Origin of the sequence: Nonomuraea composti (assembly GCF_012034275.1) — a bacterium.
Taxonomy (GTDB): domain Bacteria; phylum Actinomycetota; class Actinomycetes; order Streptosporangiales; family Streptosporangiaceae; genus Nonomuraea; species Nonomuraea composti.
The window spans coordinates 1-56,879 of the sequence record NZ_JAATEP010000051.1; the positions used below are offsets into that span (position 1 = coordinate 1).

54 protein-coding genes (1 of these 54 running past the window's edge) are annotated in these 56,879 nt (G+C 70.7%); 29 read left to right on the forward strand and 25 right to left on the reverse strand.

The features are described from left to right. The 4 genes from HCN51_RS45155 to HCN51_RS45170 form a co-directional block, all read left to right on the forward strand. Positions 1–423 (forward strand): YcaO-like family protein (locus tag HCN51_RS45155; RefSeq protein WP_168018093.1); only part of this gene is annotated, 423 nt, incomplete at its 5' end. Positions 424–537: 114 nt separating this feature from the next. Beyond that, positions 538–2,676, forward strand: a complete 2,139-nt coding sequence (locus HCN51_RS45160) for an NACHT domain-containing protein (RefSeq protein ID WP_168018094.1) — start codon at positions 538–540, stop codon at positions 2,674–2,676. A 98-nt stretch (positions 2,677–2,774) separates the two neighbouring features. Continuing rightward, positions 2,775–3,992: a S8 family peptidase gene (locus HCN51_RS45165; RefSeq protein ID WP_168018095.1), complete on the forward strand. Its 1,218-nt coding sequence runs from the start codon at positions 2,775–2,777 to the stop codon at positions 3,990–3,992. A 99-nt stretch (positions 3,993–4,091) separates the two neighbouring features. Continuing rightward, positions 4,092–4,772 (forward strand): copper homeostasis protein CutC, encoded by a 681-nt coding sequence (locus HCN51_RS45170; RefSeq protein ID WP_080042113.1) that lies wholly within the window; start codon positions 4,092–4,094, stop codon positions 4,770–4,772. A gap of 7 nt (positions 4,773–4,779) precedes the next feature. Here HCN51_RS45170 and HCN51_RS45175 read toward each other — a convergent pair whose 3' ends face one another. The 6 genes from HCN51_RS45175 to HCN51_RS45200 are packed head-to-tail and all read right to left on the reverse strand — an operon-like array spanning position 4,780 to position 12,115. Then, positions 4,780–5,922, reverse strand: coding sequence for a DUF6986 family protein (locus HCN51_RS45175; protein WP_168018096.1), 1,143 nt, complete (start codon positions 5,920–5,922; stop codon positions 4,780–4,782). Beyond that, positions 5,906–7,207, reverse strand: coding sequence for an FAD-dependent oxidoreductase (locus HCN51_RS45180; RefSeq protein ID WP_346434019.1), 1,302 nt, complete (start codon positions 7,205–7,207; stop codon positions 5,906–5,908). Before HCN51_RS45180 ends, HCN51_RS45175 begins: the two co-directional genes overlap by 17 nt. A 9-nt stretch (positions 7,208–7,216) precedes the next feature. Next, complete coding sequence (locus HCN51_RS45185) at positions 7,217–8,398, reverse strand: class I adenylate-forming enzyme family protein (RefSeq protein ID WP_168018097.1); 1,182 nt, start codon at positions 8,396–8,398, stop codon at positions 7,217–7,219. Positions 8,399–8,431: 33 nt separating this feature from the next. Then, the gene (locus tag HCN51_RS45190; protein WP_168018098.1) at positions 8,432–9,970 is read right to left on the reverse strand and encodes an AMP-binding protein; all 1,539 of its coding nucleotides are present in this window, start codon (positions 9,968–9,970) and stop codon (positions 8,432–8,434) included. Positions 9,971–9,983: 13 nt separating this feature from the next. Then, entirely contained in the window at positions 9,984–11,045 is a 1,062-nt protein-coding gene (locus tag HCN51_RS45195; RefSeq protein ID WP_168018099.1) for a phenylacetate--CoA ligase family protein, read from the reverse strand. Then, positions 11,045–12,115 carry an LLM class flavin-dependent oxidoreductase gene (locus HCN51_RS45200; RefSeq protein WP_168018100.1) on the reverse strand — a complete coding sequence of 357 codons (1,071 nt, stop codon included), beginning with the start codon at positions 12,113–12,115 and terminating at the stop codon, positions 11,045–11,047. The genes HCN51_RS45195 and HCN51_RS45200 overlap by 1 nt, the downstream gene beginning before the upstream one ends. Before the next feature lie 94 nt (positions 12,116–12,209). Here HCN51_RS45200 and HCN51_RS45205 point away from each other — a divergent pair, with 94 nt between their 5' ends. Then, positions 12,210–12,695: a hypothetical protein gene (locus HCN51_RS45205; RefSeq protein ID WP_168018101.1), complete on the forward strand. Its 486-nt coding sequence runs from the start codon at positions 12,210–12,212 to the stop codon at positions 12,693–12,695. 45 nt (positions 12,696–12,740) lie between these two features. On the opposite strand, the gene HCN51_RS45210 is transcribed toward HCN51_RS45205, so the two are convergent. Then, positions 12,741–13,691 carry an acyl-CoA dehydrogenase family protein gene (locus HCN51_RS45210; RefSeq protein WP_346434020.1) on the reverse strand — a complete coding sequence of 317 codons (951 nt, stop codon included), beginning with the start codon at positions 13,689–13,691 and terminating at the stop codon, positions 12,741–12,743. A gap of 135 nt (positions 13,692–13,826) precedes the next feature. Between HCN51_RS45210 and HCN51_RS45215 the strand changes: the two genes are divergently transcribed. Further along, positions 13,827–14,498, forward strand: a complete 672-nt coding sequence (locus HCN51_RS45215; RefSeq protein WP_168018103.1) for a hypothetical protein — start codon at positions 13,827–13,829, stop codon at positions 14,496–14,498. 187 nt (positions 14,499–14,685) lie between these two features. Further along, a complete protein-coding gene (locus HCN51_RS45220) occupies positions 14,686–16,431 on the forward strand; it encodes a proline--tRNA ligase (protein ID WP_346434021.1) in 1,746 nt (581 codons plus the stop codon). A gap of 562 nt (positions 16,432–16,993) precedes the next feature. Here HCN51_RS45220 and HCN51_RS45225 read toward each other — a convergent pair. Continuing rightward, positions 16,994–17,488 (reverse strand): ferritin-like domain-containing protein, encoded by a 495-nt coding sequence (locus HCN51_RS45225; RefSeq protein ID WP_346434022.1) that lies wholly within the window; start codon positions 17,486–17,488, stop codon positions 16,994–16,996. Between the two features lie 7 nt (positions 17,489–17,495). After that, the gene (locus tag HCN51_RS45230; RefSeq protein ID WP_168018104.1) at positions 17,496–17,957 is read right to left on the reverse strand and encodes a hypothetical protein; all 462 of its coding nucleotides are present in this window, start codon (positions 17,955–17,957) and stop codon (positions 17,496–17,498) included. Between the two features lie 234 nt (positions 17,958–18,191). Here HCN51_RS45230 and rimP point away from each other — a divergent pair, with 234 nt between their 5' ends. The 8 genes from rimP to truB all read left to right on the forward strand — a co-directional run bounded on the left by rimP (position 18,192) and on the right by truB (position 26,098). Continuing rightward, positions 18,192–18,677: a ribosome maturation factor RimP gene (rimP, locus tag HCN51_RS45235; RefSeq protein ID WP_080042101.1), complete on the forward strand. Its 486-nt coding sequence runs from the start codon at positions 18,192–18,194 to the stop codon at positions 18,675–18,677. A gap of 12 nt (positions 18,678–18,689) precedes the next feature. Next, positions 18,690–19,694 (forward strand): transcription termination factor NusA, encoded by a 1,005-nt coding sequence (nusA, locus tag HCN51_RS45240; protein ID WP_080042100.1) that lies wholly within the window; start codon positions 18,690–18,692, stop codon positions 19,692–19,694. Then, the gene (locus HCN51_RS45245) at positions 19,678–19,977 is read left to right on the forward strand and encodes a YlxR family protein (RefSeq protein WP_080042099.1); all 300 of its coding nucleotides are present in this window, start codon (positions 19,678–19,680) and stop codon (positions 19,975–19,977) included. The genes nusA and HCN51_RS45245 overlap by 17 nt, the downstream gene beginning before the upstream one ends. Before the next feature lie 125 nt (positions 19,978–20,102). Continuing rightward, positions 20,103–23,276, forward strand: a complete 3,174-nt coding sequence (gene infB / locus HCN51_RS45250; protein WP_168018105.1) for a translation initiation factor IF-2 — start codon at positions 20,103–20,105, stop codon at positions 23,274–23,276. A 117-nt stretch (positions 23,277–23,393) separates the two neighbouring features. Beyond that, positions 23,394–23,690, forward strand: coding sequence for a DUF503 domain-containing protein (locus HCN51_RS45255; RefSeq protein ID WP_080042097.1), 297 nt, complete (start codon positions 23,394–23,396; stop codon positions 23,688–23,690). A gap of 39 nt (positions 23,691–23,729) precedes the next feature. Beyond that, complete coding sequence (gene rbfA / locus HCN51_RS45260; RefSeq protein WP_080042096.1) at positions 23,730–24,188, forward strand: 30S ribosome-binding factor RbfA; 459 nt, start codon at positions 23,730–23,732, stop codon at positions 24,186–24,188. After that, entirely contained in the window at positions 24,185–25,225 is a 1,041-nt protein-coding gene (locus HCN51_RS45265; protein ID WP_346434023.1) for a DHH family phosphoesterase, read from the forward strand. Before rbfA ends, HCN51_RS45265 begins: the two co-directional genes overlap by 4 nt. After that, positions 25,226–26,098, forward strand: coding sequence for a tRNA pseudouridine(55) synthase TruB (truB, locus tag HCN51_RS45270; protein ID WP_168018106.1), 873 nt, complete (start codon positions 25,226–25,228; stop codon positions 26,096–26,098). On the opposite strand, the gene HCN51_RS45275 is transcribed toward truB, so the two are convergent. The 3 genes from HCN51_RS45275 to HCN51_RS45285 all read right to left on the reverse strand — a co-directional run bounded on the left by HCN51_RS45275 (position 26,095) and on the right by HCN51_RS45285 (position 27,934). Further along, complete coding sequence (locus HCN51_RS45275) at positions 26,095–26,487, reverse strand: DUF6223 family protein (protein ID WP_168018107.1); 393 nt, start codon at positions 26,485–26,487, stop codon at positions 26,095–26,097. The genes truB and HCN51_RS45275 overlap by 4 nt on opposite strands. A gap of 277 nt (positions 26,488–26,764) precedes the next feature. Beyond that, positions 26,765–26,911 (reverse strand): hypothetical protein, encoded by a 147-nt coding sequence (locus HCN51_RS45280; RefSeq protein ID WP_168018108.1) that lies wholly within the window; start codon positions 26,909–26,911, stop codon positions 26,765–26,767. A 3-nt stretch (positions 26,912–26,914) separates the two neighbouring features. Next, the gene (locus HCN51_RS45285) at positions 26,915–27,934 is read right to left on the reverse strand and encodes a TRM11 family SAM-dependent methyltransferase (RefSeq protein WP_168018109.1); all 1,020 of its coding nucleotides are present in this window, start codon (positions 27,932–27,934) and stop codon (positions 26,915–26,917) included. Between the two features lie 94 nt (positions 27,935–28,028). Here HCN51_RS45285 and HCN51_RS45290 point away from each other — a divergent pair, with 94 nt between their 5' ends. Beyond that, a complete protein-coding gene (locus HCN51_RS45290; RefSeq protein ID WP_168018110.1) occupies positions 28,029–28,955 on the forward strand; it encodes a bifunctional riboflavin kinase/FAD synthetase in 927 nt (308 codons plus the stop codon). A gap of 33 nt (positions 28,956–28,988) precedes the next feature. On the opposite strand, the gene HCN51_RS45295 is transcribed toward HCN51_RS45290, so the two are convergent. Then, a complete protein-coding gene (locus tag HCN51_RS45295) occupies positions 28,989–29,603 on the reverse strand; it encodes a TetR/AcrR family transcriptional regulator (protein WP_168018111.1) in 615 nt (204 codons plus the stop codon). 83 nt (positions 29,604–29,686) lie between these two features. On the opposite strand from HCN51_RS45295, the gene HCN51_RS45300 reads away from it, so the two are divergent. From HCN51_RS45300 to HCN51_RS45325, 6 genes are all read left to right on the forward strand, one after another. Beyond that, a complete protein-coding gene (locus HCN51_RS45300; RefSeq protein WP_168018112.1) occupies positions 29,687–30,094 on the forward strand; it encodes a VOC family protein in 408 nt (135 codons plus the stop codon). A gap of 157 nt (positions 30,095–30,251) precedes the next feature. Next, a complete protein-coding gene (rpsO, locus tag HCN51_RS45305) occupies positions 30,252–30,521 on the forward strand; it encodes a 30S ribosomal protein S15 (protein WP_020545762.1) in 270 nt (89 codons plus the stop codon). A 298-nt stretch (positions 30,522–30,819) separates the two neighbouring features. Next, positions 30,820–33,153 (forward strand): polyribonucleotide nucleotidyltransferase, encoded by a 2,334-nt coding sequence (locus tag HCN51_RS45310; protein WP_168018113.1) that lies wholly within the window; start codon positions 30,820–30,822, stop codon positions 33,151–33,153. Then, on the forward strand, positions 33,150–34,460 hold the full coding sequence (locus tag HCN51_RS45315) for an insulinase family protein (RefSeq protein ID WP_168018114.1): 1,311 nt from the start codon (positions 33,150–33,152) through the stop codon (positions 34,458–34,460). The genes HCN51_RS45310 and HCN51_RS45315 overlap by 4 nt, the downstream gene beginning before the upstream one ends. A gap of 10 nt (positions 34,461–34,470) precedes the next feature. After that, positions 34,471–35,208: a 4-hydroxy-tetrahydrodipicolinate reductase gene (gene dapB, locus HCN51_RS45320; RefSeq protein ID WP_080042086.1), complete on the forward strand. Its 738-nt coding sequence runs from the start codon at positions 34,471–34,473 to the stop codon at positions 35,206–35,208. A 153-nt stretch (positions 35,209–35,361) separates the two neighbouring features. Then, the gene (locus HCN51_RS45325; RefSeq protein WP_168018115.1) at positions 35,362–35,853 is read left to right on the forward strand and encodes a GNAT family N-acetyltransferase; all 492 of its coding nucleotides are present in this window, start codon (positions 35,362–35,364) and stop codon (positions 35,851–35,853) included. Positions 35,854–35,882: 29 nt separating this feature from the next. On the opposite strand, the gene HCN51_RS58530 is transcribed toward HCN51_RS45325, so the two are convergent. The 6 genes from HCN51_RS58530 to HCN51_RS45355 all read right to left on the reverse strand — a co-directional run bounded on the left by HCN51_RS58530 (position 35,883) and on the right by HCN51_RS45355 (position 41,193). Continuing rightward, on the reverse strand, positions 35,883–36,602 hold the full coding sequence (locus tag HCN51_RS58530) for an ANTAR domain-containing protein (protein ID WP_206068633.1): 720 nt from the start codon (positions 36,600–36,602) through the stop codon (positions 35,883–35,885). A gap of 55 nt (positions 36,603–36,657) precedes the next feature. Then, a complete protein-coding gene (locus HCN51_RS45335) occupies positions 36,658–37,656 on the reverse strand; it encodes an adenosine deaminase (RefSeq protein WP_168018116.1) in 999 nt (332 codons plus the stop codon). A gap of 67 nt (positions 37,657–37,723) precedes the next feature. Then, positions 37,724–38,599 (reverse strand): 1,4-dihydroxy-2-naphthoate polyprenyltransferase, encoded by an 876-nt coding sequence (locus HCN51_RS45340; RefSeq protein WP_168018117.1) that lies wholly within the window; start codon positions 38,597–38,599, stop codon positions 37,724–37,726. A 15-nt stretch (positions 38,600–38,614) separates the two neighbouring features. Next, positions 38,615–39,103: a GNAT family N-acetyltransferase gene (locus HCN51_RS45345; RefSeq protein ID WP_080042081.1), complete on the reverse strand. Its 489-nt coding sequence runs from the start codon at positions 39,101–39,103 to the stop codon at positions 38,615–38,617. 164 nt (positions 39,104–39,267) lie between these two features. Then, the gene (locus tag HCN51_RS45350) at positions 39,268–39,780 is read right to left on the reverse strand and encodes a CGNR zinc finger domain-containing protein (protein WP_168018119.1); all 513 of its coding nucleotides are present in this window, start codon (positions 39,778–39,780) and stop codon (positions 39,268–39,270) included. A 9-nt stretch (positions 39,781–39,789) separates the two neighbouring features. Further along, on the reverse strand, positions 39,790–41,193 hold the full coding sequence (locus tag HCN51_RS45355; RefSeq protein WP_168018120.1) for an aminotransferase-like domain-containing protein: 1,404 nt from the start codon (positions 41,191–41,193) through the stop codon (positions 39,790–39,792). On the opposite strand from HCN51_RS45355, the gene HCN51_RS45360 reads away from it, so the two are divergent. The 3 genes from HCN51_RS45360 (at position 41,192) to HCN51_RS45370 (ending at position 43,885) form a co-directional block, all read left to right on the forward strand. Beyond that, positions 41,192–42,109 carry a DMT family transporter gene (locus HCN51_RS45360; protein ID WP_168018121.1) on the forward strand — a complete coding sequence of 306 codons (918 nt, stop codon included), beginning with the start codon at positions 41,192–41,194 and terminating at the stop codon, positions 42,107–42,109. The genes HCN51_RS45355 and HCN51_RS45360 overlap by 2 nt on opposite strands. 325 nt (positions 42,110–42,434) lie before the next feature. Next, complete coding sequence (locus tag HCN51_RS45365) at positions 42,435–43,457, forward strand: hypothetical protein (protein ID WP_168018122.1); 1,023 nt, start codon at positions 42,435–42,437, stop codon at positions 43,455–43,457. 14 nt (positions 43,458–43,471) lie between these two features. Next, entirely contained in the window at positions 43,472–43,885 is a 414-nt protein-coding gene (locus HCN51_RS45370; protein WP_168018123.1) for an ASCH domain-containing protein, read from the forward strand. Between the two features lie 318 nt (positions 43,886–44,203). Here the strand turns inward: HCN51_RS45370 and HCN51_RS45375 are convergent, their stop codons facing one another. The 3 genes from HCN51_RS45375 to HCN51_RS45385 all read right to left on the reverse strand — a co-directional run bounded on the left by HCN51_RS45375 (position 44,204) and on the right by HCN51_RS45385 (position 48,109). After that, entirely contained in the window at positions 44,204–44,680 is a 477-nt protein-coding gene (locus HCN51_RS45375) for a GntR family transcriptional regulator (protein ID WP_168018124.1), read from the reverse strand. A gap of 25 nt (positions 44,681–44,705) precedes the next feature. Continuing rightward, complete coding sequence (locus HCN51_RS45380; RefSeq protein WP_168018149.1) at positions 44,706–45,236, reverse strand: GntR family transcriptional regulator; 531 nt, start codon at positions 45,234–45,236, stop codon at positions 44,706–44,708. Positions 45,237–47,452: 2,216 nt separating this feature from the next. Next, complete coding sequence (locus HCN51_RS45385; RefSeq protein ID WP_168018125.1) at positions 47,453–48,109, reverse strand: JAB domain-containing protein; 657 nt, start codon at positions 48,107–48,109, stop codon at positions 47,453–47,455. A gap of 398 nt (positions 48,110–48,507) precedes the next feature. Here HCN51_RS45385 and HCN51_RS45390 point away from each other — a divergent pair, with 398 nt between their 5' ends. Then, positions 48,508–48,846, forward strand: coding sequence for an MDR/zinc-dependent alcohol dehydrogenase-like family protein (locus HCN51_RS45390; RefSeq protein ID WP_168018126.1), 339 nt, complete (start codon positions 48,508–48,510; stop codon positions 48,844–48,846). Positions 48,847–49,474: 628 nt separating this feature from the next. On the opposite strand, the gene HCN51_RS45395 is transcribed toward HCN51_RS45390, so the two are convergent. Beyond that, on the reverse strand, positions 49,475–50,191 hold the full coding sequence (locus HCN51_RS45395; RefSeq protein WP_168018127.1) for a GntR family transcriptional regulator: 717 nt from the start codon (positions 50,189–50,191) through the stop codon (positions 49,475–49,477). A gap of 1,347 nt (positions 50,192–51,538) precedes the next feature. Here HCN51_RS45395 and HCN51_RS45400 point away from each other — a divergent pair. The 3 genes from HCN51_RS45400 (at position 51,539) to HCN51_RS45410 (ending at position 54,987) form a co-directional block, all read left to right on the forward strand. After that, positions 51,539–51,982 carry a GNAT family N-acetyltransferase gene (locus HCN51_RS45400; protein ID WP_168018128.1) on the forward strand — a complete coding sequence of 148 codons (444 nt, stop codon included), beginning with the start codon at positions 51,539–51,541 and terminating at the stop codon, positions 51,980–51,982. Between the two features lie 347 nt (positions 51,983–52,329). Continuing rightward, entirely contained in the window at positions 52,330–53,247 is a 918-nt protein-coding gene (dapA, locus tag HCN51_RS45405) for a 4-hydroxy-tetrahydrodipicolinate synthase (protein WP_168018129.1), read from the forward strand. Positions 53,248–53,301: 54 nt separating this feature from the next. Further along, the gene (locus tag HCN51_RS45410) at positions 53,302–54,987 is read left to right on the forward strand and encodes a ribonuclease J (protein ID WP_168018130.1); all 1,686 of its coding nucleotides are present in this window, start codon (positions 53,302–53,304) and stop codon (positions 54,985–54,987) included. A gap of 508 nt (positions 54,988–55,495) precedes the next feature. On the opposite strand, the gene HCN51_RS45415 is transcribed toward HCN51_RS45410, so the two are convergent. Together HCN51_RS45415 and HCN51_RS45420 are read right to left on the reverse strand one after the other, a co-directional pair. Continuing rightward, positions 55,496–56,272, reverse strand: a complete 777-nt coding sequence (locus HCN51_RS45415; RefSeq protein ID WP_168018131.1) for an ABC transporter permease — start codon at positions 56,270–56,272, stop codon at positions 55,496–55,498. A gap of 342 nt (positions 56,273–56,614) precedes the next feature. Further along, positions 56,615–56,879, reverse strand: partial view of an ABC-2 transporter permease gene (locus tag HCN51_RS45420; protein WP_168018132.1) — the final stretch only. It continues 500 nt past the right edge of the window; the window shows 265 of its 765 coding nt (coding positions 501–765); its start codon lies beyond the right edge, outside the window — the gene reads right to left on this strand; the stop codon is at positions 56,615–56,617.

A 56,879-nucleotide genomic window follows, 5' to 3' on the forward strand; every position in this document is an offset into this window, starting at 1 on the left:
CGGCGCGGCACCGGCACCTCCCTGAGCCCCGCCCATGCCGCCTGGCGCGCCCTCACCGAGCTTGTCCAGACCACCCTGGGTGAGGAGCTGGGAGGGGGCTCCCGCGGCGATCAGGCGGCGCCGGCCGCCCACCCCGCCCTGGCGGCCTGCGGGCGGTTCGAGCTCACCGAGGTGCTGCGCCGGGGGCGCGTGGTGCCCCTCCCCGACGGCGGGCCGGTGGCGGGGGCGCCCGGGGCGCAGCTGCGGGCGGTGTGCGCGATGCTGGCGGCGCGGGGGTTCCGGGTCTACGCGCGGGCGGTGCGGGCCGTGCCGGGGTGCGTGGTCGCCGTGCACGTCATGGTGCCGGGCCTGGAGCGATTCATGCTCATTACCGACGGAAATCTCGTCGTTCCGGGGCCGAGGGCGTCCCGGGCGGTCCGGTGAGTTTCCGGATCGCTGTCGCACGCTTGGCGTCCCACTGGATGACGGGGACCGGTTTTGCCGCAGGCGTGCATGTGCTCACCCTTTCTGGGAGGCCATTCTTCACATACTGGAATTATGTCTGGACAATATGCGCACCGGAAGTCGCGCGCGGTCGGGGTGCTCATCTGGGGTCTCCTGCTTCTCGCCGTGGCCGTCGGGCTTCTCTCCGTCTCGGGACGCTCGCCCGCCCCGAACGGGATAGTGGTGGGATTCGCCACGTTCGTGGCGACGGTCACCAGCGTGATCACGCTCGGCAGCGGCGTGCGCCAGCTCCTGTCCTGGTGGCGCGAGCACCGAGCGCCGGCCCGCGCTCCCACCTCCGCCGACATCGACACCGCGAAGGACATTCTCGCCGGCCTGGTGTCCGAGCAGTGGCGCGAGGAGACGGTCCTGCGCTCGCTGGGCGACCCGGAGCCGATGCCGCTGCCCTGGCGGTCCACGGAACGGCGCGAGCTCGTCGACCACCCCGGGATCATCGCCAAGGGCGCCGTCGCCTTCCCCGGCCTGCCGATGCACATCAAGGACATGGCGTGCGGGTTCCGGGCGCTGCCCTGCCGGCGGCTGGTCATCCTGGGCGGGCCGGGCACCGGGAAGACGACCCTGGCCGTGCAACTGCTCCTCGAACTGCTGCGCACCCGGGAGCCGGGCGAGCGCGTCCCGGTGCTCGTCTCGGCGGCCCGCTGGGACGAGCGGGTCCACCCGCGGCTGCAGGACTGGCTGGCCGCGTTCCTGGCGATGGACTATCCCGCGTTGCGCGCGGAGGCGCTCGGCCCCGGCATCCCCGAGGCGCTGGCGGCCCGCGGCGAGCTGCTGCCCGTCATCGACGGCCTGGACGAGCTGCCCGACCACGCCCGTACCGACATGCTGCGCGCGCTGAACCGCTCCCTGTGCGAGAACGACGAGCTCATCCTCACCTGCCGCACGGAACAGTTCGCCGAGTCGGTCGACGAGCTCGGCGACGTCCTGACGGCGTCGGCGGTCATCGAGCCGCAACCCATGGACGCCGTCGCCGCGGCCGACTACCTGGAGGCGTGCCTGCCCCCGGTGCCGCGTCCCGCCTGGTCGCAGGTGCTGCACGCGCTGCGCACGGGCGCCGCCCCCGCCCTGGCCCAGGTGACCTCGACGTCCCTGGGGCTGTGGCTGGTCCGCGTGACCTACATCGCCACCCGCGCCGATCCGGCGCCGCTGCTGGAGTACGGCAAGGGCAGCGCCGCCGAGCTGCACGACCACCTGTGCGACGAGCTCATCCCCGCCCTGGTCAGCGCCCGCCCACCGGCCGACGGCCCCGCGCAGCCCTTCCGCCCGCAGCACGCGTGGACGCCGGAGCAGGTGGACCGCTGGCTGACGTACCTGTGCCGCGAGCTGTCCGCGAGCGAGGTGGACACGCGGGACCTGGCGTGGTGGCACCTGGCCCGCCACATCTCCACCTGGCCGGTGCGGTGGGGCAGCGGCATCGCGGTCGGCGCCGTGGTGGCCCTGGTCTGCGCCGTCCTGGGCGGCGTCCCGGTCGTCGGCGCGGGGCTCGGCGTGCTGTCGATGCTGCTGATCGTGCTCACGACCGGCTCCTGGTTCAGGGAAGCGCCGGGGCACGCGGACTTCCATCTGCGTGGGATGATCCTCGGCCTGGTCAAGGCGCTGCCCGCGGGGATCCTCGTCGGCGTCCTGGGCGCGGTCATCGGATGGCTGACGGGCAGGCTGCGGGACCCGCACGCGGGCATGACGGCCGCGACGCAGGTCGGGCTGTTGTCGGGCATCGGGTTCATCGTCGTGCTCAGCCTGGTCCAGTGGGTCGAGCGGCCGGCCACGGACGCCAGCGCGCGCTCTCCGCTCTCGACCTGGCAGGCCGACCGCAACCTGACGGCCATCAGGATCGCCGGCGGGCTCGCGGTCGGGGTCATCGGGGCGTTCGTCGTGTGGGGGACGGGGCTCAGCTTCCCCGCGGGCCTCGCGTGCGGGCTGGTGGGCCTGCTGATCGGGCTGCTGGTGGGCCGCCACCACGCCTGGCTGGCCTACAACCTCACCGTGCCGCGCCTGGCCACCAGGGGCAGCCTGCCGCTGCGGGCCATGAACTTCCTGGACGACGCGCACCGCCTCGGCCTGCTGCGTACGGAGGGGCCGTACTACCAGTTCCGGCACGTCGAGCTGCAGGAGCACCTGGCCCGCCAGCTCGCGGAGAAGAAGCATCGGCACCGGGAGCCGGTACCGCTCGCCTGAGCCCTGTTGGGGGGCATTTCACCGGGGCTTGGCCGCCGGTGGAATCGGCGAGGGCACTGTTCCCGAGGGGGCCGGAGGACCGAGGGGAGCAGAAGGCCATGGGTGAGAGATACAGCGTGCTGCGCGACATGAGCGGCGTACGCACGGCGAGCCCGCTGGAGTCGGCGCGGGCGGGCGGCCCCGTGCCGCCGCAGGCGCCGGCCGCCGGCAGCGAGCCGCACGTGGAGGTGGCCGAGCTCAGCAAGCACGAGCTGCGCGACGTCTCACGCGATCCGGAGGTACGGGCGGTGGCGCCGGTCATGCCGACCGCGCTCATCCAGCCGATCGAGGACGCGGCCGACGGGCGGGCGGAGGCCGAGGCGGCCGCCGCCGCGGCGACGTGGGGTGTCAAGGCCGTGGGCGCCGACGTCACGACGAGGACGGGAGCGGACACGATCGTGGCCGTCCTCGACACCGGCATCGACTCCGCCCACCCCGCCTTCACCGGGGTGACCCTCATCCAGGAGGACTTCAGCGGCTCGGGCGTGGGCGACAAGCAGGGGCACGGCACGCACTGCGCCGGCACGATCTTCGGCCGGGCGGTCGAGGGCACGCGCATCGGCGTCGCCCCCGGCGTGACCCGGGCGCTGATCGGCAAGGTGCTCGCCGACGACGGGAGCGGTGACACCGAAGCGCTGCTGCGCGGCCTGGAGTGGGCGCTGCACCAGGGCGCCCAAGTGATCTCGATGTCCCTGGGGTTCGACTTCCCCGGCATGGTGCAGCGGCTGACCGACATGGGGCGGCAGCCCCGGTTCGCCACGTCGCTGGCGCTGGAGGCGTACCGGGCGAACCTGCGGCTCTTCGACGCGCTCATGCGGATGGTGGCGGCGCGCTCGGCGGTCGGCCCCGGCACCGTGGTCGTGGCGGCCGCCGGGAACGAGAGCGAGCGCCAGAACGGGCCGGACTTCGAGATCGCCGTGTCGCTGCCCGCCGCCGCGGAGGGCGTCATCGCGGTCGGCGCGCTGGCACAGTCGCCCACGGGCAACGGGCTGGTCGTCGCGCCGTTCTCCAACACCTTCCCGCAGATCAGCGCCCCCGGCGTGGGCGTGGTCTCGGCGCGGAACGGGGGCGGCCTGCGCTCCCTGAGCGGCACCAGCATGGCCACACCGCACGTCGCCGGCGTGGCGGCGCTGTGGTGGGAGGAGGTGATGAGGTCGCCGCTGCCGGCGAGCGCGTCCACCGTCGTCGCGCGCCTGCTGGCCGGTGCGGTGGTCAGCCCCCTGGCCTCCGGCGTGGACGTGGCCGATCGGGGCGTCGGGCTGGTGCGCGCCCCGTGATCGCCGGGCGTCCCGCGGGCCGGTCGTTCCCCGTCCGGGGTGGGTGCTGAGGTCAACTCTCTGGCACATGTGCGCAAAGCGCCATATAACCTCTCCTGCATGACCGGATCCCTGCTCGAGGTGATCGCGCTCGACGTGCGCGACGCCGTGGCCGCCGAACAGGGCGGAGCCGACCGCCTGGAGATCGTGGCAGACATGGCGGCCGACGGGCTGACGCCCGCACCGGAGACGGTCGCCGCGATCGCCGCCGAGTGCCCGCTGCCCCAGATGGTGATGCTGCGCTGCGACGCCGGCTTCGCCGCCGACCCCGACGTCGTCGAGCGGCTCAGCCGCGACGCCAAGGAGCTGAAGCAGGCGGGGGCGGCCGGGTTCGTCTTCGGCTTCCTCGACGGCGCGGGGGCCGTGGACCTGACCGCCACGGAGGCGCTCATCCACGCGGTCTCGCCGCTGCCGTGGACGTTCCACCGCGCCGTGGACCACGCCGCCGACGTGCAGGCCGCCTGGCGGGCCGTGCGGCTGCTGCCGAACCTGGCCACCGTGCTCACCTCCGGCGCGCCCACCGGCGTCGGGGACGGCCTGCCCGTGCTGAAGGCGCGCGCCGACGCCGGCGACGGCTCCATCGTGCTCGCCGGCGGCGGCCTGCGGCCCGCGCACGTGCCGGCCCTGCTCGACTACGGCATCCGCGCCTTCCACGTCGGCTCGGCGGTGCGGGCGAGCTGGTCGGACCCGGTCGAGTGGCGCCTGGTCCGCCAGTGGCGCGCCCTCGTCGAACGCGACTGAGCGCGCGTCACGGCAGGGCGGCGTCCGCCCGGCGCAGGGCGGCGGCCAGGGTGCGGATCGTGGCCGGCTCGTCCAGCACGCCGCCCCCGGCCGAGCGCCGCTCCTCCCAGGCCAGCACCCGCTCCCGGTAGGAGTCGTAGCGCGCCAGGTGGAAGGCGTATACGGTGGCGAACCGGCTCACCAGGTGCGACGGATGCATGTCCCAGCCCTGGTAGAAGCCGTGTCGCAACGAGTGGCGGACCAGCTCGGCGTGCCGCCGCCACAGCCCGTGCACGTCGCCCGCGCGATCGGAGGCGGGCGCGGCGGCCAGCGACCCGTCCGACAGCTCCACCCCCGTGCCCGCGAACGCCGTCTGCATGACGTGCCGCGCGTGGTCGCAGGCCGGATGGTCGAGCCGCTGCTCGTGCGGCGGCAGCCCCAGCGCGGCCGTGTAGTCGAAGACGCCGAAGTGCGCCGCCGCCAGCCGCCCGCCCAGCGACTCGTTCAGGTCGCCGCGCAGGAACGGCAGCGTCTGCGGCGCCTCCACCTGCATCTCGAACCGCAGCCGCACCCCGAGCTCCGCCTCCAGCTCGCCCAGCACCTCCGCGAACTGCCCGAGATAGCTCTCCATGAGCACCTTGGGAAAGGTTGTGATGAACCCGCCGGGCAGCTCGCCCACCCGCTCCACCACCCCCGCCAGGAACAGGTGGAGCGTGCGCACCGACCGCGCCGGGTCCCCGTCGGCGAACGACTTCACCCGCGGCCCCCAGCGGCGCGGCAGCGCCCCGGCGGCGTGCAGCGCGGCGACCGCCTCGACGGCCTGCGCCACGTGGCCGTCCTCGACGGGGCCGGGCCGCACGCCGTAGCCGTCCTCGAAGTCGACGCGCAGGTCCTCCACCGGCTCGGTGGACAGCTTGCGCAGGACCATCTCGTGCACCACGCCGGCCAGCCCGGACGGCACGTCGAACACCTCGGCCACCTCGTCGGGGCCCGCCAGGTGCGCCTTGAGCAGCGACAGCGCCCGCTCGCCCCACTCGGCGACGGTGCGGGCGGAGAAGCGGTCGGCCGGCACGTACACGGTGTGGACCGGCTGCCAGCCCGGCCCCGGCTCGGGGTAGCGGGCCTGCTGCAGCCGGTACGTCTCCGCGAAGCCCTCAGGGACGGAAGGCACGGAGCATGGCCTCCAGACCGACGAGCTTGACGCGTTCGCCACGGTCGAGCGAGCGGGCGAGCTCCGCCTCGGCCGCCTCGATCGCCAGCCAGTCGTCGTAACCGACCGGCCGGACCCCGCGCTCGGCCAGCAGCGTGTCGAGGCCGCCCGAGCCGACCCGCGCGCCGCCGGCGAGATCGGCGAGCAGGGTGCGGACGGTCTCCGCCGCGTCGGACTTGTTGGTGCCGATCACCCCGGTCGGCCCGCGCTTGAGCCAGCCCGCGACGTATTCGCGGTCGCGCACGCGCCCGGCCTCGTTCGGCACCGTCATCGTCTTCTCGGAGAAGGGCACGCCGGGCAGCGGGACGCTCTGGTAGCCGACCGAGCGCAGCACCATGCCGACCGGCAGCGTCTCGAACTGGCCGGTGCCGACCACGCGGCCGTCCTCCGCCAGGCGGGTGCGTTCGAGCTTCAGCCCCTCGACCCGCTCCGTGCCGAGGATCTCGACGGGCCGCAGCCAGAAGCGCACGTCGAGGCGGCGCGGCCGGCCGACCGGCTCGCGGGCCGCCCACTCGCGCACGACGTTGATGTTGCCCTGCACCTGGCGCGGGAAGTCGCCGCCGAGGACGGCGGCCTCGTCGGGGCGCACGCACACGTCGGCGTTGGCCAGCTCGCCCAGCTCGCGCAGCTCCTTGAGGGTGAACTTGGCGTGCTCGGGCCCGCGCCGCCCCACCATGTGGATGGCCTTCACCTCGCTCTCGCCGAGCCGCTGCAGCGCCTCGTGCGGCACGTCGGTGGGGCGCAGCTCGTCGGCGGCCTTGGCCAGCATGCGGACGACGTCCACGGCGACGTTCCCGACCCCGATCACGGCCACCTCGGAGGTGTCGAGCGTGAACCGGCCAGGATCGACGTCGGGGTGGCCGCAGTACCAGTTGACGAAGTCGGTCGCGGCCACGCTGCCCGGAAGGTCCTCCCCGGGGATGCCGAGCCTCCTGTCGACCATCGCGCCCGTGCAGTAGACGACCGCGTCGTAGAGGCCGAGCAGGTCTTCGACCGACACGTCCCGGCCGAGGGTGACGCCGCCGAGGAAGCGCACCTCCGGCAGCTCCAGCACCTTGCGCAGATAGTTCGCGATCGACTTGATCGAGGTGTGGTCGGGTGCCACGCCGTACCGGACCAGCCCGTACGGGGTCGGCAGCCGCTCGATCACATCGACCGCGACCGGCTCCGACGACTGCTTGACCAGTGCCTCGGCCGTGTAGATCCCGGCAGGGCCCGACCCGATGACCGCCACGTGCAACGTCACGCCGCCTCCCTACGCCGGTTTACGTGTGACCCGTCCCACCAGATGTAACCGGCCAGTGTGATCGATGTATCCCCGGTCGCCGGTGCGGATGAACCCGTCCTTGGCGAACACCGCATGATCGGTGCTCCTGCCAACGTAACCGCTCATGACCGCTTCCGAGCGGAGCAGCACCTCACCGTGATCCCCGATGGGCAGGGGGCGGCCCTCGGCGTCCCTGATCGAGACGTTCACGCTGCCGCGCGGCCTGCCCACGCTGAACTCCGCGTCCTCGTCCGGGTCGTCGGGCCGCGTGCCGAGCCCCAGACCGGCTTCCGTGCAGATGTAGCGGTTGCAGACAGGCACGCCGTACCTGGTGCGCAACGTCCTGATCAGCGCCGGCGTGGCGGGGGCGCCGCTGGACAGGATGAGCGACAGCTCGGGCAGCTCCTCGCGCAGGTCGAGGATGCGGGAGAGCTGGTGCGGGGTGCCCTGCAGCACCCCGATCTTGTGCTCGCGCAGCACCCGCAGCACCGCGTCGGGCGTCCACTCGGCCAGGACGTGGCAGGTACGCCCCGTCTGCAGGATCACCGGCAGCCGGGTGGCGAACCCGAGCTGCCCCAGCGGATGCGGCACCAGCCTGGCGTCGCCCGTGGCCCACCGCAGCCCCGCGCCATGGGCACGGATCGCCTCCAGTTGCCGGTTGCCGAACACCACGCCCTTCGGCGGCCCCGTCCTGCCCGACGTGAACGTGATCACGACCGGCCGGGCGGGATCCGGCGGGAACGGCGGCGGGGGCGGCTCGGGCCGGCGCAGGCCCGTGAGCCGGACCGGGTCGTACAGGTGCGGCGAGCGGCGGCCCCGGTCGATGGGCAGCGTCACCACGTCCAGCCCCGACAGCGGCGGCAGCACGCTCGGCGCGGTGATCACGATCGCCGGGTCGAGGCCGGTCAGCAGGCCCAGCCGCTCGACGCCGATGCCCGCCGTGACCGCGCCGATCTTCGCCGCCGCCAGGTAGCAGATCACGAACTCGGGCCCGTCGGGCAGCGCCAGCACCACGACGTCGCCGATGCGGGTGCCGCGATGGGCGAGCCCGGCGGCGACCTGGTCGGAGAAGCGGTCGAGGTCGGCGAAGGACAGCGAGGCGGAGCCGGTGACGACGGCCGCGCGCCCCCCGAACCTGCGTGCGGCCTCACCGGCGAGCAGGCGCAGCATGGCGGCTCCCGGGCGAAGGGCCTGCCTCCCACGCTACGCCTGGTGCTGCCGCAGGGCGACCTTGTCCACCTTGCCATTGGCGTTGGTCGGCAGCGCGTCCAGCACGACGATCCGCCGGGGCACCTTGTAGCCGGACATGTTGGCGCGCGCCCACGCCAGCAACGCCTCCGGGTCGGCCGCCGCCCCCGGCCGGGGCACGACGTAGGCCAGGCCCGACTCGCCGGACGACGGGTCCGGCACGCCCACGACCGCGGCCTGCGCCAGCGAGCCCTCCCGCAGCAGCAGCGACTCGACCTCGGCGGGGGAGACGTTGAATCCGTTGACGATGTAGAGGTCCTTCTTGCGGTCCACGATGGCCAGGTTGCCCGCCTCGTCCAGCACGCCGACGTCGCCGGTGTGCAGCCAGCCGTCGCCGTCGACCACCTCGGCCGTGCGCTCGGGCTCGCCCCAGTAGCCGCGCATCACGCCGTAGCCGCGCTGCAGGATCTCGCCGCGCTCGCCGGGCGCGACCTCCTTGCCGTCGTCGTCCACGATCTTCACCTCGATGCCCGGTACGGGCCGGCCGGTGGTGTTCGCGATCACCTCGATGGGGTCGCCCGCCCTGGTCATGGAGACGACCGTGCCCTCCATGAGCCCGTACGCGTTGATCATGCGCTCCAGCCCGACCCGCTCGACCAGCCGCGTGATCATGGCGGCAGGGACGGCGGCGGCCCCGCAGATGGCCACCCGCAGCGACGACACGTCCCAGGAGCGCCCGGGATCGCGGTCCAGCTCGTCCAGCAGCCGGTGGAACAGCGTGGGCGGCCCGGCCAGCACCGTGACCCGCTCCTCGGAGAGGAGCGACATCAGCGCGTCGGGGGTGAAGACCGGGACCGGGATCATCGTGGCCCGGCGCAGCACGCAGGCCACCAGCCCCGCGTTCAGCCCGAACCCGTGGCTGAACGGCGCGATCACCGGGTAGCGGTCGCGCTCGTCCAGGGTGACGATCTCCGACCAGTCCCAGTAGCCGCGCAGCACCTGCGAGTGGTCGATCATCACGCCCTTGGGGGTGCCGGTGGTGCCGGAGGTTGACATGATCTCGCACAGGTCGTCCGGCCGGACGGCGAGCGCCCGCTCCTCGGCCTCGCCGGAAGGGACCCGCGCGCCGAGCGTGGCCAGCCCGGGGCCGTCCGGCGTGACGACGTGCCGCAGCTCGGGCAGCGGCCCGGGAAGGGGCGCCGGTGCCGGGCCCGGGCCGGTGATCAGCACCTTCGCGCCGGTCTTCGCGAGGAGCTGCGCCGCCTCGATCCCCTTGAAGCGCGGCGACAGCGGCACGATCACCGCGCCCGCGTCCCAGATCCCGAACGCGTGCCCCACCCAGTACGGCGAGTTCACCCCCCACAGGGCCACCCGGTCACCGGGCTCCACCCCGAGCGCCATGAGACCGCGGGCGACCCCGGCCGCGTAGGCGCGCAGCCCGGCCGACGTGAGCCGCGGGCCCGCGGGATCGGCCACCACGACGTCGCCGGGATGGCGTTCGGCCTGGTCACGCAGCATGCGGGGGAGCGTCCCCCAGTCCGGCATCGATCCCATCGGCAGCCCCTTCTCAGGTGATGAGCGCCCGGTCCCTTCCGAGGTGGTGGCCGCGCAGGTCGTTCACGACGCCGGGGGAGGGGGTCTCGGCGACGTCCTGGGCGATCTCCACCGCGACCGACACGGGGGTCAGCGCCCGCACGGCCTGCTCGATGCGCGCCTTCCACATGGGGCTGCCGATCAGGCTGCGCCGCGCGAAGGCCACCGTGAGCACCGCCGTGTCCAGCGTCCCCTGCCGGCTGATCGCCAGCTCCCACCCGGCCACGCCGTCGATGCGGGCCAGCGCCCTGTCGATGCGCGGCAGCGCCAGCCACACGCCCCTGACGAGCACGTGCTCGCCGACCGTGTGCGCGGGCGCCGGGATCGCTCCGGCCGCCGCCGGCGCGGCCACCAGGCCCGTCCTGAGCACGGCGGCGCCGAGCGTCGAGTGCCCGGACGGGGTGACGACCAGCTCGGCCGGCCCGTCGCCCGTCGCCGGGACGTCCTTGTCCAGCGCCGCCAGCCCCAGCAGGCCGTCCGCGAGCGGGCGCAGCGGCTCCTCCTCGGCCCTTCGCCAGGCCAGCGCGCCGCCGCTGAACGGGCTGGCCAGCACCTCCGTCACCGTGGCCCCGAACTCGGCCGCCAGGTGCCCCAGCGTGCGCTTGGAGGCGATCTCGCCGGTCAGCACGATGGTCCTGAGCCCGAGGTCCAGCGGGTCCAGCAGGAACTCCAGGTGCAGGCGGGACAGCAGGTCCATCGCGCCCGTCGGGGTCGCGACCAGCGTCGTGGCCTTGAGCGTGCTCAGCGCGTGGTGCAGCCGCATCCGCCCGCGCGGCCCCACCCGGGCCGCCGCCCCCGCCACGTCCGCAGCCGCGGCCGCCCACAACGCGCCGGCCGGCTCGGCCAGGGCCACCACGACCCGATCGTCCTCGCCGACGCCCGCCTCCCGCAGCGCCGCCCCCGTCAGCCCCACCACGTCCGAACGGTCGGCGGGGGACAGCGGGAAGACGCTGGACACGTCGGGGGAGACCAGCAGCAGCCCGGTCGCGGTGCCCGCGGCGGCCCCGAGGTCGTCCCGGGTCAGCCAGCGGGCCATCAGCGCATCACGTCCTTCATGAACAGCGAGATCGACGCGCACACCCGCTCGTGCGCCAGGCCGCCCACCTGCGCCTGGATGATCAGGTCCGTCGCGCCCGCCTCGGCGATCCTGGCCAGGGCCTTGCGCGAGCCCTCCACGTCGTCCACGACGACCATCAGGTGCTCGCGGAGCGTGGCCATCGCCTCCTCGGGCGGCAGCCCGGCGGCGAGCTGCCCGAGCACGCGGTGGGTGGCGTGGCGGGCGTCGTAGTAGTCGGGCGGGGTGACGAGGTTGACCTGGCGGCGGATGTACCACAGGACGGGGTCGGCGGCCGTGGCGGCAGCCTCCTCGCGGGTGGGGGCCACGTACCAGGGGATCATGAGCGCGACCCGCCGGCTGGCCGGGTCGAAGCCGTGCTCGGCCAGACACTCCCGATATTTCGCGATGTCGGCGGCCACGTCGTCGATGCCCTTGAGCATCGTCATGCCGAGCAGGTTGTACCCGTGCCGGGCGGCGGCCAGATAGCCCTCCAGCGAGGTCGAGGCCACCCAGACCGGAGGATGGGGCCGCTGCGCCGGGCGCGGGTAGACGGCCACGTCGGGGATCTCGAAGAACTCGTTCGAGCGGCTGACCGGCTCCCCGTCGGCCTGCCAGATGGCCAGCGTGGCCTCCAGCGAGTCCTCCCAGATCTGCCGCGACTTCTCGAACGGACGCTGGAACGCCTGGTACTCCAGCGGGGAGGCGCCCCGGCCCGTGCCGAACTCGACCCGGCCGCCGCTCAGGATGTCGAGCGTGGCGACGCGCTCGGCCGTACGGATCGGGGACTGGAACGGCAGCAGCACCACCCCGAGCCCCAGGCGGATGCGCTCGGTGCGCTGCGAGATGGCGGCCAGGACCAGATCGGGGGCCGAGGAGTGGGAGAAACCCCTGGTGAAGTGGTGCTCCACGAACCAGGCGGCCTCGCAGCCGAGCCGGTCGCCGAGGACGACCTGGTCGATCACGTTCTGGAACGCCTGCTGCTCGACCTCGCGGGTGCGACCGCGGACCTCCAGCTCATACCCCAGGCTGATCCGTAGGGACGACGTCATCGCGCCTCCGGCGAAGTAGGAAACCAAGCGCTCGCTTGGTAGAGCGTATCAGCGGCAAAGACTTGCGGGAAGGGCGCGGCGGCGATCAGAGTGGATGCTCGTGAAGCGAAAGCACGCGTTGCGGCGGCCGAAGAACGGCCCGTCGTCCCCCGACCCCGGCGACGAGCTCTCGCTCACCAGCGCACGCCGCTACGAAGCCTTCGGCCGCGTCATGGCCGCACTCGCCTCCGAGGCCGACTTCATCGAGTCCTGCCGCGACCTGACGTGGTGGCGCGGCTCCGACCACAGCTGGCACATCGAATGGCGCGACGGACCGTACGCCTCGGAAGTGGCCGCCCTCCTGGCCGACCAGGTCCGCGACCCCGACTACGACGGCCCCCTCGTCACCCAGGCCGGGCCCGGCAGCGACGGCTCGGCCGTGCTCGACGTCATGGGCGTCCGCTTCGAGCTGCGCGCCATCGACCCGATGGGCCGCGCCGGCGTCCGCGCCCGCCCGGGCTTCTGGCGCCTGGCCGAAGCCCTCGACACCACCCGCCGCACCAACACCCGCCACCCCTGGGAAGAACTCCTCGGCGGCTGACCCCGCCTCCCCTCGCGCCCGCGCACCGGCGTCCCCCAAAGGACTTCAGCCGGAGTGCGGTCCGGGGGCGAGGACGTGGGGGGCGAGGCGGGCGCGATGGGCGTGCGGGGGGCCGAAGAGCTGGGCGTCCGAGGTGGCCCGTTTGAAGTACCGGTGCGCAGGGTGCTCCCACGTGATCCCGATCCCCCCGTGCACCTGGATGTTCTCCCCGGCCACCACCAGGTACGCCTCCGTGCAGTACGACCCGGCGACGGCCGCCGCCACCGCGTCCTGTGCGGCGGCCCCCGCCGCGGACCGGGCGGATTCGACGAGCAGCAGCAGGTCGGCCAGCTTGTGTTTGATCGCCTGGAAGGCCCCGATCGGCCGGCCGAACTGGTGCCGGCTCTTGGCGTGCGAGACGGCCATGTCCAGGCACCGCTGGGCCCCGCCCACCTGCTCGGCCGCCAGCGCCGCGATCCCGAGGTCCCGTACGCGCTCCCAGGCCGCCCCGTCGCCCAGCCGCCGCACCGGGACGTGGTCGAAGCGGAGCCGTTGCAGGGGCCGGCTCTCGTCCATCGTCACGTACGGCGCCCGCGCGCTGGGCACGGCCTGCACGAGCGCCCCGCCGGCGTAGGCGAGCACCAGCTCCCCGTCCATCGCGTACGGCACCACCCCGGTGAGCACGTCACCGTCGAGCCGGAGTGACCCGTCGCCGGGCAGCACCACGGTGGCGCTCGTCCCGGCGGCCAGCGCCTCCAGCAGCTCGTCGGCCCCGCACGCGGAGGCCGCCGAGGTGGCCATGACCGCCGACTGGAGGAACGGGTGGGGTGACAGGACGCGGCCCAGCTCCTCGGCGACGGCCGCCATCTCGGCGGCCCCGCACCCGGCGCCCCCGTGCTTCTCGGGCACGAGCAGCCCGGCGATCCCGACGTCCCGCGCGAACGCCTGCCAGGACGCGTCCGGACGTCCGGCGAGATAGGCGCGGACGGCGGCGCGGAGTTCATCGGCGAGTGCCACGCGACAGATCATAACCAAGCGATTGCTTGTTTTAGCACGGACATGACCGAAATTTGCCTTTTTTGTATGGTCACATAATCTGGATGTGGTCATCCCCAAACGATTCCGGGGGAGGGGTTGACCAGGGAAATGGACATGAACAACACCACCATCGACTACGCCGACTTCGCCGAATACGACCGGCGTCAGCGCGCCATCGAATGCCATTTGATCACGGCCTTCCTGGGCGGGCTGGCCGTCGGCTTGATCGGCATGCTCATTTCCGGAAACGGCCCCGCCTGGCTCGGCCAGATCTACGACCCGTACGCCTATCTCGCCCTCTCCCTGACCGTCGGCGCGACCGCGTCGGGGTTCGGCTGGGCGCTGCTGACGACGTTCCTCGCGGCGGTCTCCACGCTCGTCGCCGCGATGGGCGCGGGCGCGCTGCGCGGCGACGACGCCTTCGACGTGATCGGCGGCAGCGCCGCCGGGCTCAACTGGACGCTCGCCCTGCTCGTGGGGCTCGGCCTGCTCGCGTACACCACCCGCAGGGACGACGGCTGGGGCGACGTCGCGGCGGGCGCCGTCGGCGCCGCGCTGATCGCGGACGTGGTGGACCGGGCGACACCCGGGTTCATCGACAGCGAGCAGTCGTTCTGGCCGGGGCCCGCGATGGCGGTCGGGCTGGCGGCCGTGGCGCTGGTGCTGGCTCTGCGCAGGAACGCCCGCGCCCGGGTGCGCGCGCTGGCGATGTCGGCGGTGTTCTCGGGCGTGTTCACCGTCTGCCTGGCCGCGTTCGTGGCGGGCTGGATCCCCCTGGCCGTCTGAGGCCCGCCCGGGGATCGCCCGGACAAGCCTGGCCGTGTGCGGCCCGCCCGGGGATCGCCCGGATAAGCCTGAGCGCGACGCGCCTCCGACTCGATAGCCTGTAGACCTCTGGAGAGCTTCGCAGACCTCTGTAGACCTCTGTGGACCTCTGCAGTCCTCCACATCCGGGTTCGAGCAAGGAGTAGCCGTGTTGCTGCGCATGTCGTCGTTGTTTCTTCGCACCCTGCGGGACGACCCGGCAGACGCGGAAGTGCCGAGCCACAAGCTCCTCGTCCGCGCCGGCTACGTCCGCCGTGTCGCGCCCGGAATCTACTCCTGGCTGCCCCTCGGCAAAATGGTCCTGGAGAACGTCGCGAAGATCGTTCGCGAGGAAATGAACCGCATGGGCGGCCAGGAAGTGCTCTTCCCCGCCCTGCTGCCCCGCGAATACTACGAGGCCACCGGCCGCTGGACCGAATACGGCGACACCCTCTTCCGCCTCCAAGACCGTAAGGGCGCTGACTATCTTCTCGGCCCCACGCACGAGGAGCTCTTCACCGACATGGTCAAGAGCGAATACTCCTCGTACAAGGACTATCCGGTCACCCTCTACCAGATCCAGACCAAATACCGCGACGAGGCGCGGCCCAGGGCCGGCATCCTGCGCGGCCGCGAGTTCCTGATGAAGGACTCCTACTCCTTCGACCTCGACGACGACGGGCTCAAGCGCTCCTACGAGCAGCACCGCGAGACCTACATCCGCACGTTCGACCGTCTCGGCATCACCTACAAGATCGTGTTCGCCACGTCGGGCGCCATGGGCGGCTCGGCGTCCGAGGAGTTCCTCGCGCCCACCCCCACCGGTGAAGACACGTTCGTGGCCTGCCACTCATGCGGCTACGCCGCCAACGCCGAGGCCGTCGTCACGCCCGCCCCCGCCGTGCGCCCGTACGACGACCTGCCCGCGCTCCAGGTGCTCGACACCCCCGACACCCCGACCATCGACACCCTCGTCTCGTACGTCAACGAGCACCACGGCCTGTCCATCACCGCCGCCGACACCCTCAAGAACGTCGTCGTCAAGGTCAGCACGCCCGGCTCCGACAAGGTCGAGACGCTGGTCATCGGCGTGCCCGGCGACCGCGAGGTCGACTTCAAGCGCCTGGAGGCGTCCCTGGCGCCCGGCGAGCCCGCCATCTTCGAGGCCGCCGACTTCGCCAAGCACCCCGGCCTCGTCCGCGGCTACATCGGCCCGCAGGTCCTGCGCGAGCTCGGCATCCGCTACCTCGTCGACCCGCGCGTCGTCACCGGCACCTCCTGGGTGACCGGCGCCAACGAGCCCGGCAAGCACGCCGCCAACGTCGTCGCCGGCCGCGACTTCACCCCCGACGGCACCATCGAGGCCGCCGAGGTACGCGCCGGAGACCCCTGCCCCCGCTGCGGCGCCGAGCTGTCCATCGACCGCGGCATCGAGATCGGCCACATCTTCCAGCTCGGCCGCAAGTACGCCGACGCCGCCGGCCTCGACGCGCTCGGCCCCGACGGCAAGCCCATCCGCGTCACCATGGGCTCTTACGGCATCGGCGTCTCCCGCGCCGTGGCCGTCATCGCCGAGCAGGCCCACGACGCGCTCGGGCTCGTGTGGCCGCGCGAGGTCGCGCCCGCCGACGTCCACATCGTCGGCACCGGCAAGGAGAACCAGGTCGAGGCCGCCCTTGAGCTGGGCGCCGAGCTGGAGTCCCGCGGCCTGCGCGTTCTCGTGGACGACCGGCCGCAGGTCTCGCCCGGCGTCAAGTTCAAGGACGCCGAGCTGCTCGGCCTGCCCACCATCGTGGTCGTGGGACGCGGGCTGTCGCAGGGCGTCGTGGAGCTGCGCGACCGCGTCACGGGCGAGAAGCAGGAGATCCCCCTCGCCGAGGCCGCCGACCGCGTGCTCGCCGCCGTCAACGCCTAACCCCGGGGCCCTCCCCCTGCGGAGGGCCCACCCCGCCGGTGCCCGCCCGCCGAGCGCCCGCCCGCCTGCCGAGCCCCCTTGCGTGCGGCTCGGCACCCGTACGCCCAGACACGGCCTGTGCGGGCGGCTCAGCAGGCGATGGCGCCCCACGCACACGCGCGAGTGCGGCACCCGCAGGCAGGACGGGCGTGCTTGGACGCGGCGCGCGAGGCGGCGCTAAGACACCGAGACGCGGCGGCGCGCGAGGTGGCATCCGTGAGGTGACGCTGAGGCGCGTCGGCGCGGGAGGTGGCCGCGAGGCGCGGGACGTGCGTGGCGCGGTGACGGGGTGCGGCTTCGCGCGTCTGCTCCAGCCTGCGTCGCCCTCCGCGATGCCTGCGCGGCACAGGCCGCGGGGCGGCGCGGCCGGCGTTGGGTGCGCGGCCCTCAAAGCGGTGCGGCCGTCAGGGCGGTGCGGCCAGCCGGCGCTGTGGTTCGCAGGGCGGTGCGGTCGGCGGGCGGTGCGCGGTCCTCGCGCGCGTCATGCCCGTGCTCATGCCCGTGCCCGTGCCCGGAGGGGGTGTCAGCCGCCGGCGCCGGCCGGTGCCCCGGAAGGGGATGCGGCCGGGGAGGTGGCGGTGGCGGGCATGCCCGGGAAGGCGGTGGGCGGGTCGGGGCGGAAGGTGTAGGCCCGGGTCACGGCCTCCTGCATGGCCAGGGCCGCCGACTCGCGCACCTTGGGGTCCTGTGCGGCGACGAGCTCCAGGTACGCCGCCGCCACCCCGTTCTCCAGCTGCACCGCCAGCTTGACGGCCAGCTCGGCGTTGGAGGGGAAGAACGGCAGCGCGTACGACGCGTCGGGCTCGGCGGGTTGCCCGCCCCGGGCGGTGATGAGGGTGCGGAGCCGGTCGCGCTGGGCGCGGTGCGACTCGTAGGCGGCGCTCATCCGCTGCCGCACCGCCCCCGAGGTGCGCGCCGCCAGCAGCCCGTACGCGAACACCGCCGCGTGCTCGGCGGCCAGCGCCTTGCGGAGCTTGTCGGTGTCGGCGTCTGTGTGGGCGGAAGTCACAACGACCACAGGGACCTCATAGGGACTTCGGAAGGGCGATGGCGTGGGCCGCCTCGCAGGCGCCGATGCTGGCGACGAGCTGGGCGACCCCGGGCGAGACGCCGGCGAGCTGCCGTGGCCGCGCGGCGGCGGCCTTGCGCTCGATCTCCCGCAGCCGTGACAGCGACGCCTTGGCGGGCTTGCCGGACGAGGCGCTGGGTGCAGGCGAACCAGCGGGGACGTGCTTGCGCAGCTCGGCCAGATGGGCCTGATGGCGGTCGCGGAACGGCGCCAGCTCCTCGGCCCCGCCGGCCACGAGCGCCGAGTAGAGGGCGATCGTGCGTTCCTTTTCCGCGATGATCCCCTTCAGCAGGACGACCTCGGGCGAGTCGGGCGGCGGCGCGGCGGGCGGCTGCGGCGGCCCGGAGGCGCTGCAGCCGGTCAGTGCGGCCGCCGTGCCCGCCAGCAGGGCCCGGCGGGAGAGCTGACGCGCGCGCACGAACTCGAACCTCCAGGTGTCACCGGCCTCGTTGGGGCCTTCGGTAGCATCGTACGGCCAGTGCCCGGGATCGCCGTCCGGCGACGCTCCGCCATTCGACCGTGACGAGTGGCGCTCTCTCCGTGCCCTCATACGGATAGGGTGTCAACTGTCGTCGCTGGCTGAGCGGCCAGACGGCGGGAGAGCCAGAGGCGAGGTCCGCCCGGCTGAGACATGACAATAGGGGAGGTCGATATGGGCAGCGCATCACCCCGCGACCACCTGATGAAGCTCCTGGAGCCCGTGGTCAGCGCGGAAGGTCTCGACCTGGAGGACATCACGGTCACCCAGGCAGGCAAGAGACGGTTGTTGCGGGTGATCGTGGATCGTGACGGCGGTGTGAGCCTCGACGACGTGGCCGACGTGAGCCAGGCCGTCTCCACGGCGCTCGACGACGACGACGCGATGGGGCAGGCGGCTTACACGCTTGAGGTGTCCTCTCCGGGCGTCGATCGCCCGCTCACCGAGCCGCGTCATTGGCGTCGTGCGGCCAAGCGGCTGGTGAAGGCGGAGCTGAAGGACGGCTCCGTGGTGGAGGGCCGCATCCTGGCCGCCGACGAGAGCGGCGTCGACCTCGACGTGTCGGGCGCGCCACGCAGGCTTGGTTACGAGGACCTGACCCGCGGACGGGTTCAGGTGGAATTCCGCCGGATCGACGACGTCGACGGCGACGAAGGCTAAGGGGGAGCCGCCGTGGACATCGACATGAGCGTCCTGCGCAGCCTGGAGCGGGAGAAGGACATCTCCTTCGACCTGGTCGTCAAGGCGATCGAGGACGCGCTGCTGATCGCGTACTTCCGCACCGACGGCGCCGCGTCCAAGGCGCGGGCGGAGCTCGACCGGGCCAGTGGTCACGTCACGATCTGGGCGGCCGAGCTCGACGAGGACGGCGAGGTCGTCAGGGAGTTCGACGACACGCCCAACAACTTCAGCAGGATCGCCGCGACCACCGCCAAGCAGGTCATCCTGCAGCAGCTGCGCGACGCCGAGGACGAGATCAACTTCGGCGAGTTCGCCAGCCGCGAGGGCGAGCTGGTCTCGGGCGTGATCCAGCAGGGCAAGGATCCGCGCGTGGTGCTGGTCGACCTGGGCAAGATCGAGGCGGTGCTGCCGCACCCCGAGCAGGTGCCGGGCGAGGAGTACGTGCACGGCGAGCGCATCCGCGCGTACGTGGTGCAGGTGAAGAAGGGGCACAAGGGCCCTTCCGTCACGCTGTCGCGCACGCATCCGGGGCTGGTGAAGAAGCTGTTCGCGCTGGAGGTGCCGGAGATCGCCGACGGCACCGTGGAGATCGCGGCGGTGGCGCGCGAGGCGGGCCACCGCACGAAGATCGCCGTCAGGTCGCGCAAGCCGGGCGTGAACGCCAAGGGCGCGTGCATCGGGCCGATGGGCTCGCGGGTCCGCAACGTGATGACGGAGCTGCACGGCGAGAAGATCGACATCATCGACTGGTCGGAAGATCCGGGAGAGTTCGTCGGGAATGCCCTGTCGCCCGCGCGCGTTTCCCACGTCGAGGTTCTCGATCTCGAAGGTCGTGTCGCGCGGGTCACGGTGCCCGACTACCAGCTTTCGCTGGCCATCGGCAAAGAGGGACAGAACGCCCGGCTCGCCGCGAGACTCACAGGATGGCGGATCGACATCCGGCCCGATACACAAGCCGAGGACGCCGCCGGTTCCGTAGATGCGTCAACACGGTAAGCTGGAATATGGTGGCCAAGCGGTCCCACAGCGCACCTGTGTGGGCTGCAGGGCTCGCGAGGCTAAGTCCGAGCTGCTCCGTCTGGTGCAGGTCGAGGGCCAGGTGGTCCCTGACCTGCGCGGACGGCTCCCGGGGCGCGGTGCGTCGCTGCATCCGTCCCTGAGCTGTCTGGAGCTTGCCGAGCGGCGCCGAGCGTTCCCGCGCGCGTTCCGCGTGCCGGGGCCGCTTGACAGCTCGCCCGTGCGAGCTCATCTGGAGGGAGACCAAAGAAATGTCATGTAGGACGCCGAGTTGATGGGCGGAGTCAGATTGCTATGAGCGCCTGATGAGCACGCGGCGATGAAGACGTCAAGGTAACGACGGTCCGGACGGCACAGCCAGCCTCCCGGGCCGAGTAAGGGAGTGCAGTGGCGAAGGTCCGGGTATACGAGCTCGCTAAGGAGTTCGGCGTAGAGAGCAAGGTCGTCATGGCCAAGCTCCAAGAGATGGGAGAGTTCGTCCGTTCGGCGTCCTCGACCATCGAAGCGCCGGTGGTCCGCAGGCTCACCGAAGCGCTGGGGGTATCCAAGGGTGCCTCCTCGAGGGGCGGCGGTCAGCCGTCCAACAAGCCGCAGCCGCCAAGGGCTGCGCCCCGGCCGGCCGAAGGCCAGGCCGGTAACGGCGCCGGGCAGGCGCCGGTCCCCGCTCCACCGCGTCCGGGCCCCAAGCCCGGTCCGCGTCCCGGCCCCGCGGGCGGCGGCAGCACGCCGCGTCCGCCGGTGCCGATGCCGCACCAGCAGCCGCAGCAGCAGCCCGAGGCCGCGCGCGGCGAGACCTCCGGTGCCCCGCAGGCGCGGTTCGAGAGCGGCGCGCCCGCCCGTCCGGCTCCTGGCCCGCGTCCCGGCCCCGCCGGTGCCGGCCCGCGTCCCGGTCCGGGTCCCAAGCCCGGCCCTCGTCCCGGCCCCGCCGGCGGCGAGCGCGGTGGTGAGCGCGGCGACCGTGCTGAGCGCGGCGGCGACCGTGGTGACCGCGGTGGTGACCGCGGCGGTTCCACGCAGGCGCCTCGTCCGGGCGCGCCCGCCGGTGGCGGTCCGCGTCCCGGCCCCGGCCCGCGGCCGGGTCCGCGTGGCCCGCGTCCGGGTAACAACCCGTTCTCTTCCAACGCGAGCGGCATGGGCCAGGCCCGTCCGCCGCGTCCGGGCGGCAACCGCGAGGGCGGTGGCGGTCCCGGCCAGCGCGAGCGTCGTGACGGTCCGCCGCGCGACGGCGCCATGCCGCGTCCGCCGCAGTCGCGGTCCGGTGACCGGCCCACTCCGGGTCCGCGTCCCGGCCCGCCGCCCGGTGGCCCGCGTCCGGGTCCCGGTGCGGGTGGCGGCGCCGGCGGTCCCCGTCCTGGTGGCCCGCGTCCCAACCCGATGATGATGCCGCAGGGTCGCCCTGCCGGCCCCGGCGGCGGTGGCCGTCCGGGTGGCGGTGGCGGCGGCGGTCGTCCCGGTGGTGGCGGCGGTGGCCGTCCCGGCGGTGGCGGCGGTCGTCCCGGTGGCGGCGGCGGTTTCGCCGGTCGCCCGGGTGGCGGCGGCGCCGGTCCGCGCACCGGCACCGGTGGTCCCGGTGGCGGCGGTGGCGGCGGCTTCGGCGGTCGTCCCGGTGGCGGCGGCCGTGGCCGTGGCGGTGGCACCGCGGGAGCCTTCGGGCGTCCCGGTGGCCGTCCCGCGCGTGGCCGCAAGTCCAAGCGTCAGAGGCGCCAGGAGTTCGACAACATGTCGGCGCCGGCGATCGGCGGCGTGCAGGTCGCTCGCGGCAACGGCGCGACGATCCGCCTGCCGCGCGGCGCGTCGCTGTCCGACTTCGCCGACCGCATCGGCGCGAACCCGGCCTCGCTCGTGCAGATCATGCTGCACCTGGGCGAGATGGTGACCGCGACGCAGTCGGTCAACGAGGAGACACTGCAGCTCCTGGGTGCCGAGCTCGACTACGACATCCAGGTCGTCAGCCCGGAGGAGGAGGACCGCGAGCTTCTCGAGGCCTTCGACATCGAGTTCGGCGAGGACGAGGGCGACGAGGCCGACCTGGCCGCGCGCCCGCCGGTCGTGACCGTCATGGGTCACGTCGACCACGGTAAGACCAAGCTGCTCGACGCCATCCGCAAGACCAACGTGGTGGCGCGCGAGGCGGGTGGCATCACCCAGCACATCGGCGCTTACCAGGTCTCCGCCGAGCACGAGGGCGAAGAGCGGAAGATCACCTTCATCGACACCCCGGGTCACGAGGCGTTCACCGCCATGCGTGCCCGAGGCGCCAAGTCCACCGACATCGCGGTGCTGGTGGTCGCGGCCGACGACGGTGTGAAGCCGCAGACGATCGAGGCTCTCAACCACGCCCAGGCGGCCGAGGTGCCGATCGTGGTCGCGGTCAACAAGGTCGACAAGGAGGGCGCCGACCCCAACAAGGTCCGTGCCCAGCTCACCGAGTACGGCCTGGTGGCGGAGGAGTACGGCGGCTCGACCCTCTTCGTCGACATCTCGGCGAAGAACGGCACGGGCATCGACAACCTCCTCGAGGCCATCCTGCTGACCGCCGACGCCGAGCTCGACCTGCGGGCCAACCCGACGATGGACGCCCAGGGCATCGCGATCGAGGCGCACCTCGACCGTGGCCGCGGCCCCGTCGCGACCGTCCTGGTCCAGCGCGGCACGCTGCGCGTCGGCGACTCGATCGTGTGTGGCGAGGCCTTCGGCCGCGTCCGCGCGATGCTCGACGACAACGGCGAGCCGGTCGAGGAGGCCACGCCGTCGCGTCCGGTCCTGGTGATGGGTCTGACGGCCGTGCCGAGCGCCGGTGACAACTTCATCGTGGTCACCGACGACCGGATGGCCCGGCAGATCGCCCAGCAGCGCGCGGCGCGCAAGCGCAGCGCCGACATGGCGAAGTCGAGCCGTCGCCGCACCCTCGAGGAGCTGTTCAGCGACCTCGAGAAGGGCCGCGTCGACGAGCTCAAGCTCATCATCAAGGGTGACGTGTCCGGCTCGGTGGAGGCCCTGGAAGACGCCCTGCTCAAGATCGACGTCGGCGACGAGGTCAGGCTCCGTGTCCTGCACCGCGCGGTCGGCGCCATCACCGAGTACGACGTCAACCTGGCCGTCGCCGACGACAACGCGGTCATCATCGGCTTCAACGTCCGGCCTGAGCCCCGGGCGCGCGACCTCGCCGAGCGCGAGGGCGTCGACATCCGCTACTACTCGGTCATCTACCAGGCGATCGAGGAGATCGAGGCGGCGCTCAAGGGCATGCTCAAGCCCGAGTTCGAAGAGGTCCAGATGGGCACGGCCGAAGTCCGCGAGGTCTTCAAGGTGCCGAAGATCGGCAACGTCGCCGGTTCGCTGGTCCGCTCCGGCGTGATCGTCCGCAACAGCAAGGCCAGGCTCATCCGCGACGGCGTCGTCATCGCGGACAACCTGACCGTCTCGTCCCTGCGTCGCTTCAAGGATGACGCCACCGAGGTTCGCGAGGGCTTCGAGTGCGGTATCGGTGTCGGCTACAACGACATCAGGATCGACGACGTGATCGAGACGTTCGAGATGCGGGAGAAGCCGCGCGTGTGACGCACGGCCGGGCGCCCGGCGGGACATCCGCCGGGCGCCTCTCGCACGCCCTGGCCCGCTTCCCGCCGCAGCGGGCCGGTCGTGCTCAGACTCCAGGTCAAGCGGCGGTTGCCAACGATGTATGTGGGTGCTCTGACCCTGGACATCCTGCTCGGCGACGTCAGATCGCTGAAGCAGAAGCGCTCTGTCGTCCGGCCGCTCATCGCCGAGCTGCAGCGCCGTTATCCCAGCATCGCGGTGGCTGAGACCGGCCATCTCGACCTGCATCGCAGAGCGGAGGTCGGTGTGGCGGTGGTCTCCGCCTCCGCGGGTAACTGCAAGGAAGTGCTGGACGCCTGCGAGCGCATGGTGGCCTTCCGCCCGGAGATCGAGCTGCTGTCGGCCCGGCACCGGCTCTACAACGACGAAGACTGAACGACTGCACGGCCCGTTCGTGCGTGAGGGGGAGCCAACATGGTGGATGCAGCACGAGCGCGCAAGCTCGCCGACCGCATCCAGCAGATCGTCGCCGAGATGCTGGAGCGCCGGATCAAGGATCCGCGTCTGGGCTTCGTCACCGTGACCGACACCCGCGTCACCGCTGACCTGCGCGACGCGACGGTCTTCTACACGGTGTTCGGCTCCGAGGCCGAGCGCGCCGACAGCGCCGCCGCCCTCGAAAGCGCCAAGGGCATCATCCGCTCCGAGGTCGGCAAGCAGACCGGGGTGCGGTTCGCCCCGACGCTGACGTTCAAGCACGACCCGCTGCCCGACAACGCGCGTCACCTCGACGATCTGATCAACGCCGCGCGGGCGCGCGACGCCGAAGTGGCGCGGCAGGCCGAGAAGGCCTCCTACGCCGGCGAGCCCGACCCCTACCGCAAGCCCGACGACGAGGAAGACCTCGAGGTGAGCAGGGAAGACCAGGCGTGACGCCCGACGTGCGCGACAGGACCGACCGCCCGGCCAGCCTGGAGCGGCGTCCTATGGAGTGCTGCCCGATCCCCGAGTCGTCGTGGGATCGGGCGCTGCGGCTGATCGGCCGGCACGACGAGATCGGGCTGGCCTGCCACGTCAACCCCGACGGCGACGCGCTCGGGTCGATGCTCGCCGTGGCGTTCGTGCTGCGCTCGATGGGCAAGCGGGTGGTGGCCTCGTTCGGCGACCGGCACTTCGCGGTGCCGCGCCTGCTGGGGTTCCTGCCGGGGCAGGAGATGCTGGTGCCGCCGGAGCAGTTCCCCGCCGCACCCGACCTGATGATCGTCTTCGACTGCTCGACGTTCGAGCGGGTGGGCCTCCTGGGCGCCAACGCGGCCTCGGCACGCGAGGTCATCGTCGTCGACCACCACCCGTCGAACACCGGGTTCGGCACGCTCGACCTCATCGACGCCACGGCGGCGGCCACCGCGATGCTGGCCGAGCAGCTCGTCTACCGGCTCGGCGGGCGGCTCGACCGCGACATCGCCACCTGCCTGTACGCGGGGCTCGTCACCGACACCGGATCGTTCCGCTACTCCTCGGTCACGCCCGCCGTGCACCAGATGGCGGCCAGGCTCGTCGCCACCGGGCTGCGTACCGACGAGATCGCCCGCGAGCTGTGGGACCGCTCGCCGTTCGGCTACCTCAAGGTGCTGGCGCACGCGCTGGAGCGGGTGACGCTGGAGGGCTCGCTCGTCTGGACGTACGTCTCCCGCGTCGACCGGGCCGCGTACGGGCTGCCGTACTCCGAGCTCGAAGGCATCATCGACATCGTGCGCCGCGCCGACGAGGCCGAGGTCGCGGTCGTGCTCAAGGAGGACGACCACGGCGACTGGCAGGTCTCCACCCGGTCCAAGGGCACCGTCGACGTCGCGGCCGTGTGCGCGGCGCTCGGCGGCGGCGGCCATCACAACGCCGCCGGCTACACCTCGTACGACACCGTGGAGGAGACCATGGCCAAGTTCCGGCGCGAGCTGCGGAGGGTTTCCTAGATGGCCGAGAGCGGTCTGATCATCGTCGACAAGCCGGCCGAGTGGACCTCCCACGACGTGGTGGCCAAGATGCGGCGCATCGCGGGCACCCGCCGGGTGGGGCACGCCGGCACGCTCGACCCGATGGCGACCGGCGTGCTGGTGGTCGGCGTGGAGAAGGCGACCAGGCTGCTGGGGCACCTGACGCTCACGGAGAAGGTGTACGAGGCCACGATTCGGCTCGGCGTGAGCACCAACACCGACGACGCCGAGGGCGAGGTCGTCGCCACCGCCTCGGCGGCCGACGTCACCGCGCCCGAGATCCACAAGGGCGTCGCGGCGCTGACCGGAGCGATCATGCAGGTCCCGCCGCAGGTCAGCGCCATCAAGGTGAACGGCCAGCGGGCCTACAAGAAGGCCCGCGCGGGCGAGGAGGTCGCCCTGGCGGCCCGGCCCGTCACCGTGCGGCAGTTCGACGTGCTCGACATCCGGGCCGGCGGCGACGTCGTGGACGTGGACGCCGTCATCACCTGCTCCAGCGGCACCTACATCCGCTCGCTGGCCCGCGACCTCGGCGCCGCCCTCGGCGTCGGCGGGCACCTGACGCGGCTGCGGCGCACCCGGGTGGGGCCGTACGACGTGTCGCTGGCCAGGAGCATCGAGCAGCTCTCGGAGGAGTGCGTGATCCTGCCGATCGGCGAGGCGGTGGCGGCGGCGTTCCCGCGCCGCGACGTCACGGCCGAGGAGGCCCGGATCATCGGGCACGGCGGCCGGCTTACCGCGGCGGGGCTCGGCGCGGGGCCGATCGGCGTGTTCGGGCCGGAGGGCGAGCTGCTGGCGCTGGTGGAGGAGCAGGGCCGCGTCGCCAAGCCCCTCGCCGTCTTCGCCGGCTAGCCGCTCGGCTGCGTACGGCGGGAGCGGGCCAGCACCAGCCCACCGAGCGCCGTACCGGCCAGCCCGAGCGCCAGGGCCACCGCGCCGCCGAACACGCCGTTGCCGGTGCCGAGGCCACCGTCGGCGACGGCCAGGTTCACCACGCCGTTGACCGCGCCGATGAGGCCTCCGGCCAGCGCCACGACGGCCCCGTTCCGCCCGCGCTCGCCGACGCCGCGGCTGGAGCGCCGCAGCGCCAGCCAGCCGGCGGCCACGGCGGCCAGCGCCACCAGCGCGGCCACGCTGGCCCAGATCCGCTGAGGGGTCCCGAGGAAGGTGTCGACGCCCTGGCCCGCGCATTCGGCGGCCGACGTACAGATCGGTGAGGCGAGCATGGACAGCACGGACATGAGGGGCTCCTCCTTCTACGGCTGGACGCCAAGAACTATGTCCGCCGGACCAGCCGCAGGTCATCCCACTGATGGAGGCAATTCCCCCTGCCGCGCACGCCGTAGCGGATCTACTGCGCCCGCGGTAGGCCGGTGCCGCTACGGCGTGTTTCCCCGATCAGGCAGGGTGAGGTCGATCGGGTCGGGCGCATGACCCGATCATGATGCCGACGATCTACGGGTGGTGGCCCGGTAGCGGATGCGGTCTAAGGCGGGCGGCCGGCCACCACGGCGTCCTTCAGCCCGGCGGGGGGGCGGCCAGGTCGCGGGGCTGGGCGATGGTGGCCTCGATGTGCCGGCGGCGCAGCAGCGTGCGGTCGGCGGCCGAGCTGTAGGCCTTGTCGCCGGTCAGGCCGTCCAGCCGGGCGCGTGCCCCGGCCGACACGCCTTAGCGGGGCTTTCTGGCCACGATGATGTCGCGCACGATCGCCTGGTCCACCCAGTGCTCGAAGTCGGGATAGTCCATCACGTCGAGGCCCGCCTCGGTGAGGATCCTGGCCAGGTCGGCGCTCTTGCCGCCGTAGGTGTTCCAGGCGATGCCCATCGCGCCGCCCGGCCGCAGCAGCTCCGCCCAGACCGGCACGGCCCGGCCCAGCAGCTCCAGCGGGCTGCGTGACAGGCCGGCGCCGCCCTTGCTGCCGTGCTGGACGCCGTACGGGGCGTCGGTGGCCAGCACGTCGAACGAGCGCGGCTTGAAGAACTCGCGGCTCTTGAGCGTGTCGGCGTTCACCACGGCCAGGTGCTGCACGTCACCGGCCTTCACGGCCTCCTTCGACAGCCCGAACGTGACGTTGAGCCGCCGCCCCACCAGGGCCCGCTCGCGGCGCACCGGCACGGTCTCGGCCGTGTGCTTGAGCCGCTTGTTGCGCAGCCACGTCTTGATGAAGCCGGTGTACGCCTCGAAGTCCTTGCCGTCGACGTCGATGCCGTAGGCGTCGTAGCCGTACATGAGGGCCTGGTTGAGCGTGGTGCCCCGGCCGCACATCGGGTCGAACACCTGCAGCCCGTCGCCCAGCCCCTTGTCGCCGGCCAGCGCGGTGACGTTGAGCAGCAGCTTCGTGAAGTGCTCGTTCGTCTTGCCCGCGTACTTCTGGATCGTGATCAGGTCGCTGCTCAGCCGGTCGCGCGAGCGCATCTCCAGGGGCCGCAGCAGGTCGCCTTCTAGGCCGAACACCGCGTACACGGACGACAGGTTCGACAGCAGCCGCACGTCGGGCTCGCTCAGCGGGCGCGCCGTCTCGAACGCCACGTACGGCACCCCGCCGATGCGCGTCTCCTCGCTGCTCACGACCTCGCCCTCAAGACCACGGGCGCTGAAGACGGCCAGCTCGCTGCGGGTCAGCCGGACGGAGCTCTCACCGTAGACCCGGTTGAAGGCAGGCAGGATCAGGAGCGCGTAACGAGGCATGATGCCCGATGATAGTGCCCTCGATTGCCGGGCAGGCCGCGGCGCATGGCAGGCTTGTACGGGTTCATCCGGTGGACGAGCGAATGACGAGCGAATGGGGCCTGGCGTGGAGGCATCGGAGAGGTCTGTCGTCACCATCGGCGTGTACGACGGGGTCCACCTCGGGCACCGGCGGGTGGTCGAGCGCACCGTGGCCGTCGCCCGCGAGCGGGGGCTGCGCAGCGTGGCCGTGACGTTCGAGCCGCATCCCGACGAGGTCGTGCGGCCGGGGTCGCACCCGTACCGGCTGGGGAGTGCGCGGCGCCGGGCCGAGCTGCTGGCGGGGCTCGGGGTGGACGAGGTCGACGTCGTGGAGTTCACGCTGGGGTTGTCGCGCACGACGCCCGAGGAGTTCGCGCAGAGCGTGCTGGCCGAGCGGCTGCGGGCGGCGGTCGTGGTGGTGGGGGAGAACTTCGCGTTCGGGCAGGGCGCCAAGGGTGATGTCGAGACCCTGCGGACGCTGGGGGAGATGTACGGGTTCGAGGTGGAGCCGGTGCCGCTGCTCGACGGCGTGTCGTCCACCCTGATCAGGGAGCTGCTGGTCGAGGGGGACGTGGCGCGGGCCGGCGAGCTGCTGGGCCGGCCGCACCGGGTGGAGGGCGTGGTCGTGCGCGGTTACCAGCGCGGGCGCCAGCTCGGTTTCCCGACCGCGAACGTCGAGACGCCGCAGTACACCGCGATCCCGGCCGACGGGGTCTACGCGGGGTGGCTGGAGTGTGTGGCGGTGGCCAATCTGCCCGCCGTGTACGCGGGGGAGCGGTGGCCGGCGGCCATCTCGGTCGGGACGAACCCGACGTTCGAGGGGGTGCCGCGCACGGTGGAGGCGTACGCGCTGGATCGGGATGACCTGGAGCTGTACGGGGTGCACGTGGCGGTGGAGTTCGCGGCGCGGCTGCGCGGCAACACGCGGTTCGAGTCGATCGAGTCGCTGATCGCCCAGATCCACGCCGACGTCGACGCGACCCGCCGCCTCACCAGCTGACCCGGGCTGCCCCATGGGCCGGCCCCGGCCGCTTCACGAGCCGGCCTCCGTCGCCTCATGAGCTGACCCCCGCCGCAGCCCTTCCAGCAGCGTCGACAGGGCGGCCAGCGTGTTCGCGAGGTCGCCCGGGCCGGTGGAGCGGGCCAGCCACAGCGCCGCCTCGTTCATCGCGCCCGACAGCAGCCGGGTCAGCGGCGCCACCGGCTGCGGCGGGATCACGCCGCCGGCCACCAGCTCGCTCAGCGCCTGCGCCAGGTGGGCGGCCGAGGTGGCCTCGTCGATGGCCCGCCACTCGCTCCAGCCGAGCACGGCCGGGCCATCGATGAGCATGATGCGCTGCACCTCGGGGTCCGCGCTCGCCTCGACGAACGCCGCGCACCCGGCCTTGAGCCGCTGCCACGGGTCGCCGGCCGCCTCCGCCGCGGCGACCACCCGGGCCGCCACCTCCTGCTGCACCTCCTCCAGCACCGCGCGGAACAGCGCCGTCTTGCCGCCCGCGAAGTGGTGGTAGAGGGCACCTTTGGTGACCCCGGACTCGCGCACGATCTCGGCCAGGCCCACGGCCGCGTAGCCCCTGGACGCGAACAGTCGCCTGCTCTCGGCCACGAGCGTCTGCCTCGTGCGTTCCTTCTGCTCGGCCCTGCTCATCCGCCGCCGCCCCCTTTGACATACCGATGGTAGGCGAACTAGCGTACCTTCGGATACCGTTGGTATGTGAAGGGAAGGTCGTCATGCGGCTCAGCAGCTTCTATCCGGTGATCTGCACCGCCAAGGTCGCCGAATCCACCGACTTCTACGTGCGGTTGTTCGGGTTCGAGGTGACGTTCGAGGCCGACTGGTACATGAGCCTGCGCCGCGGGCCGTACGAGCTGGCCCTGCTCGACCACGCGCACCCGACCCTGCCCGCCGCCTACCGCAGGCCGGTCACCGGGCTGCTGCTCAACTTCGAGGTGGACGACGTGGACGCCGAATGGGGCAGACTGGTGGCAGGCGAAGGGCTGGTGCCCGAGCTGGGCCTGCGCGACGAGGATTTCGGGCAGCGCCACTTCATCGTCGCCGACCCCAACGGCGTGCTGATCGACGTGATCACGCCCATCGCGCCGTCGGAGGAGTTCGCGGGCGGCTACGCTTCGGCGTGAGTCCGCGCATTGGACATGAGGTGGTAACCTTGCATGTCGGCTCTGTAGCGGTGGCGCTGCGCGCTGCCCATGAAGGCCTTCACGCGGCGACTGTAGGCACGCACGGTCGTTCGCGCTTCCATCTCATTCGCGCGTGTCCGTAGATCGAAGGAGAGCCGTGTCCCTCGACACCGCTGCCAAGAAGACCATCATCAGTGAGTACGCGACGGCCGAAGGCGACACCGGTTCGCCCGAGGTGCAGATCGCGCTGCTCAGCAAGCGCATCAGCGAGCTGACCGAGCACCTGAAGACGCACAAGCACGACCACCACAGCCGTCGTGGTCTGCTGCTGCTCGTGGGTCGCCGGCGCCGCCTGCTGAAGTACCTGCAGAAGGTCGACATCCAGCGCTACCGCACGCTCATCGAGCGGCTCGGTCTGCGCCGATAGCATGAAAAGGGAGCGGCGTCCGCGCCGCTCCCTTCTCATATGGGGTAGGACCCCATACGGTCGGACGCGTGGCGGCGTGAAACGCCCCCGCGCCTGACGTACAACTGAAGATCCGAGACACACAGCCCCCGCGTCCGTTCAGCACCATGCGACCCGCGACGCCTGCGGGCCGGTCCTCGGTAGTGGCTTCCGGTAAGAACGCACTTGACCGGGCGCTTCGATCGAAGACCGGCGCTGCACCTAACGAGGGTGCCGGTGAGAAAAAGGGCGCGGGAGACCGACCACAAGGAGGTCCCCCGTGGAGGGTGTCCACACTGCTGAAGCCGTCATAGACAACGGCTCTTTCGGCACGCGCACGATCCGGTTCGAGACCGGTCGGCTCGCGCGTCAGGCGGCCGGCTCGGCCGTCGCCTATCTCGACAACGACACGATGGTGCTGTCGGCGACCACCGCGTCGAAGACTCCCAAGGAGCAGTTCGACTTCTTCCCGCTGACGGTGGACGTCGAGGAGCGCATGTACGCCGCCGGGCGCATCCCCGGCTCGTTCTTCCGCCGTGAGGGCCGTCCCTCCGAGGACGCCATCCTCACCTGCCGCCTGATCGACCGGCCGCTGCGCCCGTCGTTCGTCAAGGGCCTGCGCAACGAGGTGCAGGTCGTGGCGACCGTCATGGCGCTCAACCCCGACCACCTCTACGACGTTGTCGCCATCAACGCCGCGTCGCTGTCCACGCAGCTCGCCGGCCTGCCCTTCTCGGGGCCGATCGGCGGCGTGCGGGTGGCGCTGATCGACGGCCAGTGGGTGGCCTTCCCGACGCACCCCGAGCTTGAGCGGGCCACGTTCGACATGGTCGTGGCGGGCCGCGTGCTCGACGACGGCGACGTCGCGATCATGATGGTCGAGGCCGAGTCCACCAAGGACACGCTGAAGCTGGTCGCCGAGGGCGCCGTCGCTCCCACCGAGGAGACGGTCGCGCAGGGTCTCGAGGCGGCCAAGCCGTTCATCAAGGTGCTGTGCGAGGCGCAGTCGCGCATCGCGAGAGTCGCGGCCAAGGAGACGGCCGAGTACCCGGTCTTCCTCGACTACCAGGAAGACGTCTACGCCGCCGTCGAGGCCGCGATCAAGACCGAGCTGGCCGCCGCGCTCACCATCGCCGGCAAGCAGGAGCGCGAGAACGAGCTGGAGAAGGTCAAGGCGCTGGCCGCCGAGAAGCTCCTGCCCGAGTTCGAAGGGCGCGAGAAGGAGATTTCCGCCGCGTTCCGCTCGGTCATGAAGAAGCTCATGCGCGAGCGGGTCATCAACGAGGGCATCCGCATCGACGGCCGCGGCACGAAGGACATCCGCGCCCTGTCGGCCGAGGTGCACGTGGTGCCCCGGGTGCACGGCTCGGCGCTGTTCGAGCGCGGCGAGACCCAGATCCTGGGCATCACCACCCTCAACATGCTGCGCATGGAGCAGGTCATCGACACGCTCAACCCCGAGCGGACCAAGCGCTACATGCACAACTACAACTTCCCGCCCTACTCCACCGGTGAGACCGGCCGCGTCGGCTCGCCGAAGCGGCGCGAGATCGGCCACGGCGCGCTGGCCGAGCGGGCGCTGATCCCGGTGCTGCCCTCGCGCGAGGAGTTCCCGTACGCGATCCGGCAGGTCTCCGAGGCCCTCGGCTCCAACGGCTCCACCTCGATGGGCTCGGTCTGCGCCTCCACGATGGCGCTGCTCGACGCCGGTGTGCCGCTCAAGGAGATGGTCGCGGGCATCGCGATGGGCCTGATCGGTGAGGGTGACACCTACGTCACGCTGACCGACATCCTCGGCGCCGAGGACGCCATGGGCGACATGGACTTCAAGGTCGCCGGCACCAAGGACGTCATCACCGCCCTGCAGCTCGACACCAAGCTCGACGGCATCCCCGCCAGCGTGCTGGCCGCCGCGCTCAAGCAGGCCAAGGGCGCCCGCCTGGCGATCCTCGACGTGATGCAGGAGGCCATCGACTCCCCGGCGGAGATGAACCCGACGGCGCCGCGGATCATCACGATCAAGGTCCCGGTCGACAAGATCGGCGAGGTCATCGGCCCGAAGGGCAAGATGATCAACCAGATCCAGGACGACACGGGCGCCGAGATCACCATCGAGGACGACGGCACGATCTACATCGGCGCCACCGACGGGCCCTCCGCCGAGGCCGCCCGCTCCGCGATCAACGCGATCGCCAACCCGCACATGCCCGAGGTGGGCGAGCGTTACCTGGGCACGGTCGTCAAGATCGCCGCCTTCGGCGCGTTCGTCTCGCTCATGCCCGGCAAGGACGGCCTGCTGCACGTCTCCCAGATCCGCAAGCTGCACGGCGGCAAGCGCATCGAGAACGTCGAGGACGTCATGAGCGTCGGCGAGAAGATCCAGGTCGAGATCGCCGAGATCGACGGCCGCGGCAAGCTCTCGCTGGTGCCCGTCGAGGTCATCGAGAAGGAAGCGGCCGAGAAGGAGGCCAAGGGGGACGACGCTCCCGCCGAGGCTCCCGACCAGCCCGCCGAGGGTTCCGCCGCCGCCGAGGACAAGCCCGAGCGGCCCCGCCGCACCCGCACCCGGGTGCGCACCCGCGGCAGCTCCGAAGGAGACGACCGGAACTCGTGACGACGACCACGCTGCACCCCGGCAAGGACGGAGCCGGGGTGGTAAGGCGCACCGTCCTCCCGGGTGGGCTGCGCGTGGTGACCGAGACCATGCCGACCGTGCGGAGCGTCGCGGTCGGCATGTGGGTCGGCATCGGCTCGCGTGACGAGGCCCCCGAGCACATGGGGGCCACCCATTTCCTTGAGCACCTGCTGTTCAAGGGCACGCCCACGCGCGACGCGATGGAGATCTCCGCCTCGATCGAGGGCATCGGCGGTGAGATCAACGCCTTCACCGCCAAGGAGTACACCTGCTACTACGCGCGGGTCCTCGACGAGGACCTGCCGATCGCGGTCGACGTGCTCGCCGACGTCGTGACCAGCTCGCTGGTCACCGAGCAGGACGTCGAGTCGGAGCGGGGCGTGATCCTCGAAGAGATCGCCATGCACGACGACGATCCGTCCGACGTGGTGCACGAGCAGTTCGCGGCCGCCCTCTACGGTGACTCGCCGATCGGCCGGCCCATCCTGGGAACGGTCGAATCGATCAACGCCCTCGGGCGTGACCGCATCGCCGAGTACTACCACCGCTACTACCGGCCCCGTGCCACCGTCGTGTCCGTCGCGGGCAACGTGCGGCACGAGGAGGTCGTGGAGCTGGTCGCGCGGGCGTACGAGCGGGCGGGCGCCCTGAACGGCCCCGCCGAGTTCGCGCCGCCGCGCACCAGCGGCCCCGGCGCCGAGACCCGTTCCGGCGTCGCGGTCCTCGACCGGCCCACGGAGCAGGCCAACCTCGTGCTCGGCACGACCGGCCTGCCCCGCACCGACGACCGCAGGTTCGCGCTCGGCGTGCTCAACGCCGCGCTGGGCGGCGGCATGTCGTCCAGGCTCTTCCAGGAGATCCGGGAGAAGCGCGGCCTGGCCTACTCCGCCTACAGCTACACCTCGGCCTACGCCGACACCGGGCAGTTCGGCATCTACGTGGGCTGCCTGCCCTCGAAGATCGACGACGTGCTCAAGATCTGCCGCGACGAGGTGTCCAGGGTGGTGACGGAGGGCCTCAGCGCCGACGAGATCATGCGGGGCAAGGGGCAGATGCGCGGCGGGCTCGTGCTCGGCCTGGAGGACACCGGCTCGCGCATGTCCCGCATCGGCAAGAACGAGCTGGTCTACGACGAGCTCATGTCGGTCGACGAGGTGCTCTCGCGCATCGAGTCCGTCACGCCCGACGAGATCTCCGAGGTGGCGCGCGACGTCCTCAACCGGCCGCTCACGCTCGCCGTGATCGGCCCGTACGGCGACAAGGACTTCAGCGACGCCGTTCGCTAGAGTTGGGCGCGTGATCAGGGTAGGTGTGCTCGGCGCCCGAGGGCGCGTGGGCGTCGAGGTGTGCAAAGCGGTCGAGGCGGCCACCGACATGGAGCTGGTGGCCGCGCTCGACAAGGACGACCCCATCGAGGGGCTCCAGGGCGCCGAGGTGGTGGTCGACTTCACCCATCCCGATGTGGTCATGGGCAACCTCGAATGGATGATCGGTCACGGCATCCACCCCGTCGTGGGCACCACCGGGTTCGACGAGGGGCGGCTGGAGGCCGTACGCGGGTGGCTGGCGGCCAACCCCGGCACCCACTGCCTCATCGCCCCCAACTTCGGCATCGCGGCGGTGCTCATGATGCACTTCGCGCAGCAGGCCGCCCGCTACTTCGAGTCCGTCGAGATCGTCGAGCTGCACCACCCCAACAAGGCCGACGCGCCGTCGGGCACCGCCCGCCGCACGGCCGAGCTGGTCTCCGAGGCCCGCGCGAAGGCGGGGCTCGCCGCGATGCCCGACGCCACGAGCACGGCGCTCGACGGCGCGCGCGGGGCCGACGTCGGCGGCGTCCACGTGCACGCGGTGCGCCTGTCGGGGCTCATCGCGCACCAGGAGGTGCTGCTCGGCGGCGACGGCGAGACGCTCACGATCAGGCACGACACGATGAGCAGGGCCGCGTTCACGCCGGGCGTGCTGCTCGGCGTGCGCCGGGTGCGCGAGCTGCCCGGCCTCACCATCGGCCTGGAGCCGCTGCTCGACCTGTGACCCGTGACGGGTGACAACGCACACGACGTGCCCACACCCGCGCGGGCGTGGGCACGTCGTGAGGAGAGGGTCCCGGCTCCGCACAGCCGGGCCTACGATCATCAACCCTAATACGAGCGGCGAGATCAGCCCGAAACATGAGATCGTGTCGCCATGGTGCGATGGGCCGAGAAAAGTGAGCTGCCCGGGCTGGCCGCCGTCGAGGTGGCCGCCGACGGGCTCTTCGAGCAGGTGGGCATCGTCTTCCCGCCCGGCACCACGCAGATCGAAGAGGTGTCCGACCCCGGGGTGGTGCTGGTCGAGGGGACACCGCCCGACGGGTTCGCGCTGATCGGCTGGGTCGACGGGAACCTGCATCTCGAACAGCTCGCCGTCCGGCCCGACCGGATGCGGCAGGGGATCGGCGGGCGGCTGATGGCCGCCGTCATCGACCACGCCGCCGCGGCGGGGGCGCCGGCCGTGACGCTGACGACCTTTCGCGACGTGCCGTGGAACGCCCCCTGGTACGAGCGGCACGGCTTCACCGTCATGCCCGAGCAGGAGTGGGGGCCGCAGTTGCGGGAGCTGGTACGCCGGGAGCGCGAGCTGGGCATCGAGGTCGCGCCCCGGGTCGTCATGGTCCGGCGGCGCGGAAAAGGGCTCTAGCGGCGTTCTGAGCGCGGCGCAGGGGGCGTTCAGGGCCGGCGGCCGGAGACGCGCCGCGGCGGCTCCTCGAAGCGGGAGCGCTGCGGCGGCCGGCCGGTGACCTTCTCCACGATCGAGGCGGCGAGCTGGTGCAGCTTGACGTTCCTGTCCTGCGAGACCCGCCGCAGGATGTCGAACGCCTCCCGCGCCGTGCACCGCCGCTGCACCATGACGATGCCGAGCGCCTGATCGATGATCGCCCGCGTGTTCAGCGCCTCCTTGAGCTGCGCCTCCACCTCCCGCAGCCGGGCCACGTCGAGCGACGTACGGAACAGCACGGGCACGTGCGCGGCCGTGACCCGCAGTGCCACCCACGCCTGCTCCGGCAGCCCCTCGGCGTCGCCCGTGTAGACGGTGAGCACGCCGAGCAGCACGCTCTCGAACTCCAGCGGCTCGCAGTGCACCCCGCGAACCTCGGGAGCCCCCGAGACGAAATGCGGCCACCGCGAGTCGGTGGCCAGATCGAGGACCGTGACCGCCTTGCCGGTGTCGAGCGCGTCGAGCACCGGCCCCTGCCCGGTGGCCTGCTGCAGCCCGTCGAGCAGCTCGGCCCGCGCGTGCGAGCAGGCCACGGTACGGAAGTCGTCATCCCCGCACAGGGCGATGCTGAGCATCGCACGATCGGGCATCGCCTGCGCGGCGATGGTGACACAGTCAGTGAGCGCCCGTTCGAACTCCTCGATGTCCGTGGGCAGACTCGGCCGGTTCACCAGGATCCCTCGCGATGGCTTGGAGTCCTTCCAGGCTAGCCGCTCCGCGACGCAGTCACGAGACGTAAGCGTCGATCTCGGCCAGATAGGCATCCTTGAGGTGCCTGGGCAACCAGGTGATCTCGAAGGCGTTGCGCTGAAGCTGCGCCAGCTCCTCGCGGGTGAGCTGCAGCGCGTCGTGCAGGGCGACGAGGTTCTCCTGGACGTAGCCGTCGAAGTAGGCGGGGTCGTCGGAGTTGATCGTCACCCGCACGCCCAGGTCCATCAGCTTGCGGATGCCCTCGGCCTTCATCGAGTCGGTGACGTAGCCGTTGGAGATCGGGCAGCACGTCAGCCCCATGCCGCGCGCCAGCACCACCTCGACCAGCCGCTGGTCCTCCAGGATGTTGACGCCGTGGTCGATGCGGTCGACACCGATCTCCTCGATGGCCTGGCGGATGTGCTCGACCGCGTCGTCCTGGTCGACGTCGCAGTGCATGGTCAGCAGGTAGCCCTCCTGCCGGGCCCGCTCGTAGACGGCCGCGAACTTGCGCGGCGGGTTGCCCCTCTCGTCGGAGTCGAGCCCGACCCCCGCGATCCACTCCTTGTACGGCAGCGACTCCAGCAGCGTCGCCATCGCGTACTCGGCCTGGAAGTCGCGCAGGAAGCACATGATGAGCTGGGCCCGCACCCCGAGCTGGGCGTGCGCGTCCATGAGCGCCCGCCGCAGCCCCCTGATCACCACGTCGAACGGCACGCCGCGCGAGGTGTGCGCCTGCGGGTCGAAGAAAATCTCGGCATAACGGACGTTCTGCTCCGCGGCCTTGCGCAGGTAGGCCATGGCCAGGTCGTAGAAGTCGGGCTCGGTGCGCAGCACCTTCATGCCCTCGTAGTAGATCGTCAGGAACGAGGACAGGCTGTCGAAGGTGTAGGCGGCGCGCATCTCCGCCACGCTCGCGTACGGCAGCTCGATGCCGTTGCGCGCGGCCAGCTCGAACTTGAGCTCGGGCTCCAGCGTGCCCTCGATGTGCAGGTGCAGCTCGCACTTCGGCAGCCCGGCGATGAAATCCTTCACCGTCCCACCTTAGAAGCTCAGAAGCCGATGGCCCTGAGAAGCTCAGAAGACGATGGCCCTGAGAAGCTCAGAAGACGATGGCCAGCCCCACCGCGAACAGCGCCCCGTACGCCATCTGCAGCTTGCCCGTCTGCTGCAGCACCGCGATCAGCGCCGGCCCCACGGCCTTGCCCAGCACCGCCCTGATGGGGCCGATCGCCAGCGGCACCGCCAGCAGCACCAGCGCCGCCCACGGCGTGATCGGCACCATCGCCAGCGCCACCACGAACGGCACCACCTGGCAGGCCACGTACAGCGTACGCGTGCGCTCGGCCCCCAGCAGCACCGCCAGCGTGCGCTTGCCCGAGCGGCCGTCGGTGCCGACGTCACGCAGGTTGTTGACCACCAGCATCGAGCACGACAGCAGCCCCACCGGGATCGACGCGAACAGCGCCGCCCAGCTCAGGTGCTCCGTCTGCACGTACGCCGTGCCGACCACGGGCACGATCCCGAAGAACACGAACACGGCCACCTCGCCCAGGCCGCGGTAGCCGTACGGATGCTTGCCGCCGGTGTAGAACCACGCGGCCGCGATCGCCGCCGCGCCCACCAGCAGCACCCACCACGCCCGCGTGACCAGCACCAGGATCAGGCCGAGCACGGCGGCCAGCGCGAAGCAGCCCAGCGCCGCCGCCAGCACCTCGCGCGGCGTGGCCGCGCGCGAGCCGACCAGCCGCATCGGGCCGACCCGCTGGTCGTCGGTGCCCCGGATGCCGTCGCTGTAGTCGTTGGCGTAGTTGACGCCGATCTGCAGCGACAGCGCCACGAGCAGTGCCAGGACCGCCCGCCACCACACGAAGCCGCCTTCGCCGATCGCCACGCCGGTGCCCACCATGACGGGCACGACGGCGTTGGGCAGCGTGCGCGGGCGGGCTCCGGCGATCCACTGCGCGGGAGTTGCCATGTTGTCGTTCTACCTCTAGCTGATGTCGGTCGTGAGCCTGATCATCCGGACCGGCCGGCCCATGTCGAGGACGCGCTCGGCCATGTCCTCGCCCCAGCCCGCCGACTCCAGGAAGCCGAGCATCGCGTAGTTCTCCGCGAACACCCAGGTGACGATCTGACGGAAGCCGTCTTCCCGCATGTAGTCGACGGTGGCGTTGAGCAGGCGGCTGCCGTGCCCCCGGCGGACGAAGTCGGGGTCGACCAGCAGCGTCAGCATCTCGGCCACCCGCCCGGGGTCGAGATCGGGGTCCTCGGCGGGCGCGTGCGAGACCAGCCCGACCACGCGCTCCCCGCCGCGGGGTGTGACCAGGGCGGCGCTGCCGCCCGCGCCGAGGGCGGGAAAACCCTCGGTGTCGAGGATGGTCTCCACCGCCACCAGCACCCGGTGCATGGGGCTGGGCGGGGCGACGATCGCCTCGTCCCACTGGCGCAGCCACATCTTCTCGGCCGCCGCGCCAGTCATCTGCTCGAGTGGGCCCTCGGGCAGGAAATCCCGATAGCCGTAGCGCCAGGCGCGGATCTGACAATTCGCAACCTGGAGCACATCCTCGCGCCGGGCCGCCCGGACGCCTACGTCTGCCATCTCGGCCCGCTCCTTCGCCTGCCGTTCATGCCACAAGGCACGAGTTACACCGTATCGGTGTTTGAGCCTTGGAGACGACGCGAACCCCGCTTCCTCGCCCGGTAAGCCCGTGTCTTGGTGCGGTTGCCGCATACCCGCATGGAACACCACGAGCGGGAACGGTTCTTCGACAGGTCGATGAACGCCCACTGACAGGTTCCCTCCGCGCACACCTTCAGCCGATCCCAGTCCGCGCTCAACGCCGCCGCCGCGATCCGCGCCAGCCCGCCACGCACCCCCGGCACGGCCGGGACCAGCTCGGGCCCCTGATTTCCGACCTCGACCTTCAGCGGCAGCTCCGGCAGGCCGGCCCGCTCCTGCCTGAGCGCGGCCCGCAGGCCCTCGCGCAGGGCGTGCGCGATCTGGAGGTCGTCGTCGGTGGCGCGGTCGCGCGGGCCTGCGAGGTCGTGCTCGCGCAGCCACACGGCCAGCTCGGCGGGGGAGGACAGCTCGTCCGCTTGGGCTTCGACGTCGAACGTGTTCACGAAGTCTCGTACGAGCTCCGCGGGGAACGGCATGCCGTCACTCTACTGTCCGATGATCGTCATCGCTTCAGCCAGCCTCCTGACTCCCTCCCGCAGCTCCGTCAGGTGCGCGGCGGCCATGTGCGTGACCCGGATCCTGGGGCCCGGCGGCTCGGCCGCGTAGTACAGCCGGCCGGGGCTGATCAGCACCCCGGTCCGCCGGGCGGCCTCCGTCAGCGCGGTTTCGTCCACGGAGGCGGGCAGGCGTACCCACAGATGCATGCCACCCGCGGGCAGCAGGTGCGGCTCGGCCTCCGGCAGCAGCTCGGCGAGGGCCGCCGCGAGCGCGTCCCGGCGGGTCGCGATCTCCGCGTGCACGGCCGCGAGGTGCCGCCGCCACGCCGGCGACCCCACGAACTCCAGCGCCGTCTCCTGCAAGGGCCGGGCGACGAAGAACGACTCCACGAGCTGGCTCGCCCGCAGCCGGTGCGCGGCCGGCCCGCGCGCGATGACCGCCGCCACCCGCATGCTCGGCGACAGGATCTTCGTCAGCGAGACGATGTGCACCACCGTGCCGTGCCGGTCCATGGAGGCCAGGGACGGGGGCGGCTGCGCGGTCAGGTACCGGGCGAAGTCGTCCTCCACCACGAACGCGCCCGCCGCCCGCGCCACCTCCAGCACCTGCCGCCTGCGCTGCGGCGGCAGCGTGGCGCCGGTGGGGTTGTGCAGCGTGGGCTGGCAGAAGAACACCCGCGCCCCCGTGACCGCGAACGCCTCGGCCAGCAGGTCCGGCCGCACGCCCTCGCGGTCCATCGGCACGGCCGTGGCCCGCAGCCCGGCCGCCTTCGCCGCCGACAACGCGCCCGGATACGTCGGCGTCTCCACCAGGATGGGCGTCCCCGGGGCCGCGAGGGCCCTGAACGCGTGCGTGAGCGCCGCCTGCCCGCCGCTCACGATGAGCGCGTCGGCCTCGGTCACGTCGCTGCCCGCCTGCGTCGCGAACCACCGCCGCAGCTCCCGCAGGCCCGTCAGAGGCGGCATCGCCCAGGCGTCCGGCCGGCGCACGGCCCGTGCCGCGGCCGCCGCGAGCTGCTTGTCCGGGCGCAGCCCCGGCCGCAGGTAACCGCCGGTCAGCGGCACCACCCCCTCGGGCGCCGCGCCCAGCAGCGCCGACACGGGCCCCTCGTCCACCACCCGGTCGCCCAGGGCCACCGTCTGCCAGGACAGGTCGGGCGCGTCCTGCGCCGCGTCACCGGCCCGCCGCGCCACGAACGCCCCGCTGCCCGGCCTCGACACCACCCGCCCCTCCGCCGCGAGCTGCCCGATGGCCCGGGAGACGGTGACGGGGCTGACGTTGTGGCGGCGCATGATCTCCCGGCTGGACGGCAGCCGCGCCCCCGGTCCGAGCCGATCGGCCTCTTCGCGCAGTATCGCGGCGATCTGGGCGATACTGCTATCGTTGTTCATGAAAGTTGAGAATAGCGCTACTGTCGCCAGGGGAGTAGCGGTCCCGCCGACCCTCGGCGGCCGTGGCACGTGGCTGGCGTTCCTCGGCGTCCTGTCGTTCTCGGGCTCCATGCCGGCCACCGTGTACGCGATGCGCGGCCTCGACCCCTGGCTCGTGGCCGTCGGCCGGGCCGCCGTGGCCGGCGCCATCGCCCTCATCTGCCTCAAGGCCGCCGGCCACGCCCTCCTCCCGCCCCGATCGCAGTGGCCCGCCTACGCGCTCATCGTCCTCGGCGTCGTCGTCGGCTTCCCCGTCTTCAGCGGCCTCGCCCTCCACCTGGGCGCCAGCACCGCCCACTCCGCCGTCGTCATCGGCCTCCTCCCGGCCGCCACCGCCGCCTGCGCCGTCCTGCGCGCCGGCGAACGCCCCCGCCCCCTCTTCTGGGCCGGCTGCACGGCCGGCGCCGCCGCCATCACCGCGTTCACCCTCATCCAGCACCACGGCCGCCCCTCCTGGCCCGACCTGCTCCTCCTCGGCGCCCTCCTCTCGGCCGCGATCGGCTACACCGAGGGCGGCCGCCTCGCCAAGCACACGCCCGGCTGGCGGGTCATCTCCCACGCCCTCGTCCTCTCCCTCCCGCTGACGCTCCCCGTGACGGCCGCCCTCGCCGCCACCACCCCCATCACCTTCACGGGCGAGTCCCTGGCGGGCTTCGCCTACGTGTCGGTGATCTCGATGTTCGTCGGCTTCATCCCCTGGTACGCCGGCCTGGCCAGGGGCGGCATCGCCCGAGCCGGCCAGACCCAGCTCACCCAGCCCCTGCTGACGCTGGTGTGGGCGTGGGGGTTGATGGGGGAGCGGTTCGGGGCCTCCACGGTGGTGGCGGCGCTGGCCGTCCTGGTGTGCGTCGCCATCACCCAACGCGCGCGTACGTGAGGACGGGGCTGGGCCATCGCAGCGGCGCGCTCGTGCGTGAGGACGGGGCTGGGCCATCGCAGCGGCGCGCTCGTGCGTGAGGGCGGGGCTGGGTCATCGCAGCGGCGCGCTCGTAGGTGAGGGGAGCCCCGCGAAGATCGGAGCTCTTCACGTGAGGAGAGCACCGTCCACCATGCCCGCGAAGACCGGCGCTCAGCTGTCACCAGTGAGCCGCACTTGACGCATACCTTGTACACCCTGGCTTGACTCATCGCCGGGACGCCCGCGCTTGTACTTGAAAGCCGTGACGCCGCCCCGCAGGATGGCAGAGGGAGGTGTCACAACCATGGCGGACCTCACGATCCCAGAGGGCGGTTTCTGGCCCGCGCCGGAGATCCCGCAGCCCAATATCTACCCGATGGAATGGCACGTGGAGACGGAGAAACTCGCCGCCATCTACGAGAAGTCCAAGCGCGAGCTCTGGAACCCGGCCGACCTGCCCTGGGACGGCCTCGACCCGGCCGACTTCACCAGGGAGCAGCGCCTGGGCATCATGTACTGGTTCGCGGTGCTGGCCAACTTCGACGCCTCCGGCCCGGCGGTGTTCGCCCGCGCGACCATTCAGGCGTTCGAGAAACACGAAGAGGACCCCGTCAGGAAGTGCTTCTTCTCGATCACCCGCGACGAGATGAACCACGAGGAGTGCTGCCAGCGCACCATCGCCAAGCTCTGGCCGGGCGGCCCGCTCGACTGGACCCCTTCCGACGACCTCGAATCGGCCGCCCACAACAACATCGGCTGGCTCTACCACAACGGCGGCCGCTACTGGAACGGCTACACCTCGGCCGTCGGCAGATACTCGCTGCCCGTGCTGTTCACCAGCTTCATGATGGGCGAGATGGCCGCCTCGACGCTGTTCAGGGGCATGTCGTCGGGCACGAAGCATCCCGTCTTCAGCGAGATGTTCAAGCGGATCGGCCGCGACGAGGCGCGCCACCTGCAGATCTGCATGACCATTCTGGAGAACGAATGGCCGGGCCTCACCGACGAGACCCGCGCCCTCATCACCCGCCAGCTCAGGGCCGGTTTCGTCTTCCTCAGCATGATCCTCTGGGAGCCGCCGGAAGGCTTCTGGGAATTGCCGCCGTACTTCCTCGACAACCACCTCGTCCTCATGGACCTCGCCAGGCAGGCGGGCCTCGGCGTGCTGTCGAGCAAGGAACAGGCACAGAACTGGCGCATGGCGATGGCCCACATCCGCGCCATCGTCGAGCGCTGGGGCATCGCCTTCCCCGCCATCCCCGAGCTGAACCTGGAAGGGGTGCACGTCGACTTCATCGACCCCGAGGAGATCATCCCGGTCTTCTGACTAGCATGGCCGGCATGTGGCCACGCATCGACGGACTCAGGGTCCTCGAACTCGGCACCCCCGGCAAACTCCGTACCGAGCTCACCGACCTGGTGCTCGCGGGCACCAAGACGGCCACGGCCGGCCTGCTGCCCCTGGACTACGAGGCGGAAGGCGAGGAGGTCGAGCACGTCGGCGAGCACCTCGTCCTCGTGGACGACACCGGCGCCCGAGTCGGCGAGATCCGCGTAACGCGCGTAGAGCTGACACCGTTCGCGCAGGTCAGCTGGGAGTTCGCGAAGGCGGAGGGCGAGGGCTTCACCTCAACGGAAGACTGGCAGGAGACGCATCGACGGTACTGGGCGGGCCTCGGCTACGAGGTCAAGGCCGACACAACGGTGGTCTGCCTCTGGTTCACCCTGATCCCACCAGCACCCACCACCCCCTGACCAGCGCCAGACCCACGGACCGTCACCACCGCCAAGCCAGCGGAGGCGTCATCTGACGATCATGGGGACAGGACATCCTCTCGCTCCTACACACGCCCTCACCCGAGTGCCACGGAGGCATCACCCACCCAAGCCCCGGGAAGGAACGGAGCCCCGGGAAGAAGAACGGAGTCCGGAAAGGGAGCGGAGCCCCGGAAAGGAACGGAGCCCCGGAAAGGAACGGAGCCCCGGAAAGAGACGGAACATCGGGAAGAAGAACGGAGCCCCGGGAAGAAGAACGGAGCCCCGGAAAGGGAACGGCGACGACCGCCCTCCTCCTCAAACCGGCCACTGCTCCTCAGGCGAGACATAGCTCCCTCGATGCGGAATGCTGTACACCCACCCCTCTTCCCGCAGCAACGCGATGGCACGCCGCACGGTCTCACGCGCCGCGCCATACTGCCGCACCAGTTCCACCTCGCTCGGAATCTGCTGCCGTGACATGAACTCACGCCGCTTGATCCGCTCCCGCATTTCCCCCGCGATGTGCCGGTAGAACGGCGCCAACCGCCCGGAGGACCCCGCAAGTGTGGGATCGTTGACGAACGTCCCTTCTCCTTGCCGCGTGTGAACCAACCCCTGATTCCGCAGCACCCGGATCGCCCGCCGCGCCGTCGTACGCGCGACCTTGAACTCCCGCTGGATCTCCGCCTCGCTGATCACGGGATCTCCGGGCGAGAGCTCGGTGGTGATACGCGACCTGAGGACCTCGCTGATCTGGAGATATAGATAGGTGTCACCCTCGCGATTCAGCACGTCCTAAGGGTATCCAATGGTGAGGTCAACGGAAGGGAAAATAAGATCTCTTATTTATGGGCCATTCTTCACGGTCGACCACATATGTGCCCCCATACGCTACCGTGACCACCCACCCCGACTCCCTGAGATACGCCAGCGCATGCCGCACGGTCTCCCTCGCGACACCGTATTGTCGCATCAACGAGTTCTCTCCGGGAATGGCCCCCCTCGGAGGGATATCACCACCCACGATACGTGTGACGATGTCCGCGGCGACCCTCTGGTATTTGAACAGCGTCCTGCTGGACCGAGGCGTCCCAGGAGGCCCCACATAGGTGCCCTCCGCCGTGATCGTGTGCACCAGACCCTGACTCCGCAGCACCCGGATCGCCCGCCGGGCTGTCGTCCGGCTGATCCGGTACGTCCGCTGGAGAGTCGCCTCACTGGGCACGAGATCACCGGCACGGAGCTCGCCGCGCACGATCTGATCGCGGATGACGTCGGCGACCTGCTCGAAGAGAGACCTGGGGTTTTCACGATCCAACACGCTCCGATCATAGGCAAAGACGTCCATGCCCACGCAGCAAACGTCCATAAAGGCAAGCAGATACAGCAGCTAGTCGAGAGCCGCACCCCCTACGCCCGCCTGCGAACACCACAACGCATCCCGTCGCCTTCCCAGGTGCTCCCGGCTACGACCAAACCCCACCCACGCCGGCCCACCCCAAGCCCTCGCCCGCCCGCATCACGCCACAGCCGACCCGCCACTGTCCCCTCGCCCGCACCCGACATGTCTTACGTCCGGGTCGGCCCTACACGGACACCCGCCCCACCCACACGGGCCGATCCCTGTGCCGGTCTTCCCTTCCCGCTCCCGACCGGGCCCTCCACCAAAACGAGCTTGCACCTGATCGGCTTCTGCACCCGAGCGGCCCTGCACCCGACCGGCCCCTGACTCGACCGATCCTGCCCGGAGCGGGCTTGGATCCGACCGGCCTTGCACCAGAACGGGCTTGTACCTGATCGGCCCCTGACTCGACCGGTCCTGCCCCGGAGCGACCCTGTGCCTGACCCGATCCTGCGCCGGAGCGGGCTTGGACCCCGAGCCCTTCCTGTACTGAAGCGGGGCTTGCGCCCGAGCAGTCGTCCCATCGGAGCGGGCCTGACGCATGACGGGCCTTCCGTATCCGACCAGTCCTGCCCCCTGGGGTCAGGGCGTGCCACCGCTTCGCATGGCGCACCTGCGCCGAACCGGCCCAGCCCACCCGCCCCGAACGGCTCGCCCGAGATGGCCTTGCCCGCTTAGCTCTGTCCCGAGCGGGCCTCGGTCGAGATAGGCCTGCCGCCGAGCAGGTCCTCCTGCGCGGCTCTTCCCCCCGACGACCTGGCCCTGCCCCAGCTGCTCCGTCTGGGTCGCCTCGTGCCTGGGCCGCTTCCTGTCTGGGCTGCCTCGTGCCTGGGCCGCTTCCTGCCTGGCCAGCCTCCTGCCTGAGTCGGCCCCTTGCCTGACTTGCCGTCCCGTCCGAGCCGGCCCTTCAGCAGCCCTGTGCCATGCACCAGTTCCTCAGAACCCGCATCCCAGCCTGCTCTGTCACCAGTTGCACCGAGTAGCGCGAGCCCCGACCCGCCACTGTCGCGAAAGTCGGAGTACCCGATACCGATGACCTATACCCGCACTGTGCTCAAGCGCCACAATCGTTCCTGCGGCCATCGCGGAACGTTCCCTTCGATCTCGACTTGGCCCTCGAAGGGAAACGCGATGGCCGTCACCATTCACCCGTCGCACCCAAATGTCGCCAATGACCCTGGCATTTCCGAGCAACACCACATTCCGGGCCGCATGCGCCCATGGGCGCCAAACCAGGCTGGCGGGGTAGAACGGGCCATGCCTTGGCCTCGCCTTGGGCGGCCACCGCGCATCCCCCTTCAAAGCAACGATTCATGGTGAAGAAGAACGGCGGTGGCCGCAGACCTAAGTTTGACGCCCCCGCGGAGCCCGCCGCAGCAGATCGGCATGATGAACAGCCAAAAAGATGCCTGCGCATGCCCGGCCAAGCCGCAACCCTCGCATAACGCCACGCCTCGCAAACGCCAGAACGTAAGCCTCAAAGGATGACCTACCGACATCCGATGCCATTCGAGGATGATGTCGTGAACTCAACGACCCAAGCATGAACGAAATGGCCGAATAGGCACGAAACGAAAAGATTGTCAGCTGGAAAGATTGGTGACGGCCATCGCGGCCCTCCGAATACGCAGTTCTGGAGGACGCCGAGCGCGATGGCCGCACACAACATTCTGCCGCCTGAACCCCGCGCAGTGAAGAGTTTCATGACCGGTGGCTCCGACTTTTGTGGGAAAGCCATTGCGGAGGAGTGAACGCGATGCCGCCGGACGGGTGTTGCGCCCCCGTCCGGCGACAAGGTGCACCGACCGCCCTGTTCGAGCCACCGCCACCGCTAGATGCGGACCGGACATCGCTGGCGAAACCACGAACAGGGCAACCACTGGCGGTGCACCGCGTTCGCGCAGGCCAAGGGCGACGCGCCTGCCCACAGCCCTCACTTGGGCATGGGCCGCGCCCTGACCTGCGCGAGACCATGGACGTGGCCCCTTGCGTCCACGAGACATGGGGCCACGTCATGACGAGTAGTGGCCGGCTGACGTCCGTACGGCCTACCCGCGCCATTAGGTTCTCATGGTCGTCCCTTGGAAAACTGCTGTTCGGCGCTATAAGGGGGATGATGCCTTTTGCGGGATGCTGCACTCATGGTCCGGCGTGGAAACGATTTACAGGGGAATCCTCCTCCACGACTCGTCCGCGATAATAAGGTGATCCAGTAGCCGCAATTCGACAGTCTGTGCGGCCTCGAGAAGCCTGGCGGTGGCCTCAAGGTCTTCCTGGCTGGGGTCGAGCGAGCCGCCGGGATGATTGTGGGCAAGCCCGAACATCGCGCCGCCCGCGGTGAGCACCTCGGTGATGACCTCGCGGACGGGCATCACGGTGTGATCGCTCCCGCCCTCGGTCAGCACCGCCCGCTTCAGGATGCGTCCGCGGGTGTCGCACGCCACCATGACCAGCCGCTCGTGCTTCCGGTCGCGGAGCAACGGGGCACACGCGTGCGCCAGGTCGGACGTGCTGGTGATGCGTTCGGGCTCGGGCCCCGACTCAGCACGGCGTACGAGATGGAAGGCCGCAGCCACGCGCGCGGCCTTGGCCGGGCCGATGCCACGCATCGTGAGTAACCGATGCGGGTCGGAACGGCTGAGGCCGTCGAGGTCTCCACAAGCCTCGATCACCTGTGTGGCCAGGTCGAGGGCGCTCGCCCCACGGAACCCCGAGCCGAGCAGCACGGCCAGCAGCTCCCGATCCGCCAGGGCGGCGGCACCGCTGGACATGAGCCGTTCGCGCGGCCGGTCACGTTCGGACAGGTCTTTGACTCGCATCGGCAACCTCCGCAACCGTTGTATCAACCCGCACCGACAATCCCTGACCTGCGCATTCGCGGTGAACCCTGGTCGCCCCTTACGCGTTCGTATGCGTGCGATTTTCGACTCCCACGCCTCGCTATCCGTCCCCGGAACGGTTCGAGACCTGATCCCTTGGACTCTCCGTATGCCTCCGGCGCCGACTCCGCCGGCACGGTAACTGAGCTGGGGCCGGGTGCTGCGGGGTTCGCAGAGGGGTTCGGAGCGCCGCCGTCGTTCGCGGCAGGCATGGGCATCTCCGCCGTCACCACGGGCGCTGGGGTTCACGGCGGGCAACTTCCTCGCGAAACAGCCGGACGGTCTCAGCGCCGAATGCGTTGCCATCCTCTGGGGCACCGGTGTGACCGGGGCTGGCGTTGATCGAGGAAGGGCGCGATTCGTGCCGGGAGAAGGTGCTCGTCAGCGGAGGCATCGGCAGCGTTGCGGTGCTCCTGCTGTCTGGACGCATCCACGTCGTCGCGACCGCTTTGTCCAAGTACGAGGCGTACGTCCGAGATCTCTGGGTCGGAGGGATTGTCAACTATCGCGACGCCGACACCATCGAGGAGTGCTTACGCCGCTCCTCGGGAGGCGTTGACGCGATCATCGACCCCTCTCTCAAGGGCGACGAACTGATCACACCGTTCAGAGCCGTCCGGCCCCGGCGGGCGCCTGCTCATCACCACGCCCGGCATGCCGGCGTCCTCAGCCTTTGAGCGGACCGACCTCGCGGTCGCCGTGGTGATGAGCACGCTGAAGCTCACCAAAGAGGCCCAATTACCACTCGAGCAATCGGCGGCACTCTGGCTGATCCCACACTCGCCGCTATCGATTTCGACGACAGTGCCCAGGCATATCGGGAATCCGCTCGCGCGCGTAGCCGTGGGAAGGCCGTCGTCACGATGCCGGACGAACCGACCCCTTGAGTTATGCGGGACGAGGCGGTGTCACGTCGATTACCTACCGTCGCCGCGTATGGCGGCGGGCCGATGAGGTCGGCTTCGTCATTGGTGAGACGGCGGCCCGGCGAGGTCGGCTTCGTCATTCGTGGGGAGGCGGAGCCGCGCCCGCGTGCCCATCGCGCGATGCGGCGAGGACGGGCCGAGGAGGTGGGCCAGCGTCAAGTCCGACCAGAGAGGGGCGCACTGAGGGTACGAGCACCTTTTGCTTGACCTCGGCCATCCTTCCTTGATCACCACCGTGCCTGGCTCTGTCATGTTGATGCTGGGAAGCGCGGCCGCACGTTCGGCGTTGTGACCGTCCGGCCGAGGCGTGAGGAGACGGCACGAACTCGTCAGGTCGGGAAGCTCCGGGCAAGATGGTGCTCACCCGGAGCTTCCCGCCCTAAACGGGCATGCTGTACATGATCCGGAACCGGTCGCCCGGGATCACGATGTCGCTGGTCTCCACCGGGCGGTCGCCCGCCCAATGGGTACGTTCCACATGAAGAACATGAACCCCCGCCGCCAGGTCCAGCGCATCGCTCTCGACCGGCCGGGGGATGCGGGTATGAACGCTCTCGACGATCTCGGTGATCTTTATGCCGTGCGCGTACATGCGCGCGACCAGACTCCGCCGTTCCTCTTCCGTATGAGGCGTGAACTCGCGCAGCTCATACGACGTGGCGAGCTGGAGCGGCCTGCCATCCCCACGGAAGACGTAATGCGTCTTGGTCAGCGTCGCCGACTCGGGCAGTCGCAGCCGTCTGCCGATGTCGGGGCCCGCTTCGGTGGGCTCGCTGTGCCAGTCCCATGTAACTCGCCTGCCTTGGGATTGGAGGTCGGCGGCGAACGGGGCAGGGTGGTCGAGGAAACGCCATCGGTGCAGAGGTGTTAGGTCGGGGCGTTCCCTGACGTAATGGCCCGAGCCCACGCGGCCGATGATGAGGCCCTCGCCCGCGAGCACGCGTAGTGCGTGACGGGCGGCGGTCTCACCGACCTGATACTTGCGGGTCAGCTGCGCGCGCGAGGGGATAGGCGCGCCGGGGGGAAGGGTGCCGTCGGTGATCTGTCGCCGGATGTCTTCGACGACACGCAGGTAGACCGGATCTGAGGTGGCCACTAGTCCATCCCTGGGGGTTCGTGTGAGGCGTTGCCCCATGTTGCCGTATTCGGCAGGTAACCGACCGTCATCGATGACAGATGGAGCCCCAACTTTGCGGCAGCGGAAAATTATCGGAGAAACCTTGTAACGCGGATGTAAGAGGTCGCGATTCTCCGGTAGAGGTCGTCGATGTGTGTACCCCCGAGCACATATCGGCGACCTCTTCCATGTCCGCCGTCGCGAGCCGCCACCTGTGGTGGTCATGAACCCCGAGGTCGGCACCGGGTTCGAGGGACGAATCCGCGGGCCTTTCAAAGGGGACGCCGGCTCTTCCCCGCTCATCCCGACCGAGCTCTGCCGCACCTCCACCCTCTCACGTCCCGCCGCCCCACCGCGCCTCCAAGCTCCGTCACCCAGGCTTGCTCCGTCCCGCCCCCTCCTGCTTACGCCCCGCCCCGGGCGGGCTGCGCCGCTTCTTCATGCCCACCGCTTAGGTACGCCCTGCCACTTCGTCATGCCGCCACCGCTGGCTGCGTCCTGCCGCTTCCTCATGCCGCCACCGCTGGTTACGTCCTGCCGCTCCGTTATGCCGCCCCGCTTGAATGCGCGCTGCCGCTCCGTCATGCCCCGACCACTTGGGGAGTACGCCCTGCTGCTTCGTCACGGCACCAACTGGTGGGGTACGCCCCCGTCGACTCTCGCGCGCCACGCCCCTGGTCACGTCTTCATCTTTGATCACGCCACGATCACTGCTCAGCCAGCACTCGTCTCGTCCCACTGTTGATCACATCCCAGCTATCGGGGACGTCTTCACTACGCCGTCACGCACCAGTCGCTTCGGCACACCGTTGCTCGCGCACGCCGCACCTGCTCGTAATGTCCGAGGACTTCGTCGCGTACCACGGCTCCGTCGAGTACCGCCGCTCCGTCACGTACCACGGCTTCGTTGCATACCAGGGCTCCGTCGGTACCAGGGCTCCGTGGCCTACTACGGCTCCGTCGCGTCACTCGCATGCAGCAACACGTCCCCGCAGTTCCTTCCACATCCCCTCGCCCACAACCGCGCTTTGTGCAGTTAGGAGCTCGAACCGCCTACCGTGATCTCCAGCCGTCGCCTTCCCGTGGTCGCCGCCCTGTGCAAGGCCGAGCCGAATTCGCGCCATCCTTGCCCTCGCGCGACAACCGCCTGTGCTCAATTCCGCCCCCCACTTCGGCAAGCACCAAGTGGTCACCTGGTATCGCAGCCGAGTGGCCGTACCTCGGCCAGCCGGCTCCCCCTACGTTGTGACATCGAACATCCGTCACCCAACCGGCCCACCTCACGCGTCCCGGATCGCGCCGGGCTGCACCACCAAGAGGGACAACATGATCGAGATCGGCAAGCTCCTCCCGTCCGACCGGAACGCATGGGAGAGCTTGTTCCGCGCGTACATCGACTTCTACGAGCGCACCGAGCCGGACGAGATGTACGACCGGGCGTGGCAGGAGTTCCAGGCAGACACCCGCCTGCACGCCTTGGCGGCCAGGCTGGACGGCCAGCTGGTGGGCATCACGCATTTCCTGACCCACGGAAGCACGTCGGCGCCCGACACCGAAGTCTGCTACCTGCAGGACCTGTTCACGGCTCCCGGCGGGCGAGGCAAGGGCGTGGGCCGCGCATTGATCGCCGCCGTGACGGACTGGGCTCGGGAACGCGGCTGCTCTCGCGTGTACTGGAACACCCACGAGTCGAACAGCACAGCCCGGCACCTGTACGACAAAGTTGCCGAGAACCGTGGCTTCATCCGGTACCAGATCGAACTGCCATAATTGGCCGCATCAGGGACTGCTCCTGGACGCCGAGGACTGCTTCCCGTTGCGCATCCAGTACGGACGCAACCCGGCGGGCTTCGGCAGCCTTCATGTCGCACCCGTAGTGGTCGGTGTGACCTTGGCGACAACAAATTCCGTCGCTTCGGCCACACCAAGCATCCTGAGCCCGGAGACATCCCCTCACTCACCCAACGCCTCCTGCATCGAGAGGATCCGTACGGACTTCCTCGGGTATAGGGAGAGGGCGCAGCCGGGCATCCGGAGGCGGGCAACGAGCGGCTCCAGGCAGGCGAAGCGGGGTGGCGACGTCCAATGGATTTCCGAATCCAGGTAGCGTTCGCACTATGGCATCGCCAACTGGAACCACCGACGCACCCTTCGGCCGTATGCTGACCGCGATGGTCACGCCGTTCACCTCCGACGGTGAGGTCGATTATGCGGCTGTGCGACGTCTTGCCACCTATCTGGTGGACGAGCAGCGCAATGACGGACTGATCGTCAACGGGACGACCGGGGAGTCGCCCACCACCTCGGACGAGGAGAAGCAGCGCATCGTCAGCGCCGTCCTCGAAGCGGTCGGCGATCGTGCCGCCGTCGTGGCGGGGGCCGGCACCAATGACACCCGTCATAGCGTCGAGCTGGCGAAGCAGGCGGCGCGTGCCGGTGCGCACGGCCTGCTGGTGGTGACGCCTTACTACAACAAGCCTCCGCAAGAGGGGTTGTACCAGCACTTCACCGCCGTTGCCGACGCAACCGACCTGCCGGTGATGCTGTACGACATTCCCGGACGTAGCGGCGTACCGATCAAGACAGAGACCCTGCTCCGGCTGGCGCAGCACGATCGCATCGTGGCCGTGAAGGACGCCAAGGGTGACCTGTTCGGGGCGAGCCAGGTGATGGCCGCGACCGATCTCGCCTTCTACTCCGGTGACGACCTGCTCAACCTGGCCTGGCTCTCGCTCGGAGCGGCCGGGTTCGTGAGTGTGGTCGGACATGTGGTGGGCGCCGAGCTGGCCCGCATGATCCACCTCCACAAGAATGGCGACGTCGCCCAGGCCCTGGCCGTACACAGCCAGGTGGCCCCAGTAGTGGACGGGATCATGCTGCGTGCCGGCGGCGCGATCATGGCGAAGGCGGCACTGAGCATGGTGGGAATGCCGGTCGGTCCGGTACGGCTGCCGCTCGTGGACGCCACAGAGAAGCAAATCGCCGAGCTGCGTGCTTGCCTGGTGGCCGGCGGGGTGAAGTTGACAGACGCATAGGAACGGGGAGGAACCGGGAGTTTTGAGAACAAGATCTGACCGTGGGGGCCAGGCATGAGCCATCCGCATCCTGAGCTTGGCCCCCCGCCGCCGCTGCCGGAAGGCGGCCTGCGCATCGTCGCGCTGGGCGGGCTGGGGGAAATCGGCAGAAACATGGCCGTCTTCGAATATGACGGTCGCCTGCTGGTCGTCGACTGCGGGGTGCTGTTCCCCGAGCCGGACCAGCCGGGTGTCGATCTCATCCTGCCTGACTTCGAATACATCAGGGACCGGCTCGACGACGTCGAAGCCGTGGTGCTGACGCACGCCCACGAAGACCACATCGGGGCGGTGCCGTACCTTCTGCGCGAGCGGCGCGATATCCCGCTCATCGGCTCCAAGCTCACGCTTGCCCTGATAGAGGCCAAGCTCACCGAGCACAGGATCCAACCGACCAAGCTCGAAGTCGTCGAGGGCGAACGGCACGAATTCGGGCCGTTCGACTGCGAGTTTCTCGCGGTCAACCACAGCATCCCCGACGCCTTGGCCGTCGCCATCCGGACGCCGGCGGGCATAGTCCTGCACACCGGCGACTTCCGGATGGACCAGCTTCCGAGCGACGGCCGGCTCACCGACCTCGGCGGCTTCGCCAGGCTCGGCACCGAGGGCGTCGACCTGCTGATGTCCGACTCCACCAACGCCGAGGTGCCGGGCTTCGTCACCAGCGAAAGGGAGATCGGGCCAGTCATCGACGAGGTGATCCGCACCTCCGAGCAGCGGGTCATCGTGGCCAGCTTCGCCTCGCACGTCCACCGCATCCAGCAGGTCATCGACGCGGCCTTCCGGCACGGCCGTAAGGTCGCCCTGGTGGGCAGGTCCATGGTGCGGAACATGGGTGTGGCCCGCGACCTCGGCTACCTGAAGGTCCCGCCGGAGCTGATCGTCGACTCGCGCGACATCGAGGAGTGGCCGCCGGAGGACGTGGTGCTCATCTGCACCGGCTCCCAAGGCGAGCCCATGGCGGCGCTGTCTAGGATGGCCAATCGCGATCACCCGATCCGCATCGCCGAAGGCGACACCGTCCTGCTGGCGTCGTCGCTCGTGCCGGGCAACGAAACCGCGGTCAACAAGGTCATCAACGGCCTGACCAGGTGGGGTGCCCGGGTCGTACACAAGGGCAACGCCAAGGTGCACGTCTCGGGGCACGCGGCCGCGGGCGAGCTCCTGTACGTACTCAACCTGACGCGCCCCTCGAACTTCATGCCCGTGCACGGCGAGTGGCGCCACCTCCGCGCCCACGCCAAGCTGGCCGCCCTCACCGGCGTGCCCGAAGACCACATCGTGATCGCCGAGGACGGCGTCGTGGTGGACCTGGTCGACGGACGCGCGCGGATCGTCGGTGCGGTCCACGCCGGGTACGTCTACGTCGACGGCTCGTCGGTGGGGGAGATCACCGACACCTCCCTGAAGGACCGCAGGATCCTCGGCGACGAGGGCTTCATCTCGGTGGTCGTCGTGGTCGACTCGAACACGGGCAAGCTCACCGCCGGCCCCGAGATCCATGCTCGGGGGTCGGGCATCGATCCCGCCCAGTTCGACGAGTTCATCCCGCAGATCGAACGGGCTCTCCAGGAGAAGGCCGCGGACGGCGTGGTCGACATGCAGGAGATCCGACGGGTCGTCCGTCGTACGGTGGGGCGCTGGGTGAGCGACACCTACCGGCGCCGGCCGATGATCATCCCTGTGGTGCTCGAAGTCTGAGCCTCCGGACGGTACGGCAGGTGCTTTGACCTGCCGTACCTGCGGAGAGCTGTCGGATGTCTGTGGGCCGCCGACGGGGGCCGCGGACGGTGTCCTTCTTCCGGGCTCACGGACCGGGTGCGACTCGATGATGGCTGGTCCCGGGTGAAGGAAGCCGTGGCTGCTCGGGCTGCTGATGGCGTGGGCGCGTCCAGGGCCGCCATGGCGCAGGCTGTAGCTGCTTGGACCGCTATGGGTGCGAGCGCGTTCGAGGCCGCCACGATGCGGGCCGCCGTCGCCGCCACGACCCGGGCCGTCGGCGAGTACAGCTCGGACAGCGTGACGGACACATCCGAGATGACCGTCATGTGCCTGTGCATGGTTTTCGTCGCAGGCGGATGGCGGCGCCGCGATGAACGGGGGAGGCGTGGCACCGCGCAAGTGATGCCACGTTGACGTCTCGATGGGGCACAAGGGAGGCGTGGCGCCGCGCGACTGATGCGACTTTGGGGTTTCCCGGGGGCGCACGTCAGGCGTCCCTTCTGCGTAGCAGCCAGATGGCGAGGCACAGGGGAAAGGCCGCGTAAGCGATCATGACTGCGGCTGCTGCTGGTGGCGACAGGAGTGAGCCGTACACCGAGGTCGTGATGGTGTCGCCGGTGATCTCACGAGGCAGGGCGCCGATCATCAGCGAGCCGAGCCGCTCGCTCCACGGCTCGGGAATCTTGCCGATGATCATCGGCAACACGTAGACGAGGCCGACGATGATGGCGGTCGTGCCCGGCACCGATCGTAGAATCGCGCCGAGCCCCACCCCGAGCAGCGCGAACACCGGCACTGTGAGGCTGAAGGCGATCAGAAGCGGCAGCCGGTCACTGAAGGCGCCGGTGTAGGCACCCGAGAAACGGTCGCCAAGCACAACACGGGCCGCGAAATAGGAGCCGAAGACCGTCACCGCCCCTACGAGCAGGCCCAGCCCGCCGACGACCACGGACTTGGCGGCGAGGACGGGCCAGCGACGCGGAACGAGGGCCAGGCTTGTCCTGATCATGCCCGTCCTGTACTCGGACGTGATCACCAAGGTGCCGAGGACACCCATGCAGAGCTGAGGGATGATGGTGAACACCTCCTCCAAATCTGCGATCTTGGCGCGTGCCTGTTGCTCCGGCGAAGCGGCGTCGTACATGCCGGCCGCCGCAGCGGCGAGCGCCAGCCCCAGGAAGACGGCGCTGAGGCTGATGCCGAGTGCCAAGTAGGTGGAGCGGACCGAGCGGATCTTCAGCCATTCGGAGGTGAGGACGGTCATACTGGGCGTCCTTTCGGGCCGAGGGGTGTGGCCTGGGCATCTGTGGTGGAGGGAGAAGCTTCGTCGCACGTCGTGTGCTTGGGCAGGTCCTGTACTGGGGCAGGTCGTGAGCTGGGGCACGTCCCGTACTGGGGCAGGTCCTGAGCTGGGGTGCGGTGAGATTCGAGCGGTCGGTTCAGGAGGCGGACGGGCGCGTTCAGCAGGAGCGAGGAGACAGCCCGCGGAGGCGTCGGCGCGGACGATTCGCGGGGGATCGTGGTGCGACGTGAAGAAGTGATCGGGCAGAGGTGCAACTGCGTGTGCCAGGGCCGGCGTGGATTTGAGATCTAAGAGCCCGTACGGTCATGCGTCTTTCCGCTTGAGTTGGTAGTAGCCGATGGCGAGAGCGACGAGCGGGTAGGCGAGAAGCACGGTGAGGGCCGCCCAGGGGGCCAGGAAGCCGTCTCCCAAGCGGGAGGAGAGTCGTTGGCCTGCTATTTGGGGGACGAGGCTCGGCAGGAGAATCGTGGAGATGCGGGTGTTCCATGGGGGTGGCAGGTAAGTGGCGATGCCGGGTAGGACGAACAGAAGGGTGACGACGGACATGACGGCGCCCGCTGTGGATCGC

What these genes read in the sequence shown, in the direction of transcription:
- HCN51_RS45160 (WP_168018094.1), top strand. Translation starts at nt 538, where the DNA reads ATGTCTGGACAATATGCGCACCGGAAGTCGCGCGCGGTCGGGGTGCTC.
- HCN51_RS45165 (WP_168018095.1), top strand. Translation starts at nt 2,775, where the DNA reads ATGGGTGAGAGATACAGCGTGCTGCGCGACATGAGCGGCGTACGCACG.
- HCN51_RS45170 (WP_080042113.1), top strand. Translation starts at nt 4,092, where the DNA reads ATGACCGGATCCCTGCTCGAGGTGATCGCGCTCGACGTGCGCGACGCC.
- HCN51_RS45185 (WP_168018097.1), bottom strand. Translation starts at nt 8,398, where the DNA reads ATGCTGCGCCTGCTCGCCGGTGAGGCCGCACGCAGGTTCGGGGGGCGC.
- HCN51_RS45190 (WP_168018098.1), bottom strand. Translation starts at nt 9,970, where the DNA reads ATGGGATCGATGCCGGACTGGGGGACGCTCCCCCGCATGCTGCGTGAC.
- HCN51_RS45195 (WP_168018099.1), bottom strand. Translation starts at nt 11,045, where the DNA reads ATGGCCCGCTGGCTGACCCGGGACGACCTCGGGGCCGCCGCGGGCACC.
- HCN51_RS45200 (WP_168018100.1), bottom strand. Translation starts at nt 12,115, where the DNA reads ATGACGTCGTCCCTACGGATCAGCCTGGGGTATGAGCTGGAGGTCCGC.
- HCN51_RS45205 (WP_168018101.1), top strand. Translation starts at nt 12,210, where the DNA reads ATGCTCGTGAAGCGAAAGCACGCGTTGCGGCGGCCGAAGAACGGCCCG.
- HCN51_RS45215 (WP_168018103.1), top strand. Translation starts at nt 13,827, where the DNA reads ATGAACAACACCACCATCGACTACGCCGACTTCGCCGAATACGACCGG.
- rimP (WP_080042101.1), top strand. Translation starts at nt 18,192, where the DNA reads ATGGGCAGCGCATCACCCCGCGACCACCTGATGAAGCTCCTGGAGCCC.
- HCN51_RS45245 (WP_080042099.1), top strand. Translation starts at nt 19,678, where the DNA reads ATGCGTCAACACGGTAAGCTGGAATATGGTGGCCAAGCGGTCCCACAG.
- HCN51_RS45255 (WP_080042097.1), top strand. Translation starts at nt 23,394, where the DNA reads ATGTATGTGGGTGCTCTGACCCTGGACATCCTGCTCGGCGACGTCAGA.
- rbfA (WP_080042096.1), top strand. Translation starts at nt 23,730, where the DNA reads ATGGTGGATGCAGCACGAGCGCGCAAGCTCGCCGACCGCATCCAGCAG.
- truB (WP_168018106.1), top strand. Translation starts at nt 25,226, where the DNA reads ATGGCCGAGAGCGGTCTGATCATCGTCGACAAGCCGGCCGAGTGGACC.
- HCN51_RS45275 (WP_168018107.1), bottom strand. Translation starts at nt 26,487, where the DNA reads ATGTCCGTGCTGTCCATGCTCGCCTCACCGATCTGTACGTCGGCCGCC.
- HCN51_RS45285 (WP_168018109.1), bottom strand. Translation starts at nt 27,934, where the DNA reads ATGCCTCGTTACGCGCTCCTGATCCTGCCTGCCTTCAACCGGGTCTAC.
- HCN51_RS45290 (WP_168018110.1), top strand. Translation starts at nt 28,029, where the DNA reads ATGGGGCCTGGCGTGGAGGCATCGGAGAGGTCTGTCGTCACCATCGGC.
- HCN51_RS45295 (WP_168018111.1), bottom strand. Translation starts at nt 29,603, where the DNA reads ATGAGCAGGGCCGAGCAGAAGGAACGCACGAGGCAGACGCTCGTGGCC.
- HCN51_RS45300 (WP_168018112.1), top strand. Translation starts at nt 29,687, where the DNA reads ATGCGGCTCAGCAGCTTCTATCCGGTGATCTGCACCGCCAAGGTCGCC.
- HCN51_RS45325 (WP_168018115.1), top strand. Translation starts at nt 35,362, where the DNA reads ATGGTGCGATGGGCCGAGAAAAGTGAGCTGCCCGGGCTGGCCGCCGTC.
- HCN51_RS45340 (WP_168018117.1), bottom strand. Translation starts at nt 38,599, where the DNA reads ATGGCAACTCCCGCGCAGTGGATCGCCGGAGCCCGCCCGCGCACGCTG.
- HCN51_RS45345 (WP_080042081.1), bottom strand. Translation starts at nt 39,103, where the DNA reads ATGACTGGCGCGGCGGCCGAGAAGATGTGGCTGCGCCAGTGGGACGAG.
- HCN51_RS45350 (WP_168018119.1), bottom strand. Translation starts at nt 39,780, where the DNA reads ATGCCGTTCCCCGCGGAGCTCGTACGAGACTTCGTGAACACGTTCGAC.
- HCN51_RS45360 (WP_168018121.1), top strand. Translation starts at nt 41,192, where the DNA reads ATGAAAGTTGAGAATAGCGCTACTGTCGCCAGGGGAGTAGCGGTCCCG.
- HCN51_RS45355 (WP_168018120.1), bottom strand. Translation starts at nt 41,193, where the DNA reads ATGAACAACGATAGCAGTATCGCCCAGATCGCCGCGATACTGCGCGAA.
- HCN51_RS45365 (WP_168018122.1), top strand. Translation starts at nt 42,435, where the DNA reads ATGGCGGACCTCACGATCCCAGAGGGCGGTTTCTGGCCCGCGCCGGAG.
- HCN51_RS45370 (WP_168018123.1), top strand. Translation starts at nt 43,472, where the DNA reads ATGTGGCCACGCATCGACGGACTCAGGGTCCTCGAACTCGGCACCCCC.
- HCN51_RS45380 (WP_168018149.1), bottom strand. Translation starts at nt 45,236, where the DNA reads ATGGACGTCTTTGCCTATGATCGGAGCGTGTTGGATCGTGAAAACCCC.
- HCN51_RS45385 (WP_168018125.1), bottom strand. Translation starts at nt 48,109, where the DNA reads ATGCGAGTCAAAGACCTGTCCGAACGTGACCGGCCGCGCGAACGGCTC.
- HCN51_RS45400 (WP_168018128.1), top strand. Translation starts at nt 51,539, where the DNA reads ATGATCGAGATCGGCAAGCTCCTCCCGTCCGACCGGAACGCATGGGAG.
- dapA (WP_168018129.1), top strand. Translation starts at nt 52,330, where the DNA reads ATGGCATCGCCAACTGGAACCACCGACGCACCCTTCGGCCGTATGCTG.
- HCN51_RS45410 (WP_168018130.1), top strand. Translation starts at nt 53,302, where the DNA reads ATGAGCCATCCGCATCCTGAGCTTGGCCCCCCGCCGCCGCTGCCGGAA.
- HCN51_RS45415 (WP_168018131.1), bottom strand. Translation starts at nt 56,272, where the DNA reads ATGACCGTCCTCACCTCCGAATGGCTGAAGATCCGCTCGGTCCGCTCC.